At 40.9% G+C, this 57,671-nt stretch carries 57 protein-coding genes, 1 other RNA gene and 2 pseudogenes (2 of these 60 cut by a window edge); 28 read left to right on the top strand and 32 right to left on the bottom strand.

What is annotated here, in order from left to right; translation table 11 throughout:
- Positions 1 to 229 carry the 3' end of a contractile injection system protein, VgrG/Pvc8 family gene (locus BDD26_RS19765; RefSeq protein ID WP_211305470.1) on the top strand. The gene continues 389 nt to the left of window position 1, outside the view, so 229 of the gene's 618 nt are visible here — the last part of the coding sequence; the start codon falls outside the window, past its left edge; it ends in the stop codon at positions 227 to 229.
- 88 nt (positions 230 to 317) lie between these two features.
- Positions 318 to 590 carry an ogr/Delta-like zinc finger family protein gene (locus BDD26_RS11065; protein WP_115826550.1) on the top strand — a complete coding sequence of 91 codons (273 nt, stop codon included), beginning with the start codon at positions 318 to 320 and terminating at the stop codon, positions 588 to 590.
- 174 nt (positions 591 to 764) lie between these two features.
- Here the strand turns inward: BDD26_RS11065 and BDD26_RS11070 are convergent, their stop codons facing one another.
- Positions 765 to 983, bottom strand: coding sequence for an HP1242/YdcH family protein (locus BDD26_RS11070; protein WP_038261338.1), 219 nt, complete (start codon positions 981 to 983; stop codon positions 765 to 767).
- A 268-nt stretch (positions 984 to 1,251) separates the two neighbouring features.
- Between BDD26_RS11070 and eco the strand changes: the two genes are divergently transcribed.
- The 3 genes from eco to BDD26_RS11085 all read left to right on the top strand — a co-directional run bounded on the left by eco (position 1,252) and on the right by BDD26_RS11085 (position 3,262).
- Positions 1,252 to 1,725 carry a serine protease inhibitor ecotin gene (gene eco, locus BDD26_RS11075; RefSeq protein WP_115826551.1) on the top strand — a complete coding sequence of 158 codons (474 nt, stop codon included), beginning with the start codon at positions 1,252 to 1,254 and terminating at the stop codon, positions 1,723 to 1,725.
- Between the two features lie 294 nt (positions 1,726 to 2,019).
- Positions 2,020 to 2,715 carry an aquaporin Z gene (gene aqpZ / locus BDD26_RS11080; protein WP_038261332.1) on the top strand — a complete coding sequence of 232 codons (696 nt, stop codon included), beginning with the start codon at positions 2,020 to 2,022 and terminating at the stop codon, positions 2,713 to 2,715.
- A 109-nt stretch (positions 2,716 to 2,824) separates the two neighbouring features.
- Positions 2,825 to 3,262, top strand: a complete 438-nt coding sequence (locus BDD26_RS11085) for a GNAT family N-acetyltransferase (RefSeq protein WP_115826552.1) — start codon at positions 2,825 to 2,827, stop codon at positions 3,260 to 3,262.
- Between the two features lie 146 nt (positions 3,263 to 3,408).
- Here BDD26_RS11085 and BDD26_RS11090 read toward each other — a convergent pair whose 3' ends face one another.
- Positions 3,409 to 4,008, bottom strand: coding sequence for an ATP-dependent Clp protease proteolytic subunit (locus tag BDD26_RS11090; RefSeq protein ID WP_115826553.1), 600 nt, complete (start codon positions 4,006 to 4,008; stop codon positions 3,409 to 3,411).
- Between the two features lie 596 nt (positions 4,009 to 4,604).
- Here BDD26_RS11090 and pvcA point away from each other — a divergent pair.
- From pvcA to BDD26_RS11105, 3 genes are read left to right on the top strand one after another with little or no spacing between them, the layout of a single operon-like run.
- Complete coding sequence (gene pvcA / locus BDD26_RS11095; RefSeq protein ID WP_115826554.1) at positions 4,605 to 5,612, top strand: L-tyrosine isonitrile synthase; 1,008 nt, start codon at positions 4,605 to 4,607, stop codon at positions 5,610 to 5,612.
- A gap of 57 nt (positions 5,613 to 5,669) precedes the next feature.
- A complete protein-coding gene (gene pvcB, locus BDD26_RS11100) occupies positions 5,670 to 6,557 on the top strand; it encodes a tyrosine isonitrile desaturase/decarboxylase (RefSeq protein ID WP_115826555.1) in 888 nt (295 codons plus the stop codon).
- An 18-nt stretch (positions 6,558 to 6,575) separates the two neighbouring features.
- Positions 6,576 to 7,856 (top strand): glycosyltransferase, encoded by a 1,281-nt coding sequence (locus BDD26_RS11105; RefSeq protein ID WP_115826556.1) that lies wholly within the window; start codon positions 6,576 to 6,578, stop codon positions 7,854 to 7,856.
- 94 nt (positions 7,857 to 7,950) lie between these two features.
- Here the strand turns inward: BDD26_RS11105 and BDD26_RS11110 are convergent, their stop codons facing one another.
- Positions 7,951 to 8,532: a YceI family protein gene (locus tag BDD26_RS11110; RefSeq protein WP_038261313.1), complete on the bottom strand. Its 582-nt coding sequence runs from the start codon at positions 8,530 to 8,532 to the stop codon at positions 7,951 to 7,953.
- 16 nt (positions 8,533 to 8,548) lie between these two features.
- Positions 8,549 to 9,109, bottom strand: a complete 561-nt coding sequence (locus BDD26_RS11115; RefSeq protein WP_115826557.1) for a cytochrome b — start codon at positions 9,107 to 9,109, stop codon at positions 8,549 to 8,551.
- Between the two features lie 503 nt (positions 9,110 to 9,612).
- Here BDD26_RS11115 and BDD26_RS11120 point away from each other — a divergent pair.
- Positions 9,613 to 10,242, top strand: a complete 630-nt coding sequence (locus BDD26_RS11120) for a glutathione S-transferase family protein (RefSeq protein WP_115826558.1) — start codon at positions 9,613 to 9,615, stop codon at positions 10,240 to 10,242.
- Positions 10,243 to 10,555: 313 nt separating this feature from the next.
- Here the strand turns inward: BDD26_RS11120 and BDD26_RS11125 are convergent, their stop codons facing one another.
- The 5 genes from BDD26_RS11125 to prpB all read right to left on the bottom strand — a co-directional run bounded on the left by BDD26_RS11125 (position 10,556) and on the right by prpB (position 17,367).
- Positions 10,556 to 11,503: a glycosyltransferase gene (locus BDD26_RS11125; RefSeq protein ID WP_115826559.1), complete on the bottom strand. Its 948-nt coding sequence runs from the start codon at positions 11,501 to 11,503 to the stop codon at positions 10,556 to 10,558.
- Positions 11,504 to 11,792: 289 nt separating this feature from the next.
- Positions 11,793 to 13,679 carry a propionate--CoA ligase gene (locus BDD26_RS11130; RefSeq protein WP_115826560.1) on the bottom strand — a complete coding sequence of 629 codons (1,887 nt, stop codon included), beginning with the start codon at positions 13,677 to 13,679 and terminating at the stop codon, positions 11,793 to 11,795.
- Positions 13,680 to 13,757: 78 nt separating this feature from the next.
- Positions 13,758 to 15,233: a bifunctional 2-methylcitrate dehydratase/aconitate hydratase gene (locus BDD26_RS11135; RefSeq protein ID WP_115826561.1), complete on the bottom strand. Its 1,476-nt coding sequence runs from the start codon at positions 15,231 to 15,233 to the stop codon at positions 13,758 to 13,760.
- Positions 15,234 to 15,305: 72 nt separating this feature from the next.
- A complete protein-coding gene (gene prpC / locus BDD26_RS11140) occupies positions 15,306 to 16,469 on the bottom strand; it encodes a bifunctional 2-methylcitrate synthase/citrate synthase (protein WP_115826562.1) in 1,164 nt (387 codons plus the stop codon).
- Positions 16,462 to 17,367, bottom strand: coding sequence for a methylisocitrate lyase (gene prpB, locus BDD26_RS11145; protein WP_115826563.1), 906 nt, complete (start codon positions 17,365 to 17,367; stop codon positions 16,462 to 16,464). The genes prpC and prpB overlap by 8 nt, the downstream gene beginning before the upstream one ends.
- Positions 17,368 to 17,663: 296 nt before the next feature.
- Here prpB and prpR point away from each other — a divergent pair, with 296 nt between their 5' ends.
- Positions 17,664 to 19,331: a propionate catabolism operon regulatory protein PrpR gene (gene prpR, locus BDD26_RS11150; protein WP_051502480.1), complete on the top strand. Its 1,668-nt coding sequence runs from the start codon at positions 17,664 to 17,666 to the stop codon at positions 19,329 to 19,331.
- A 109-nt stretch (positions 19,332 to 19,440) separates the two neighbouring features.
- Here the strand turns inward: prpR and BDD26_RS11155 are convergent, their stop codons facing one another.
- The gene (locus BDD26_RS11155; RefSeq protein WP_115826564.1) at positions 19,441 to 19,782 is read right to left on the bottom strand and encodes an SH3 domain-containing protein; all 342 of its coding nucleotides are present in this window, start codon (positions 19,780 to 19,782) and stop codon (positions 19,441 to 19,443) included.
- Between the two features lie 554 nt (positions 19,783 to 20,336).
- On the opposite strand from BDD26_RS11155, the gene BDD26_RS11160 reads away from it, so the two are divergent.
- Positions 20,337 to 20,981 (top strand): AidA/PixA family protein, encoded by a 645-nt coding sequence (locus BDD26_RS11160; RefSeq protein ID WP_115826565.1) that lies wholly within the window; start codon positions 20,337 to 20,339, stop codon positions 20,979 to 20,981.
- A 242-nt stretch (positions 20,982 to 21,223) separates the two neighbouring features.
- Here the strand turns inward: BDD26_RS11160 and BDD26_RS11170 are convergent, their stop codons facing one another.
- The 8 genes and pseudogenes from BDD26_RS11170 to smpB form a co-directional block, all read right to left on the bottom strand.
- A complete protein-coding gene (locus tag BDD26_RS11170) occupies positions 21,224 to 22,546 on the bottom strand; it encodes a TIGR00366 family protein (protein WP_115826567.1) in 1,323 nt (440 codons plus the stop codon).
- Complete coding sequence (locus BDD26_RS11175; RefSeq protein ID WP_038265953.1) at positions 22,543 to 23,217, bottom strand: 3-oxoacid CoA-transferase subunit B; 675 nt, start codon at positions 23,215 to 23,217, stop codon at positions 22,543 to 22,545. Before BDD26_RS11175 ends, BDD26_RS11170 begins: the two co-directional genes overlap by 4 nt.
- 12 nt (positions 23,218 to 23,229) lie before the next feature.
- Entirely contained in the window at positions 23,230 to 23,880 is a 651-nt protein-coding gene (atoD, locus tag BDD26_RS11180; RefSeq protein ID WP_038265956.1) for an acetate CoA-transferase subunit alpha, read from the bottom strand.
- A 393-nt stretch (positions 23,881 to 24,273) separates the two neighbouring features.
- Positions 24,274 to 25,398, bottom strand: a pseudogene (locus tag BDD26_RS11185) (IS3 family transposase).
- Positions 25,399 to 25,563: 165 nt separating this feature from the next.
- Positions 25,564 to 25,806, bottom strand: a complete 243-nt coding sequence (locus BDD26_RS11195; protein ID WP_115826568.1) for a DUF1902 domain-containing protein — start codon at positions 25,804 to 25,806, stop codon at positions 25,564 to 25,566.
- Between the two features lie 338 nt (positions 25,807 to 26,144).
- Positions 26,145 to 26,504 (bottom strand): annotated as a pseudogene (locus BDD26_RS20650) (phage antirepressor N-terminal domain-containing protein); the annotation flags it as partial.
- Between the two features lie 758 nt (positions 26,505 to 27,262).
- Positions 27,263 to 27,626, bottom strand: a transfer-messenger RNA (tmRNA) gene (gene ssrA / locus BDD26_RS11205).
- A 50-nt stretch (positions 27,627 to 27,676) separates the two neighbouring features.
- Complete coding sequence (gene smpB / locus BDD26_RS11210; protein WP_038259640.1) at positions 27,677 to 28,159, bottom strand: SsrA-binding protein SmpB; 483 nt, start codon at positions 28,157 to 28,159, stop codon at positions 27,677 to 27,679.
- Positions 28,160 to 28,316: 157 nt separating this feature from the next.
- Here smpB and BDD26_RS11215 point away from each other — a divergent pair, with 157 nt between their 5' ends.
- Positions 28,317 to 28,751, top strand: a complete 435-nt coding sequence (locus BDD26_RS11215) for a type II toxin-antitoxin system RatA family toxin (RefSeq protein ID WP_038259642.1) — start codon at positions 28,317 to 28,319, stop codon at positions 28,749 to 28,751.
- Positions 28,744 to 29,037: an RnfH family protein gene (locus BDD26_RS11220; RefSeq protein WP_038259644.1), complete on the top strand. Its 294-nt coding sequence runs from the start codon at positions 28,744 to 28,746 to the stop codon at positions 29,035 to 29,037. Before BDD26_RS11215 ends, BDD26_RS11220 begins: the two co-directional genes overlap by 8 nt.
- Before the next feature lie 60 nt (positions 29,038 to 29,097).
- On the opposite strand, the gene bamE is transcribed toward BDD26_RS11220, so the two are convergent.
- From bamE to nadK, 3 genes are all read right to left on the bottom strand, one after another.
- The gene (gene bamE / locus BDD26_RS11225; RefSeq protein ID WP_115826570.1) at positions 29,098 to 29,442 is read right to left on the bottom strand and encodes an outer membrane protein assembly factor BamE; all 345 of its coding nucleotides are present in this window, start codon (positions 29,440 to 29,442) and stop codon (positions 29,098 to 29,100) included.
- A gap of 199 nt (positions 29,443 to 29,641) precedes the next feature.
- Entirely contained in the window at positions 29,642 to 31,315 is a 1,674-nt protein-coding gene (gene recN, locus BDD26_RS11230; protein WP_115826571.1) for a DNA repair protein RecN, read from the bottom strand.
- Positions 31,316 to 31,465: 150 nt separating this feature from the next.
- The gene (gene nadK / locus BDD26_RS11235) at positions 31,466 to 32,344 is read right to left on the bottom strand and encodes an NAD(+) kinase (RefSeq protein WP_176551301.1); all 879 of its coding nucleotides are present in this window, start codon (positions 32,342 to 32,344) and stop codon (positions 31,466 to 31,468) included.
- A gap of 124 nt (positions 32,345 to 32,468) precedes the next feature.
- On the opposite strand from nadK, the gene grpE reads away from it, so the two are divergent.
- Positions 32,469 to 33,050 (top strand): nucleotide exchange factor GrpE, encoded by a 582-nt coding sequence (gene grpE / locus BDD26_RS11240; protein WP_038259650.1) that lies wholly within the window; start codon positions 32,469 to 32,471, stop codon positions 33,048 to 33,050.
- Between the two features lie 76 nt (positions 33,051 to 33,126).
- Here grpE and ung read toward each other — a convergent pair whose 3' ends face one another.
- Positions 33,127 to 33,807, bottom strand: a complete 681-nt coding sequence (gene ung / locus BDD26_RS11245; protein WP_038259652.1) for a uracil-DNA glycosylase — start codon at positions 33,805 to 33,807, stop codon at positions 33,127 to 33,129.
- Between the two features lie 351 nt (positions 33,808 to 34,158).
- Between ung and BDD26_RS11250 the strand changes: the two genes are divergently transcribed.
- A complete protein-coding gene (locus BDD26_RS11250; RefSeq protein ID WP_115826572.1) occupies positions 34,159 to 35,361 on the top strand; it encodes a Tle-like phospholipase domain-containing protein in 1,203 nt (400 codons plus the stop codon).
- Between the two features lie 80 nt (positions 35,362 to 35,441).
- Here BDD26_RS11250 and srmB read toward each other — a convergent pair whose 3' ends face one another.
- Positions 35,442 to 36,773, bottom strand: a complete 1,332-nt coding sequence (srmB, locus tag BDD26_RS11255; RefSeq protein ID WP_115826573.1) for an ATP-dependent RNA helicase SrmB — start codon at positions 36,771 to 36,773, stop codon at positions 35,442 to 35,444.
- A gap of 160 nt (positions 36,774 to 36,933) precedes the next feature.
- Here srmB and trmN point away from each other — a divergent pair, with 160 nt between their 5' ends.
- The 12 genes from trmN to acpS all read left to right on the top strand — a co-directional run bounded on the left by trmN (position 36,934) and on the right by acpS (position 47,393).
- Entirely contained in the window at positions 36,934 to 37,674 is a 741-nt protein-coding gene (trmN, locus tag BDD26_RS11260; RefSeq protein ID WP_115826574.1) for a tRNA(1)(Val) (adenine(37)-N(6))-methyltransferase TrmN, read from the top strand.
- 289 nt (positions 37,675 to 37,963) lie between these two features.
- Complete coding sequence (gene rpoE, locus BDD26_RS11265; RefSeq protein ID WP_038259658.1) at positions 37,964 to 38,539, top strand: RNA polymerase sigma factor RpoE; 576 nt, start codon at positions 37,964 to 37,966, stop codon at positions 38,537 to 38,539.
- A gap of 42 nt (positions 38,540 to 38,581) precedes the next feature.
- Complete coding sequence (gene rseA, locus BDD26_RS11270; RefSeq protein ID WP_115826575.1) at positions 38,582 to 39,241, top strand: anti-sigma-E factor RseA; 660 nt, start codon at positions 38,582 to 38,584, stop codon at positions 39,239 to 39,241.
- A gap of 2 nt (positions 39,242 to 39,243) precedes the next feature.
- Entirely contained in the window at positions 39,244 to 40,203 is a 960-nt protein-coding gene (gene rseB / locus BDD26_RS11275) for a sigma-E factor regulatory protein RseB (protein WP_115826576.1), read from the top strand.
- The gene (rseC, locus tag BDD26_RS11280; protein WP_115826577.1) at positions 40,203 to 40,667 is read left to right on the top strand and encodes a SoxR-reducing system protein RseC; all 465 of its coding nucleotides are present in this window, start codon (positions 40,203 to 40,205) and stop codon (positions 40,665 to 40,667) included. The genes rseB and rseC overlap by 1 nt, the downstream gene beginning before the upstream one ends.
- Positions 40,668 to 40,895: 228 nt before the next feature.
- Complete coding sequence (lepA, locus tag BDD26_RS11285; RefSeq protein WP_038259665.1) at positions 40,896 to 42,689, top strand: translation elongation factor 4; 1,794 nt, start codon at positions 40,896 to 40,898, stop codon at positions 42,687 to 42,689.
- Between the two features lie 24 nt (positions 42,690 to 42,713).
- Positions 42,714 to 43,682: a signal peptidase I gene (gene lepB, locus BDD26_RS11290; RefSeq protein ID WP_038259667.1), complete on the top strand. Its 969-nt coding sequence runs from the start codon at positions 42,714 to 42,716 to the stop codon at positions 43,680 to 43,682.
- Between the two features lie 207 nt (positions 43,683 to 43,889).
- A complete protein-coding gene (gene rnc, locus BDD26_RS11295) occupies positions 43,890 to 44,570 on the top strand; it encodes a ribonuclease III (protein WP_038259668.1) in 681 nt (226 codons plus the stop codon).
- Positions 44,567 to 45,472 carry a GTPase Era gene (gene era / locus BDD26_RS11300; RefSeq protein ID WP_038259670.1) on the top strand — a complete coding sequence of 302 codons (906 nt, stop codon included), beginning with the start codon at positions 44,567 to 44,569 and terminating at the stop codon, positions 45,470 to 45,472. The genes rnc and era overlap by 4 nt, the downstream gene beginning before the upstream one ends.
- A gap of 9 nt (positions 45,473 to 45,481) precedes the next feature.
- Complete coding sequence (gene recO / locus BDD26_RS11305; protein ID WP_115826578.1) at positions 45,482 to 46,213, top strand: DNA repair protein RecO; 732 nt, start codon at positions 45,482 to 45,484, stop codon at positions 46,211 to 46,213.
- A gap of 68 nt (positions 46,214 to 46,281) precedes the next feature.
- Positions 46,282 to 47,013 carry a pyridoxine 5'-phosphate synthase gene (pdxJ, locus tag BDD26_RS11310; protein WP_038259672.1) on the top strand — a complete coding sequence of 244 codons (732 nt, stop codon included), beginning with the start codon at positions 46,282 to 46,284 and terminating at the stop codon, positions 47,011 to 47,013.
- Positions 47,013 to 47,393: a holo-ACP synthase gene (gene acpS / locus BDD26_RS11315; RefSeq protein ID WP_038259673.1), complete on the top strand. Its 381-nt coding sequence runs from the start codon at positions 47,013 to 47,015 to the stop codon at positions 47,391 to 47,393. Before pdxJ ends, acpS begins: the two co-directional genes overlap by 1 nt.
- A gap of 59 nt (positions 47,394 to 47,452) precedes the next feature.
- Here acpS and BDD26_RS11320 read toward each other — a convergent pair whose 3' ends face one another.
- Positions 47,453 to 47,713 carry a YfhL family 4Fe-4S dicluster ferredoxin gene (locus BDD26_RS11320; protein WP_099119361.1) on the bottom strand — a complete coding sequence of 87 codons (261 nt, stop codon included), beginning with the start codon at positions 47,711 to 47,713 and terminating at the stop codon, positions 47,453 to 47,455.
- Between the two features lie 218 nt (positions 47,714 to 47,931).
- Between BDD26_RS11320 and BDD26_RS11325 the strand changes: the two genes are divergently transcribed.
- Positions 47,932 to 48,834, top strand: a complete 903-nt coding sequence (locus tag BDD26_RS11325) for a DNA-3-methyladenine glycosylase 2 (protein ID WP_115826579.1) — start codon at positions 47,932 to 47,934, stop codon at positions 48,832 to 48,834.
- A 176-nt stretch (positions 48,835 to 49,010) separates the two neighbouring features.
- Here the strand turns inward: BDD26_RS11325 and BDD26_RS11330 are convergent, their stop codons facing one another.
- The 8 genes from BDD26_RS11330 to BDD26_RS11365 form a co-directional block, all read right to left on the bottom strand.
- Complete coding sequence (locus BDD26_RS11330) at positions 49,011 to 50,099, bottom strand: saccharopine dehydrogenase family protein (RefSeq protein ID WP_115826580.1); 1,089 nt, start codon at positions 50,097 to 50,099, stop codon at positions 49,011 to 49,013.
- Positions 50,100 to 50,263: 164 nt separating this feature from the next.
- A complete protein-coding gene (locus tag BDD26_RS11335; protein ID WP_038263375.1) occupies positions 50,264 to 50,830 on the bottom strand; it encodes an NAD(P)H-dependent oxidoreductase in 567 nt (188 codons plus the stop codon).
- A gap of 113 nt (positions 50,831 to 50,943) precedes the next feature.
- Complete coding sequence (locus BDD26_RS11340; RefSeq protein WP_038263372.1) at positions 50,944 to 51,687, bottom strand: SDR family NAD(P)-dependent oxidoreductase; 744 nt, start codon at positions 51,685 to 51,687, stop codon at positions 50,944 to 50,946.
- Between the two features lie 13 nt (positions 51,688 to 51,700).
- Positions 51,701 to 52,465: an SDR family NAD(P)-dependent oxidoreductase gene (locus BDD26_RS11345; RefSeq protein WP_115826581.1), complete on the bottom strand. Its 765-nt coding sequence runs from the start codon at positions 52,463 to 52,465 to the stop codon at positions 51,701 to 51,703.
- Positions 52,462 to 55,305 carry an aminotransferase class III-fold pyridoxal phosphate-dependent enzyme gene (locus BDD26_RS11350; RefSeq protein WP_115826582.1) on the bottom strand — a complete coding sequence of 948 codons (2,844 nt, stop codon included), beginning with the start codon at positions 55,303 to 55,305 and terminating at the stop codon, positions 52,462 to 52,464. Before BDD26_RS11350 ends, BDD26_RS11345 begins: the two co-directional genes overlap by 4 nt.
- Before the next feature lie 14 nt (positions 55,306 to 55,319).
- Complete coding sequence (locus tag BDD26_RS11355; RefSeq protein ID WP_115826583.1) at positions 55,320 to 56,087, bottom strand: hypothetical protein; 768 nt, start codon at positions 56,085 to 56,087, stop codon at positions 55,320 to 55,322.
- Positions 56,074 to 57,372, bottom strand: a complete 1,299-nt coding sequence (locus BDD26_RS11360) for a beta-ketoacyl-[acyl-carrier-protein] synthase family protein (RefSeq protein ID WP_115826584.1) — start codon at positions 57,370 to 57,372, stop codon at positions 56,074 to 56,076. Before BDD26_RS11360 ends, BDD26_RS11355 begins: the two co-directional genes overlap by 14 nt.
- 120 nt (positions 57,373 to 57,492) lie before the next feature.
- Positions 57,493 to 57,671, bottom strand: the final stretch of a protein-coding gene (locus BDD26_RS11365; protein WP_115826585.1) for a beta-ketoacyl synthase N-terminal-like domain-containing protein. The gene runs 784 nt beyond the window's last position; 179 of the gene's 963 nt are visible here — the last part of the coding sequence; its start codon lies beyond the right edge, outside the window — the gene reads right to left on this strand; it ends in the stop codon at positions 57,493 to 57,495.

The following is a 57,671-nucleotide window of genomic DNA, read 5'->3' on the forward strand; positions in this document are numbered from 1 at the left end:
AGCAGCACAGTTTTCTATCACTCTGGCCAGAGGGCGTGCTGACATCTATCCTGAAACACCGGTTCAGATTAAAGGTTTTAAAAAGCAGATAGATGAAACTGACTGGACGATAGTTAAAGTCACTCATAATCTCAATGACAGTGGTTTTACTACGTCACTGGATCTTGAGGTTAAGCTTGATGAGGTAGAATTGAAACCGGAAACGAAAGATCCCAAAATAAATACTTGATCTCAATATGAGAACTTTGGTATATTGTTCACCAGAAGAGATGGTGTCATTTCATTAAAAACAATGCATTCAAGAAGGGTGAACAATTATGATTAAGTGTCCTCTGTGTGGTCAGTCAGCGCATACTCGTAGCAGCTTCGAGCATTCCAGCCAAACAAAGGAGCGCTATAACCAATGCCAGAATATTAATTGTGGGGCAACGTTCGTCAGCCATGAAACGTTTGTGCGCTTTATCTCTAAGCCGGGTGAAGTTGAAAGTGTTACGCCACATCCAAAGGCAAAAACGAAAAGACAACCTCGCCAGAAAGCTGCTGCACAAGCTGCTGCACAAGCTGCTGCACAAGCTGCTGTAAGCCAATAAATAATGAAGAAACCTTGCTCCAGTTTTTGCCACCTTTATGGTGGCTTTTTTGTGGATGTTTAACAATAGTGAGTTCTTGAATTGAGAACTTTGTTGGCGGGTAATAGCAATTAAAATTAGCGTTTTCATGAGACGCCCGCTTTTCAGCGTAGCAGGCGTCAGTCTATGGCAGAGTTACTTCTGGGATTCTGCCTGTAGGATCCTTTGCATTTCATCCTTTAAATGTAATTTTTCTTTTTTTAATCGCACAACTTTTTCGTTATAGCCAGCTCCGTTCGGGCCTTCAAGTTGCGATATCTCGTGGTCAAGGCGGTTATGTTTTTCAAACAGGGATTGGAAACGAGGGTGGGATTCTTTCAGATTGGATACTAAATTGTGCTCTTCTGGAAACATGGGACCTCCTATACGAAGTTTGCTACCACACTATGAGTGTAGCAGCCCATTGTAATACCAGATTTGAGAAATATCACATAAAAAATATTTTGTAGAAACTATGTATCTTTCTGATTGTTAATGTAAATTTATTTTATATTCTGAAAGAGTTGCTTTTATCTAAAGGAATAGTGGTAAAAATCAGTGCCTTGCCAAAAAAACATAATTTCTTTAGGGACTTTCGTTGTTATGATCCTCTTGCATTGTTAAACATATCAAGAGGTAAAAAATGAAAAAGTATCTACTTGCTTTAGCTGCTATGGCTGTTTCTGTTTATGCTCAGGCTGATAAACTTGAAAATGTAGCTCCTTATCCTGAAGCTTCAAAGGGTATGGTTCGCAGTGTGATTACATTAGCACCTGAAAAGAACGAAAATAATTATATGGTAGAGTTGATAATTGGTAAAGATATGTTGGTGGATTGTAATCATCACTCATTCGGCGGCAAGCTTGAAACGAAAACCCTGGAAGGGTGGGGATATAATTATTACGTTCTGGATAAAGTCATGGGTCCTATTTCAACCAAAATGGCATGCCCTGATAACAAGAAAACTATGAAATTTGTTCAGGTGAATTTAGGAAAGGATGCAGCCGTACGTTATAACAGTAAATTACCAATTGTAGTATATACACCAGATACCATAAAAGTGAAATACCGCATTTGGCATGCGTCAGGTAAGGTCAATAACGCAGTAGAGAAATAAATCATTAAATAAGTAAATCAGCAACCTGAGTTTATTATCATTAAACTCAGGTTGTTGTGTATTTAATATGATTGTTGATACCTCAGATTAATTTATTCATCATGGTAAATGACTTATTGCCTACTTTCCATTAGGTTCAGATATCTTCTATCTGGATAATTACCAAATCATTATTCACAATGTTTTTCTGTCACTTATTCTCTGCTGACAGTTCCTTGCGCATATTTAAAAATACTAACTAAACTTTGTTTGGATTCTTTTGCATTCATGCAAATATTATTGAGGATTCATAGAATGTTTAAAAAATTATCAGCGGAGTTCTTCGGAACTTTTTGGTTAGTGTTTGGAGGATGTGGAAGTGCTGTTTTAGCTGCGGCATTTCCACAGCTAGGGATAGGTTTTGTGGGAGTATCTCTGGCTTTTGGTTTAACTGTTGTGACAATGGCATATGCTGTCGGCCATATTTCCGGAGGGCACTTTAATCCGGCTGTGACATTGGGATTATTTGCTGGTGGGCGTATTTCAGCTAAAGACGTTATTCCTTATATTATTGTTCAGGTAATTGGAGGAATTGCAGCCGCTGCGGTACTTTATCTGATTGCCAGTGGTCAAAGTGGCTTTAATGCAACAGAGAGTGGATTTGCATCCAACGGTTATGGGAAGCACTCTCCCGGAGGATTTTCATTACAATCTGCAATTATCATTGAATTGGTATTAACGGCATTTTTCTTGATCGTGATTTTTGGAGCAACAGATAAAAATGCGCCGACGAAGTTCGCGCCATTGGCAATTGGTTTAGCATTAACTCTGATCCATTTAATTAGCATACCTGTGACAAATACATCAGTTAACCCCGCAAGAAGTACAGCAGTTGCGATTTTTCAGGGAACCTGGGCTATAGAGCAGCTATGGTTATTCTGGTTGGTTCCATTAATTGGGGGAATTATTGGTGGTTTGATATATCGAGGGTTATTACAAAAAAATGAGTAAAACATGGAGATTTTCATATTTTGAAATGCCACACAATTGTGTGGCTTTCTTTTAAGCGTTTTTGTGATAATTTCTTTGCACAGCTAATTTTTCTGAACATGAAAAGAAGATGAAAGAACCGATAGAGTGGAGACGTGACGAATATTGGATCACAACGGATAAAAATAAAATTGATGTGAAATTTGTTCATAGTAATCTTACGCAATTATTTTGGGCACGTGGAGTTGAATTTGAAAAAGTCAAAACTGCGGTAGAAAATAGTTTATGTTTTGTATTATTTCATTCTAATAAAGAAATTGGATTTGCCAGATTAGTAACTGATTTTTCCATGTTTTCTTATATTTCAGATGTATTTATTATTGATGAATATCAGAAGAAAGGATTAGGGCGTTGGTTGATCGAGTGTATTTTACAGCATCCTGCTATTACTCAGGTAAAACACGTGGCATTAGTAACTTCTGAAGCGGGCTGGCTTTATAAAAAACTTGGATTTGAGCCTGTCACAGAACAAGATTTTGTATGGACGTTGGAGAAAAACCAGGAATAATAACTTTTATTAGAATATAAAGTTATTATACCCAATGGATTTCAAGTTGGGTCGCGGCGGGAAGGGGAACATATTCCAGGAAGCCTTGCAAATGGGGAGGCGTTCATAGAGAAGTGTATAAGCCTATCAAAGCCATAAAGCAGCCATCATTGACTGTCTTTCAATTCATTCCAATGGTTGATAATTTGCCCTACGATACCATAATCACGGGCTTCTTCCGGCCCCATCCAGAAATTACGGTCAGTATCTTTTGCTACTTTATCGATAGGATGTCCGGTAGCTTCACTGATAAGCCGATTTATCCGGCCACGGGTTTTCAATATTTCTTTTGTTTCAATTTCGATGTCGGAAGCTCTTCCCTGAACGCCTCCCAAAGGCTGGTGGATCATAAAACGAGTATTAGGAAGGGAATAACGATTCTCTTTTTTGGCGGTAAGGAAGAGAGTAATGCCTGCGCTGGCAACCCAGCCTGTGCCAATCATGAACACTTCTGGCTTAATAAATTTGAATATATCATGCAGAGTATCTCCGGATTCAACATGTCCCCCCTGGCTGTTAATGAAAACTTTTATCGGATGATTATTGATTTCTTGTAATACAAGAAGTTGAGTCATTACTTTTTCAACCAGCAGTTGATTGATTTCACCTGAGATGATAATAGCTCGTGATTGAAGTAGTTTATCGTGAAAAAGTGATGTAGAGAGATTATTTTTTTCTGATTTATTTCCGAGAGAATTATATATCATTTTCTTCTCACTTAATTAATATTGTTAACAGTAGTAAATAATATAGACTATAAAAACTTTTATGCTGTAAATAATATTAAAATAATAAATTTAAATTTCTAATTAATTTGGTTAAGTTAATATTTTTTCATTAAATTTCTTTTTGGTAAATTTTTCTTTTTTATATCTCTTTTTTTCCAGGTATTAACTGATAATATTATTTTGTATATGCACATGTAATAAAATAAATTATATACAATAAATATTATTATTTATGTATTATATGACTGTCATGTGTGATTAATGTTAATGGAATGTTGTTTTATTTATTTTTATAGAGGAGGTTAATTATAATACTTTCGACAAGCTTAAGTTTGTCGGTTTTTTATTATTTATCGATTTTGTCGGCATAACTTATTGTTTAGTTAAATTAATTTAATATTCCTGGGTTTTAGGGTTTTTATATTTTAAAAAATTATAACCTTATAACTTTTCAACTCTGTTTTTGAGTTTTTTGTTGTGATATCAAATAATATCATTAGTAAATATCTAATACAGATATTCTGTAGGTAGGAATTATTTGTATTGAAGTGAATATAATAAGCTAGGAATGAATTATGGAATACTTTGATATAGAAAAGGTGTCAGAAAAAATCTTGCAAGAATTATTGCAATATCGACGTCGTTTTCCAACATCTGAACATACGATTGAATATGAGGAAAAGCATGTTGCTGAGGTTCAGTTACCACGTATTCGTGCATTTGTTGAACAAGGAAAAACGATTAAATGCATCCTGCCTGCGTTTCCGACAAAATCACCAAATCCCCGCAAGGTGTTGGGAACTATGCCTGATATGGCAGAAAAATTATCACTGATTTTTTTGAATTCTTTATGTCAACGTATTCAGCTTTATTACCCTCCTGGAGCGCATATTGTTATTTGCTCCGATGGGCATGTATTTAGTGATCTGATACGGGTCAATGATGAAACTGTTACCCATTACCAATTGGAAATTGAGAAACTGTTACATGAATTGGGAGCGACTAACCTCTCGGTATTTAATCTCGGCAATGTTGAGTCATTAACTCAATATACCAACAATTACGATCAGCTACGTGAATTGCTGGTCAGTAACTATGCTGATTCCACCGAGGAGATTAAAGCTACTTTGAAAGAAAGCGGAGAGGGTATTCAGTTGTATCGGGCGATTACGCGTTTTCTTTATGAAGATAGCTTATTACCTGAATATACCGGTTCTAAAAATGCTTTGCAGAAAGATGCCCGCCAACGTTCTGTTGGAGTGATCCAACGTAGCTGGGCTTGGGGAAATCTGCTGGCAGAGCAATTCCCTGAAGCTATCCGTCTTTCTATCCATCCCCAACCTATAGACAACATTAAGATCGGTATTCATATGATGCCTACCCGAGATGACTGGTTGACACCGTGGCATGGTGTAGCGGCCAATATCAATGGCCAATTTGTGCTGATGAAAAGTGATGAAGTGAAAAAAATGCAGGGCAAATTGGTCGAAATCCGTGGTATTCCCAGCCATTACATGATCGAAGGTTTATCTAAGATAAATCAACAGGATGTATCTCTGGTGACTGCATCACAGAATGAGTAAACCGCTTAGGAAGACTCCTATCCCCCACCGTTATAATGCACTTTGAGAGAAAGCAATATGTATACAGACAAACTCGATTGTCATATTGAACTGATTACCCCTTTTGGTGTGATGATTACACCAAATTGGCCTGATCAAGATGTGGCCACGCTACCTGTTGATACCTTACGTGAGTTAGCTCGTACTCATTTACTGGTTATATTACGCGGTTTTTCTTCCGGTTTTACAGATCCAGAAAGGTTAACTGAATACTCTCGCCGTTGGGGAGAAATCATGATGTGGCCTTTTGGTACTGTACTGGATGTGATGGAACATCAGGATCCTTCTGACCATGTATTGGACAGTACCGAAATACCACTGCATTGGGATGGGATGTATAGAGAAACTATTCCGGAATTTCAGATATTCCACTGCGTTTCAGCACCAGAAGCAACTCAGGGCGGCCGAACCACATTTGTTAATACTGAACAGCTGATCCTTGATGCCAGTGAAGATGAACGTCATAGCTGGAAAAATACCATAATAACTTACCGTACAAGCCGGGTAACACATTATGGCGGTGAAGTAGTTTCTCCACTGGTTTGCCTTCATCCTGATGGTGAGAAATGGGTAATGCGTTATAACGAACCGATGGCGGTTAACAGTGAAAAATATTCTGATCATCACGCAGTGGAATTTGCCGGTTTTTCATCAGAGCAACAGAAGGTTTTGGAAAAAGAGTTGAAGAGCAGGCTTTATGAGCCGCGCTATTTCTTTGCTCATCAGTGGCAAACGGGTGATATTGCTATTAGTGATAACTTTACTTTACTGCATGGCAGGGAATCTTTTGTTACCCGTTCATCCCGCCATCTCCAAAGAGTACATATTCATGGAACACCAATATGTAATAACACCAGCTTTAAGACTATTTCCACCCTGCATTCAGCTACTGAAGCAGTAGATTAGTTGACGGAGATTTGATTTATGGCACGTATTGTTTTAGCAGCAATTGCAACTCCAGGGCATGTTTTTCCGATTTGTTCCATTGCCAGACATTTAATAGAACAGGGACATGATGTAACAATATTCAGTGGTTCTCTTTTTCGGCAGCAGTCGGAAGCGCTGGGGGCGAGTTTTGTTGCTTTTGATTCGAGGGTGGATGTTGATTACCGTTATTTGGAAAAAAATTTCCCTGAACGGGGGCAGCATCCGCCGGGAAATGCCCAGACGTCGTTTGCCCTTAAGCAATTTTTTGCGGGGCCGATCCCGGTGCTGTACCCTCAATTGCAACAACTGGTTGCAGATACTGATTTGCTGATTGTTGACAATACGTTCTATGCTGTATTGCCCTTATTGCAGAAACCTGCTCATGAACGCATTCCTGTCATGGTGATTGGGGTAAGTCCACTGTTATTGTCATCTCGGGATGCCATATTCTGGGGGGCACGTATACCGCCAGAATTGCTTCCTGCTGATTTAAAACGTGAGCAGCTGGTGGATGATGAAACACAAGAGCTGATTGCGCAGGTACGGGAAGCCTTTGATACAGCTTTGGCAGCAGTGAATGCTCCTTCACTGACACAGGATCACAATGATGTCATTTTGAAACAATCTGATCGTTTCCTGCAATTGGCAACTCAGTCGTTTGAATTTCCACGTGATGATCTGCCGGAAACAGTGGATTTTATTGGTGCACTGAAAGTTGATGTACAGGATGATAAAAAAGAGCTGGAATGGCCTGATGAAAGTTTACCTCTCATACTGGTTACTCAAGGTACATTGGCGAATGTCGATTTCAATCAGTTAATGATACCGGCTTTGCGCGCATTAGCGAATTTACCAGTACGCGTTTTGGCTGTCACCGCAGGAAGACCGGCTGAAATGTTGGGAGAATCAATACCGGATAATGCCAGAGTGGTGGAATATCTTAACTTTGAGTATTGGCTTCCTCGTTCAGCGATTTTTATCACTAATGGTGGATATGGTTCTCTCAATGCAGCAATTCGTCATGGTGTACCTATGGTTGTGGCTGGTACGGGAGATGGTAAGCTGGAAGCGGTTGCCCGTGTTATTTGGGCACGCTGTGGTATCAGCCTGAATACAGATACACCGAGTGAACAACAGCTCTGTCAGGCAGTCACACGGATACTTTCTTCTCCTGAATGGCATCAGCAGGCGCAGAAACTTAAGGCAGATTATGCTGCTCATAACGCTTTGGAATCTATTACATTCCATGTTAATGAATTGCTTGCACAGTCGGTTTAAGTAGCGATAGGGGTTATGGTTCAGTTTCAAGTTGCAGACAACAAATCTGCAACTTGAAAAATGAAAAGGACGGGGAAAATGATTTTGAAAAGTATCAGGCTTTTTCTCGAATACCTTCCAGCGAAATATTCAGTTCAACTTCCTGAGATTTGGGCCCTAAATCAGTTTTAATATTAAAATCTTTCAATTTAAGTTTCCCGTTAGCTTCAAAGCCTGCACGATACCCTCCCCACGGATCTTTACCTTCGCCCATTAGTCTCGCTTGCAGCGTTACCGGTTTAGTCACACCATTCAATGTCAGGTTACCGGTAATTTTGTAGTGCTCTCCCTCTTTCTCCACCTTGGTTGAAGTAAATTTGGCTTCTGGATATTTTGTGGTATTTAAAAAATCGGCGCTGCGTAAGTGCTTATCGCGTTCAGCGTGATTTGTTTCTACGCTATCCGTTTTAATAACGACACTGACCTTATCAGTTGTTGGATTGTTTGCATCGAAAGTAAAATTACCATCAAATTTTTTAAAGCTACCGTAAAGCCAGCTCATACCTAAATGTTGGATACGAAACTCGATAAAAGCGTGTTGGCCGGCAGTATCAATTTTATAGTTGGCAGCGATTGCTGAGCCTGCACTCATAAATAAAGCACCTGCTGTCAGGCCGATTAGCGTCTTTTTCAACATAATGATTCTCCATAATTTATTTTGAGTCGGGTGGAAACCCAAACATTCTTTTTAGCGTACTATCACGGTCAATAAAGTGATGCTTCAGAGCTGCAAGCCCATGTAATAGTGAAAGCACAACGACCAGCCAGGCAAGATAGAGGTGGATAATACCGGCTGTATCTGCTTGTACTCCTTGTCTTGCCAGTGTGGCGGGGATATCAAACCATCCAAAGACACTGATAGGTTGCCCATCAGCTGTGGAGATAAAATAACCGCTGAATAAAATGCCAAACAGGGCGATATAAAGGGTGAACTGAACCAATTTTGAACTGATCCGCGTCAGTTGGCTGTAACTACTCAGGGGTTTTGGCGGAGGAGAAATAAATCGCCATATAACGCGAATGACCATAATAATAAAGATTAAAAAACCGATGCTTTTATGAAGAGTGGGAGCTTGGTGATACCAGGTATCGTAATAACTTAATGTACCCATCCATAAACCTAATGCGAACATTCCGTAAACAGCAAGTGCAATTAACCAGTGGATCAAAACAGAGATATGACCAAATTGCCTGGAAGTGTTTTTTAGCAACATATCGTTTCCTTATTTTTGATCACTTACAAAATACAATCTTCTAACATAGATAGTAAACAGAAATGAAAAAAAATTAACATTATAATAGATGAAAGCTTAGTATTATTTTTGTGAATCTTCGACAAATAATTTGTTTAAGAATATCAAAATTTATCAATAATAAAGTTAGCTGGTGTATTTTTAATAGAATAACAAACAAATGGAATATTTATATTCCTATTTGGTATATATAAAAAACAAATTAATTTAATTAAAGATGGGGTGAAAAATTATTTTTCACTTTAGAGATGTAGTTAAATAACTAAAGATTTGATAAAGATATCACTCTTGTAATTATTTAATTTGTAAAAATAAATAAAGTTAAATTATATATTTATTTACTCATATGGTTAGAAATTGTAATGTGCCATGTGCAATATTTCATCACCATACTCAGGATATTTCTAATTTCAGCCAACAAAACGGTAAATTGAAATATGAAGGGGCTAACAGAGAGAAATAAAATGTATACATTATGGATAGCGAATAAAAACTACTCTTCCTGGTCACTACGTCCGTGGATTTTACTCAAAGCTCTGAATATTCCTTTCAATGAGCAGTTGAGTTACTTTGAGGATGGCAAAAGTAGTCATGAGAAATTCAAGGCCTTCTCGCCTTCTGGTCTTGTACCTTGTTTAGTGGATGGTGATATTACAGTTTGGGATTCATTGTCTATTGTTGAATATATTGCCGAGGATCATACACCGGTATGGCCAAAAGATCGTATTGCCAGGGCATGGGCAAGGAGTGCTGCGGCAGAAATGCACTCTGGTTTTACGACATTGCGCCAGATGTGCGCAATGGATTGTACAAATATACTCAAATTAGAAAAAATAACGTCTGAATTACAGCATGATCTTGATCGTCTTGATGCACTCTGGACTGAAGGGTTAACCAAGTTTGGTGGTAAATGGCTGGCGGGAGATTCGTTTACAGCAGTAGATGCCTTTTTTGCTCCGGTGGTTTTCCGTGCCCGGACTTACGGGTTAACATTTTCTTCTGCCAGTCAGGCATGGATTGATCGCATGCTTAATCATCCGTTGATGATAGAGTGGGCAGAAGCAGCAGCAAAAGAGTCTGCAATAGCACATTAATTACAATTGGTTCATCTTTTGGCCAGTGGCAAAATTTTTGACCAGGGTAAGTAATATACGTGCTCTGGTTCAAAACATGATGCTAATCAAAAAGGCAAAAAAAAGCTCCGCATTGGCACGGAGCTGGAATGGGTAAAAGTAGCTGGGAAAATGTAGTACAAAAGCATAGTAATACTGTTCTGCTAAACATCGATTAAACAAAAGATAAAATGAGATGAACAGCGACAACATCAGTTATGGTTGGATTGTAACCCTCTTTTTTTATTCATTTTTATCGTTAAAGTTTCAAATAACCTATTCTGATTGATTTGCTCTAACGTGATATTAATTTGTGAAAGTAAAACTTAATGCATCGAGAAGTTTTTTTGGAATTTTGATTGTTATTATAAACTTCTTGTATTAAACGAAACCATTTTTGGGCAGTAGATTCTCGGTTATATTCTTCAAATCTTTTTTTTCCATTTGATATCATCGATAAATATAAATTTGACTGATTTCTCAATTTATCCACTGCATCTATAAATTCTTCAGGAGTTTTTGCTATTAAATAATCTAACTCACTTAGCCTTATTGCTCTCATTGAGGGTTCATCATCGCAAATTACAGGGCAACCTGCATTCCATGCATTGATGAGCTTACTGGCTGGTTTTCTTATGATATTTGCATGATCGCGCCTAAAACTTACAGCAATATCTATATTGCTATAATTAGTCCAATCTTTGATCGATTTTATAAAATTAATTTCTCTTGAATTTAACTCTTTTTCTAATTTTCTATCTGAAAAAAAATCGGGTAATGCATCTTGATGCCCAAAAAAACCAATGGTTTTTATTTCGCTATTATTTTTTGCTCTTGGTTTTAATTCTGGTTGGGGCCAATGAGGGATGAAAATTTTTCCATTCTTAGCCTGTAGAGGATTTTGTACAATCACATAATCAGCACCGTGAACTGATGGGCGATCAGCCTGGCAAACGATAGTATTTCCTCTCCACGGTTTAGTCTTAGAGCTAAAGTTATCATAGTGTAATATATTAATGGCATTATCTTGGGCTTTATTGGTTAATCTAATGTCCAGACAATCTCCATAATAATAATTAAGGTTAATTAAAGTTTGCGTGACCCAACAAGACTTTCCTTTACGATAGTATCTTTCAGATAGGCTGTCGAGATCTGTTTTTCTATTTATTATATATTGAAAATCGTAAGCATATTCCTCTATGAAATTTTTATCTAAAATGCCATTGATAATGATTTTTCTCATACTATTCTACATCTTTAGTTTTAAAATTTATAAAATATATCATAATATATATGATATATTCAATGAATATCAATCTTTATGAAAGAGATAAATGAAAGTAGCTAACAAAGGAAGCGATTTTGAAGATGAAATGTATATTTCTTATAGTTAAATTTTATCTTTTTTTGTGGAGTTTTAAATCAGGAATTATCAGCCCTATTATTTGTGACAGAAAGGAGGTAAATATAACACTTCCTGCCACAAAATTAAGTTATTATTGGGATGAGCTTCACTTTTATTTAATCTATTTTTAATGAGAAACCGCATCTCGTATTACGTCCAGTGAAGCAGGGTTTTCAATTAAAGCAATATCACTGGGTTCACGACCTTCACAAATGGCCTGCATGGTGCGGCGTAACATTTTCCCTGAACGTGTTTTTGGCAATTGCGTGACAAAATAGATACGTGCCGGACGTCCAACACTGCCAATTTTTTTATCGACCAGACTCATCAGTGATTTTTCCAAAGTTGCAAAATGGTCGGCACTCTGAATTTCACGCCCTTCTTTGAGGATGACAAAGGAAACTGCGGCCTGGCCTTTTACATCATCTTTGATGCCGATAACTGCGACTTCAGCAACATCTTCATGGCTGGCGATACACTCTTCGATTTCCCGGGTTCCCAGACGATGTCCCGAAACATTAATCACATCATCTGAACGCCCCAGAATAAAGTAGTAGCCATCACGATCACGGATCCCCCAATCGAAAGTAGAGTAAACTTGCTGATCAAAATGCTTCCAGTAAGTATTCACAAAACGGTTATTATCACCATAAATAGTTTGGATACATCCGGGAGGCAAAGGGCCTTTGATGACCAACAGGCCTTTTTCGTTGTCACCACACTGCTGCCCGGTCAGTTCATTAATCAACCTGATGTTAAAACCATACATCGGGAATCCCGTACTGCCAAAACGACTTGGTCTGTCATCCAGTGCTCGTGCTATCGTCATAATTGGCCAGCCCGTTTCTGTTTGCCAGTAATTGTCAATTACCGGTACGTTAATGGTTTCAGTAATCCAACGTGCAGTATGCTCATCAAGTGGTTCGCCTGCCAGATAGAGTGTTTCAAGAGAAGAGATATCGTATTGAGAAAGATTATTTGTAGGATATTTTTTCAGAACACGAATGGCCGTTGGTGCGGAAAACATTCTGTTGACCCGGTATTTTTCCACAATTTGCCACCAGATGCTGGCATCTGGCCGGATGGGCAAACCTTCATACATAATGGTTGCCATACCCGCGATCAGCGGAGCGTACACAATATAGGAATGTCCTACGATCCAACCGATGTCTGATGTACAAAAGAATACACCGCCAGCTTTACCGCCAAAAATAATCTCCATTGATGTTGCCAGCGCTACGGCATAACCGCCAACATCACGCTGTACACCTTTGGGGGTTCCTGTTGTCCCTGATGTATAGAGAACACAAGAAACTTCATTGGATTCCAGCCATGTTACCGGAACCTTTGCATCCAAATATGATTGCCGCAAGGTGGCAAAATCCACATCCCGGTTTCTGACCCAATTTATCTCAGCCAGGCCTCGGTTGACCATCAATACATGACGTGGTGTGTGTGCGGCCAATTCAATGGCTTCATCCAGTAATGGCTTGTAGGGAATAATTTTTCCTCCACGAGATCCAGCATCAGCAGAAACGACCAATACTGGCTCAGCATTATCTAAGCGGGTAGCGAGGCTATGGGCAGCAAAACCGCCAAAAACCACAGAGTGGATAGCACCGATACGGGCACAGGCAAGTAAGATAAATAAGGCTTCTGCCACCATCGGCATATATATGACAACACGATCGCCTTTTTTGACGCCGAGAGAAAGCATAACAGCGGCGGCCCGGTTAACTTCCTGATGTAACTCCTGGTAAGTGAAGACTTGTTCAGTATTCGTTTCTGTTGAAATCGCAATCAGCGCTTTAGCATCAGGTTGTCTTTCCAGCCAGCGATCTAAAGCGTTGTAACATAAATTGGTCTTTCCACCGCAAAACCAGCGGGCAAAAGGAGGATTACTGTGATCCAGAGTTTGTTCAAAAGGGTGTTGCCAATGAATTCTTGTGGCTTGTTCTGCCCAGAAAGCGTTGGGTTCATCAATCGAACGCTGGTAAAAATCTTGGAATGACATAATTTCTCCTAACGCAATATTTTCCTGATGTAATGTAAGGATAGCAGTTCCTGAAATGAGAACCGCTGAACAGGAAGATTAAACAACGTACAAATCAAGATATTCGTTTACGGGGATGTCTTTGATATCGTTAAGTTCAAGGGATACTGACAGTATTTTTTGTTGCTGTTTTGCGGAGAAGCGTCGAGCCAGATTGGTTCTGAATTTTTCCAGCAGAGCGGGGACACCATCGGCACGGCGCCGCCTGTGCCCGATTGGGAACTCTATTATGACTTCATCAAGCTGGCTGTCATTATTGAAGGAGATAGTCAGAGCATTGGCAATAGAGCGTTTTTCCGGATCATGATAATCTTTAGTGAAATCAGGATCTTCAACACAGACTATTTTTTCCCGTAGGGTATCAATACGCGGATCTTTAGCGACATCATCTTCATAATCCGCAGCGGTGAGACGACCAAACAGCAATGGAATGGCAACCATATATTGAATGCAGTGATCTCTGTCAGCCGGGTTATGTAACGGGCCTTGTTTATCGATAATGCGGATGCAAGCCTGATGGGTACGGATAGTGATTTTGGCGATATCTTCGACATTTTTGCCAAGTCCTTTCAATTGATTATGCAGCTGCATGGCGGCTTCAACCGCAGTTTGTGCATGAAACTCAGCGGGGAAAGAAACCTTGAACAGTATGTTTTCCATCACATAGCTGCCATAGGGACGTTGAAATTGAAATGGTTCGCCGTTGAACAAGACATCATAAAATCCCCAGGTTTTAGCCGTTAGTACAGAGGGATAACCTATTTCACCTTTTTGTGCCATCAGGGCCAGACGCACAGCACGGGAAGTCGCATCTCCTGCTGCCCAGGATTTGCGGGAACCTGTATTGGGAGCATGACGATAAGTTCTTAAGGATTGACCGTCTACCCAAGCGAGTGAAACGGCACTTAATATCTGTTCGCGATCCAGTCCTAACATTTGAGCAACTACAGCTGTTGAAGCAATTTTGACCAGAACGACATGATCCAGCCCGACTTTATTGAAAGCGTTCTCCAGTGCCAGACAACCCTGGATTTCGTATGCCTTAATCATGGCGGTAAATACATCCCACATAGTAAGTGGTTGTTCCCCACGGGCTACAGCATTTCTTGACAGCCAGTCAGCGACAGCGAGTATTCCGCCGATATTGTCAGACGGATGTCCCCATTCAGCAGCCAGCCAGGTATCGTTGAAATCCAGCCAGCGGATAAGAGTACCTATATTGAACGCGGCCTGTACCGGATCAAGCTCGAACTGAGTACCCGGCACTCGTGCACCATTGGGGACAACTGTACCCGGCACAATCGGCCCCAATAATTTAGTACAGGCGGGATACTCCAATGCCTCTAATCCACAGCCTAATGCATCTAAAAATGTGTGTTGGGCTGTGACATAGCCAATAGGGGAAACGATGATGTAATCCATGACATAATCCACGATATCTACAATCACCTGATCATATTCGGGACGATCATTAACAACGGGAGTTAGTGTAGAAGCAGGAATAGAGGTAGACATAATCAATCCTTTTTGAAAAATTGCATGTAAGTTACGAATTAGTACTATTTAAAAGGCACTTATCAGTCAGTGTCAGCGCTGTTCAATTGGAACAAAGAGCAAATTTTCCGGGCCGGTATAATTGGCAGAAGGGCGAATAATTTTGTTATCAACACGCTGCTCAATAATGTGTGCAGCCCAACCGGAAGTACGGGCAATAACAAACAGTGGAGTAAACATAGCGGTGGGAACGCTCATCATGTGATATGACACGGCTGCAAACCAATCAAGGTTTGGGAACATTTTTTTCTTATTCCACATCACAGACTCAATTTTATCGGCAATATTAAACATTTGAAGTGTGCCTGTTTCTTTGGAAAGAGTCAGGGCTATATCTTTAATCACTTTATGGCGTGGATCAGAAACGGTATAAACCGGATGTCCAAAGCCAATGATCACTTCCTTTTTTTCTAATCGCTTGAGAATATCGGCTTCCGCTTCATCTGGTGTGTCATAACGCTGCTGAATTTCGAATGAAACCTCATTGGCACCACCATGTTTCGGCCCTCGCAGGGCACCGATTCCTCCGATAATTGCGGAGTACATATCTGAAGCCGTACCGGCAATCACGCGGCTGGTAAAAGTAGAAGCATTGAATTCATGTTCTGCATACAGGATCAGAGAAGTGTGCATCGCCTTCTCCCAGGATGCTGGTGGTTTTTTGCCATGCAGAAGATGAAGGAAATGGCCGCCGATGGAATCATCATCAGTTTCAACATCAATACGACGTCCGTTATAACTATAGTGATACCAATAAAGCAGTATAGAGCTGAGGGAGGCAAGTAAACGGTCAGCAATATTACGGGCACCAGGGAGATTATGATCTTCTTTTTCCGGCAGAGTACAGCCAAGAACGGAGACACCAGTACGCATTACATCCATTGGATGGGCGACTGCGGGCAGGGCTTCCAGTACCGCCTTAACACTGCCTGGCAGACCGCGCAATGCTTTCAGTTTGGTTTTGTAAGCTGCCAACTCCGCACGGGAAGGGAGTTTTTCATAGATTAACAGATAGGCAACTTCTTCAAATTCACAATGGGCTGCTAAATCGAAAATATCATAACCCCGGTAATGTAACTCCTTGCCATTTTTTCCAACAGTACAAAGTGTGGTATTACCCGCAGTAATACCCGATAAAGCAACAGATTTTTTCGGTTTAAATGGTGTAGCTTCAATCGTTATATTTTGTTCATTCATGTGTATCACCTCTGCTATTTTTCTGGGAAAACAGGGCATCCAGTTTCTGTTCAAAATCGTAATAGTTGATACTTTCATACAGTTCATTACGGGTTTGCATCATACCGAGCACATTTTTTTGGGTGCCATCGCGACGGAGTGTGGTATAGACCTGTTCTGCGGCCTTATTCATGGCGCGAAAAGCTGACAGTGGATAGAGGGCGATAGAGACATCCACGCTTCTTAACTCTTCGAGAGTAAAGAGCGGCGTGGCTCCGAATTCAGTGATATTTGCCAGTACTGGAACCTGAATTTTTGCAGCAAACGTTTTATACATTTGTAGCTCAGTGATTGCTTCCGGAAACAGCATATCAGCTCCTGCTTCAATATAGGCTTCGGCTCTATCAAGGGCAGCATTCAACCCTTCTACTGCCAGTGCATCGGTACGAGCCATAATCACAAAATGTTCGTCGTTACGGGCGTCAACGGCGGCTTTGATGCGGTCTACCATCTCATCTTTAGAGACAATCTCTTTGTTTGGCCGATGACCACAACGTTTTGCACCGACCTGATCCTCAATATGTAGTCCGGCAGCTCCTGCTTTAATAATAGACCGAACTGTACGGGCAACATTGAATGCTGATGAACCAAAGCCGATATCTGCATCTACCAGCAGTGGTAAATCACATACATCGGTGATGCGCCGGGTATCGGTCAGCACATCATCCAGTGTTGAGATGCCAAGATCCGGCAGACCTAATGAACCGGCTGATACGCCGCCACCGGAAAGGTAGATAGCTTTATAGCCTGCTCGTTTTGCCAGCAATGCATGGTTTGCATTGCTGGTTCCTACCACCTGTAACGGAGATTCTTCTTTTATTGCCTGACGAAAAGTCAAACCAGCAGAATAAAATCCCATGTATAACTCCATTATTATAAAAATGAAACTAATTTGTATTGAATTGTTAATAAAGCAAAGCTTATGCCAAAAAGTAAAAATGGGGAGGTTAATTGAGACGGATAATGAATGGATTTTTATTTTATATTTATAATCAATATATTAATTGGTTGTCTTCTATATTGTGGTTTCTGAGTTTCCATGAGGTATAGTATATACTTGTTTTAAAATGAACCTGATGATGTTTCAGTTTTGTTTCATTATGGGTAAATGAAACATTGTAAAAGACAGGCAGAAAACGCAGAAAGGGGGGAGATATGATACCGATACAAACCGAAGAACGTGATAGTAGTAAACCGGTTATCTGGACAGTTTCCGTCTCCCGCCTTTTTGATCTTTTCCGAGATATCACACCGGAGTTTAATCATCAGGCTGATATCACACCAATCCATCTTGGTTTTGAACAAGCGGTGCAACATATTCGCAAGCGTCTGGAAAACGAACATTGTGACGCCGTGATTTGTGCAGGCTCTAATGGCTCATACCTGAAAAGCCGCTTATCAGTGCCGGTGATCATAGCCAAAGCCAGTGGGTTTGATTTTATGCAGGCACTGGCTCGTGCCCGACAAATTAGCTCCCGTATTGGGGTAATCACTTATCAGAGTACCTTGCCTGCCTTGGAGGAATTTCAGCAACGTTTTAATCTGCGTATTGAACAACGTAGCTATGCGACAGAAGAAGATGCCAGAGCACAGGTTAATGCCCTGAAAGCGATTGGAATTAAAGTAATTGTAGGTGCAGGATTGATCACCGATCTGGCTTATGAAGCTGAGCTGGTGGGCGTATTTGTCTATTCTGCCGCTTCTATCCGGCAGGCTTTTCATGATGCTTTAGATATGGCCAAAATGGCCAAACTTAATCAAGCCGTGATTTCACCTTATCCTACTAAAGATAAACTGCGGATCAGACATACTATCAATGACATTCGGGGAAATTCCCCTGCAATAGAGCGTGTGCGCAGCACAATTATGCTATATGCCCGTTCAACGGCTACTGTATTGATTCAGGGAGAAAGTGGTACAGGTAAAGAGTTGGTTGCACAGGCTATTCATCATGAATATACCTTGCGTTATGGTCAGTTAAAGGGAAAGCATCCACGGCCATTTGTTGCCGTCAACTGTGGGGCAATTGCTGAGTCGTTATTAGAGGCTGAGTTGTTTGGCTACGAAGAAGGGGCATTTACCGGCTCCCGACGGGGTGGGCGTGCAGGATTATTTGAGATTGCGCACAGAGGAACCTTATTTCTGGACGAAATTGGTGAAATGCCATTGCCGTTACAAACACGCTTATTAAGGGTATTGGAAGAGAAATCTGTCGTCAGAGTCGGAGGATATCGCCCAATTGCGGTTGATGTCCGCATCATTTGTGCAACTCACTGTGATTTGGATCAATGGGTGCGTGAGGGGCGTTTCCGTGTCGATCTATTTTACCGTTTAAATGTATTGCGGATTAATCTTCCAGCATTACGGGAGCGGGAAAACGATATAAATATGCTGGCGCTGGAATATTTACGGCGGGCATTTGCGACACTCAATTTACCTGTTTCTGCTTCAAGAGTACGCGAACTTTCCTGTTGCGATAAGATATTGCAATCTTATCATTGGCCGGGAAATGTGAGGGAACTGCGTAACCTGATGGAGAGAATCGCTCTCTACATAAGTGCTAATCCTGAGCAGATATTGACTCCTGCATTAATACTGTCACTTTCACCTGAACGTCAGATTGATACTGGTGCAACAAATGACAAGCTACGAACGCAGATAACCGCTTTCCCCTTTAAGGATATATTATTGTCAGAACGTGATATTTCAGTACATGACGTCGTGGCACGTTTTTCAGGCAACCGTCAGGCAGCCGCAGAACATTTGGGGATTAGCCGTACAACATTATGGCGGAGACTGAAGCAGGAGCAGGGAAAAAATTAACTGGAAAGATCCTCATCTTTCTATTAATTACGTATTTTACCTGTTAATTTACGGCTAGAAAAATGACTGTAAATTGAAATTCCCATTGGGGTAGGGGAATAATATTCTGTTAAAGTTCCACACAGCTTTGCGGTATCCAGCCTGTTTCACCACATCTTTTATGTGCCAGAAACCAACCGTTTAATAACTTTTCTAAATATAGACATTCACCGATTTTTACAGTCAATTCGTGAGCGATGTAGTTTTCTGTACAGATCGCTTGATTGGCCTGAATGAAACAAAGGATTTGTTGTGGAACCCAACCACTTATTTCTGATGTATCTGTTACCCAAACCCAGTAGGGGTACTCTATATCACTGTGACTGATTACAACAACATCGCCAGCTTGTAAGCGAATTGGATTTGGATAAGCGCTGACATAATCTTTGATCACGATACCTTTACCAAACATATTTTCTCCAGAATTAGCTTAATTTAGCTGGTGGAATGATAATAAGTAATTATACATCGAATAGAATTGTATATCTATGTAACTTTGAAGGTCATATTTTAAAAAGAAACTGGTAAGATAAAAATTATTCTGTTTTATTTTTCAATAAAATCATCAATAATGTTATGTTATTATTTTTTATGATGAATTTATTTTTAGTTATTGTTTTTAAATCTGGAAAGTCAATATGTTAATGATGACAATTAATTAAAGATTTATGGCCATGATTATTTTGAAATGTTTTGGTAAATAATCATCATTATAACATGACAAGTAAATTATTATGTTTGGCAGTTAACCTGGATATTATTGGTAATTAATCTACATAAAATACAATTTAATGTTTCTTTATTGTGATAAAAAATTTTTTTATAAGGATACTTTTTGAGACTTGGCTTTTATATTATTTTGTTATGATATGTTCTGTAAGAAGCTTATAAATAAAACGCAGACCCGGTGCTATGCTGGTCGCGTAGCAAAACATACTAATACCATAAACAAATGAGGGTACTATAATGTCTAAAATGATTGACGTATTAATGGGTGTAAGAACCGAAGATATTATGAATGATTTTGGTAAACTTAGCAAAGATATTAATAGTCCAGTTTCAATGTGGTCTGCGGAAGTTTTTAGAAAATATGTTACCTACATCCATGAAGATGAAACAGTAACCTCTGTTGATTGCTCAGGTAATTTAATGGTTAAATGCGATGTGGGAGATGTAATTCGCATGAGTTTAGTAACATTAAATAATAATCCTGACTATTCTGTTGCGATGATGAAAATGGATTCAATGATGAAAATGGACTCTATGATGAAAATGGATTCTATGATGGAAATGGACCCGATGATGAAAATGGATCCGATGATGAAAATGGATCCGATGATGAAAGTCATGCAGGATGACATGGTTCATATGCTGGAGCCACACAAAATAGTTGTCAGCACAAAATACATGCCAGTTGTTGACGTAAGAAATCCAATGGATGTGGATATGCAAAAAGTGAGAAGTTGCTATTTGATGACCAAAGTCAATATGATGCCTCCTATGGGCACTATGCGCGTAATGTATTATGAGTGTATTTTGGGAGTATATAAAGAAGGTATGTTGCAGGGTTACATTGCCGCAGAGCCTGGCCTTGTTCTGGATAACAGATAATTTTTATCAGACAAAAAGAACTGAATTAAATTTAAACTTCTATAGGTCGCGCAGATACGCGACCTTTTTTATGTGCGCCGGGCCCGGCGCACATAAAAAAGGGGAAATAATTTCCCCTTTGGCTATTTTGGAATTTGATGGTGTCTCTAATTTATTGATATTTTGGTCAACTGCCGATAACAGTACGCTGAGCGCTGACAATCATTATATTTTCCATGCTAAGACCTTAATTCTTATCATTGTTAAAATAGAATGAGGCCGATAACAAATATCAGACCGGAGAAAAAGAGTGCTGTGATGCAGTAACCCATAATGTCGCGTATACCGAGTCCTGCGATAGCCAGTGCCGGTAATGCCCAGAACGGTTGCGCCATGTTCATCCACTGCTCACCATAGGCAATAGCCATAACTGATTTACCTAAATCTGCGCCCAATGCTTCAGCGGCAGGTATGACAAATGGTCCCTGAATAACCCAGTGACCACCACCAGATGGCACCGCAAGGTTAATCAATGCGGAACTGAAGAAGGTCATGATTGGGAAAGTGTCTTTGTTAGCGACGTTGATAAAGAATTCAGTGATAAGCCCGCCCAGCCCTGAGCCTTCCATCATCAGTTGAATTCCTGCATAGAAGGGAAACTGCACCAGAATACCCGCAGTACTTTTCGCCGCCGCCCCCACTGCACGCATATATGCCATCGGGGTTTTATGCAGTAATAAACCAGCCAGCAGGAAAATCATGTTGACGGTGTTAATGGTGATGTTGAATCCGTTTCTGGCGAAGTATATACCGAGATAAGTGAAGCCTAATATTCCGACGATCCACGCGATAATACGGCTTTCTTCCATGCGTTCAGATAATGGGGCGTCTTTCGGCAGTTTTTTCTGGAAATCCGGCTCTTCTTCCAGCAAAGCCGGAGCGATCATCACAATATCCTCTTTTTTCGGCATCATCATACGGGTGACAAACGGCATGGCGGCGATAAGGCTGAGAGTAATAAAGATGTTGTAACTGGTAAAGATGGTCTGGCTGACTGGGATCAGACCTGAGATATGCTCAACCGGATTGCCAGGCGTTGCTGCCAACAGCGGCATTGAGCCGGAAAAACCACCACCCCACGTCAGGAAACCGATGTAGGCACAGGCGATCAGAAGTGGATAGTCAGAACCGGGAACCCGACGGGCGACCTCACGGGCAAACATAGCTCCTACAACCAACCCGAAGCCCCAGTTAATGACACAAGCCACGGAACCGAAGAAGGTCACTAGCATCACACCCTGTGTGGGTGTTTTTGCCAGTGAAGCCGTTAGCCTCAGAATACGTTTAACAGGGCCAGAACTTGCCAGCGCGTGACCGGTGACGATAATCAGCGCCATCTGCATCCCGAAAGCAAGCAGGTTCCAGAAACCGTCCCCCCACATTTTGACCAAATCCATTGATGTGCCAGGTGTCAACGACAGCGCGATTATAAAAGTGAGCATGGTGAGCAGCATTGCAAAGATCAACGGATCTGGCAGATAGCGGCTCACAACCCGTGTCATTACACGGGAAATGCGTCCGATCATACGCTATCCTTAGTATTCTCAGTCACATCAATAGGCATCACTTTTACGTGCGGAGAGACGATAAATTTGGCTTCGGTTTTCGCCTTGATGGTGCCAATGTCCACACCCGGTGCGTATTCAAACAGTACCATCTGACCGTTTTCGAAACGGAATACCGCAAGTTCAGTAACCAGCGTATCCACTACATTCACTGCTGTCAGTGGCATGGTGCATTTACGTAGAATTTTGGCTGAGCCATCTTTTGCACAATGTTCCATTGCAATGATCACTTTACGGGCGCCGGTCACCAGATCCATTGCACCGCCCATGCCTAACACTATCTTGCCCGGTATCATCCAGTTAGCAAGATTGGCATTCTGGTCTACCTGCAACCCGCCCAGCACACTAGCATCAATATGACCACCCCGGATCAGAGCAAAGGAGAACGCACTGTCAAACATAGATGCGCCCGGTAGTACACCACAAAGTTGCCCCCCTGCGTTCACCAGATCTTTATCCGGCTGCGTGACAGGCCCCATACCGAGAAAGCCGTTTTCAGACTGTAGGGTGATATGTATCCCTTCAGGTAGGTAGTTCACAACCTGAGTCGGCAGGCCGATACCAAGGTTAACGACATCTCCATCATTCAATTCAAGGGCTATGCGGCGGGCGATAAGTTCTTTAGCGTTCATAGCACTTTCTCCTTACTGGACAATGATATGGTCGATGATGGCACCCGGTGTGACAATGCAGTCAGGATCGAGAGAGCCAACCGGTACGATTTCATCCGGTTCAGCGAGTGTGATATCTGCGGCCAGTGCAATAAGCGGGTTAAAGTTACGTGCGCTGAGGTGATAGGTCAGGTTGCCGAAAGTATCCGCTTTATGTGCCTGAATCAGTGCCAGATCGGCATATAGTGGCAGTTCAAGAAGGTATGCCCGGCCATTGATGACTTTTTTCTCTTTGCCTTCTTCCACCATGGTGCCCACACCAGTTGGGGTCAGAAAACCACCCAAACCAGCACCGGCGCAGCGGATCCGCTCTGCCAGCGTACCTTGTGGCACCAGTTGTACTTCCATTTCACCGGAGAACATGCGGCGGCCAGTTTCCGGATTAGTACCGATATGGGATGCAATCACTTTTTTTACCCGGCCGTTAACAATCAATGGCCCCAGACCGATATCAACGCAGGCAGTATCATTGGTAATGAGGGTTAGATCTTTTACACCGGTTTCTAATAGTGCTGTAATTAAACGTAGTGGAGTACCCACCCCAATAAATCCACCCACCATAATGGTTATTCCATCGCAGAAAAATTCCTTTGCTTTCTCAATCGTTATTTGTTTATTTTTCATGTTTATTTCCTTAATAAGAAAAACATCTTAAACAGTAAAATAGCAAAGGGTATGTCAATAGATTAAATTTTATTTTCCACTAACAATAAACCTCTTGAAATAATAAATATTATTGATTTTAAATGGGTTAACAGTTTTGAGTTGACTGTAATTTAATTAATATTAAATAGCAGGAAATAGTAGGTCGTGAAAAAAATGCATGGCAAAGATCAGCAAAAAACGATAAAGGTTATACTTAAAAATAAAAAATTAAAGAGAAGTAAGAAATTAGGATGATATTTAATAATTATATTTTTGCAATTGATATATTAACGTTTGAAGACTAATTCCTAATGCTTCGGTTTGAAATGGTCAATAAAAATTGGTCACAACCTGAGAGGTTTTGCAAAATAATCATTCTGATTCGTTAGGTGTAAGCCCATTGTTATACCAATGGGGACGGAGCAGACTGTAGTAACTTGTTATATAACCCGTGATTGAGTGGAAAGCCACCGTAAAATTCAGATATCCTTCCCGAGGGACCCATTCACTTTTTAAGCTCCTGAAAAAACGTTCCATTGGGCTGTTATCCCAACAGTTTCCCCGGCGGCTCAGACTTTGTTTCATTCGATAACGCCACAATAATCGTCTGAATGTTTTGCTGGTGTGATAACTACCTTAATCACTGTGAAACATGACCTCCTGTGGCCTTCCCCTTGATTCCCAAGCCATGGTAAAGGCTTTCTTTGTCAGTGCCGAATCCGGTGAGAAGGACATGGTCCGGCCAACAGGTTTACGGGCAAAGAAGGTCAATAACCACCGCCAGATAAGCCCAACGTTTGCACGTCCAGATAAAAGTAACATCACCACACCAGACCTGATTGGGTTCGGTGACAGCAAACTGTTGATTAAGATGATGAGGAATATCAACATGTTCTTGCTCTTTCCGCGCGTATTGATGTTTCGGCTGCTGGCGACTAACCAGCCCCAGTTCTGCTATGAGTGTTCTTGCCAGCCTACGGCCCATTGGCACCCCTCTCGAAGTGACCATGGACGCAATCGTTCGGGCACCTGCCGAGCCGTGACTTTCCTGAAAAGCTTCCCGAACCAGACTTTTTAGCTTAACACGTTCAGGCACGGGTTTTTCCACACGATGTCGCCACGCCTGATAGCTGCTACGGTGGAGCCTGAACACGTGACAAAGATTGACCACAGGATAATGTACTCTGAGTTTTTCAATTACCGAGAAGTGTTCAGGAAGTCCGGCATCAAGAATGCTGAAGCCTTTTTTAATATTTCATTTTCCATTTCAATACGTTGAATCTTTTTCTTCAATTCACGTATTTCAATTTGCTCGGGTGTCATGGAGGCTGCTTTCGGAGATTTTTCTTGCCGCTCATGTCGGTACTGTCGAACCCAACTCCCCATGGACGATTCACTGACATTCATTGCTTTAGCAGCTGCGCTAATGGAATAATTCTGGTCAAACACCAACTGGGCGCATTCCAGTTTAAATTCGGGGCTGAAACGTTGTTTCATTGTGTCACCTATTTTATTGTTGAAGTGAGAATATCACCTCTCAGAAGGTGACCAAAATCATTGGACCACAACAATATTTCATGGCTGCCTTTACCCTGTCTGACAAAGTAACATCCGTGTGCCAGTAGAATTTCTTTGAGTTGTGGATATAAACCCGATCCCATGTTACAGCACCAGCCTTGAATCAGATGACTGCTCTTGGACGAACTTAAGGCGAATGACCTCAGACTGGTCGCCCAGGCCGTTAATCTCATAAAGCTCAGGCGCTATTTCCCAAACTTTCTCTATCAACTCATCATAAGTTTTGGACTCTGTAACCAATCCGAGCTCATCACACTCAGCGATCCACATGTCATCATGGATAACATTGACAACAAAAGCCTCAAGTCTTGTTATAACTACCCCCATGCTTTAACCTCTCCGCGTTCTGAGTTCATGATTATCTATTCCAATCTTAGCACCCATTGATTATAAAATCACCGAAATTGACCATCCGTGACTGGGTGTTAGTTCAGTAACATCTTAGATTTTCTTTCAATCGCTATCTTAAGAGAGAATAAAGAACCTTTTACATTACTGATCGCACCATTAAACGCATAAGCTATTTCTGGACTCAGAACAGATAAATGCGGGTTAAGTCTGTTCCAGGCATCCATCAATCTATCCATATTTCTGCAAGCCGCATTGATATTATCAACCTCAATTGACAGATCGATGTATTCGTATGTTTCTTTTTCTTTCGCCTTAACTCCACCCTTTGTCCAGTACTCGTAAAGCACATCGTCACACTCTTCCTGATACTGGATAACTTTATCCCTTATCAGTGCTTTAACTTTGTTGGGATTGATAGTGGCTAACCAGCCAGTAAGTTTGCCGAGGGCTAGGCAATACATTGATTTTAAACCAACTTTTGTAGGTATAGGGATTTCCACCATACCTTTATTAAACCGTTTGTTCAGTTTGGTTAGCTGGCTTTTCCAATCTAATCCAATACCCTTAACAATAGGTCTCATCGGGACATATGGCTCACCGTTATAATTAACGATATATAGATCTGAGCCATAAAATGGAACGTTAATATTTTTACTTGGTTCATTAAATGGTATTACTTAACATGTCTATGTTCCTCGTAAGTACTAGACGATTTATTGAAGCCCCAATTGCCTGGCCGCGTTGGGGCTTCACCGTTTGAAATTGATACTATTTATTGCGTTATTGTCACTTTTTGTAAAGACTTTCATAGCAATTTTGGGAAGCGCTTCTAAAATTAGACCAATCAATCTATCATTAGCAGGTAATCGGTTGCATTAGTTATATAGTGTGATAATTTAGCTGCTTTTTGAAAGAGCGTCACATATGTAGATGTGGGTATTTCGCAAATTAAGGACAGAGGTCTGCCATTTAATGATTATCTCCCTTCCCACCCTTCCTTGGAACTAATCTCAATTTCTTTGGCAAAATTACACCCGATCGCCAAATATCATCAAAAAATTTGAATATTTAAAAACTACTGTTTATATGCACAGAGGTAGAATGTTTCGGAGATGAACTTCGGCCGTAGATTTTTCAGGCTTTATTATGATTACCGTTCTTCAATATCGGTTTTTGGAGAAAGTGATCGGAGGGGTGAATCAGACCCAAAACGGGCAAAAATGATGCGTATTCTTGTTACACTTTGTTACAAATAGAAACATATTAGTTATAAACAAAAACACCTCAGAGGGGGATCTCTGAGGTGTTTGGAAAAAGAGCCGCGTATCTTTTGCGTATCTTTTTAAGTCCGTTTACTGTCATGACAGTGACCACTCAACTTTGCTAACTTACTGTTTTTAAAGTTGTTGTCCTGATACTGTCCTGCCAAATTTGGTGGAGCTGGCGGGAGTTGAACCCGCGTCCGAAATTCCTACATCCTCGGTACTACATGCTTAGTCTGGTCTTTACATTCGCTTGCCAGCTGCGGACAGACACGCCACTAACAAACTAGCCTGATTGGATTTAACGCTTCAACCCCAGGCAAGGCATCCACGCGATCTCTTTTGGGTTTGACCTCTCTTGATCCCCGTCCTAAGAGCGGAGGCTAGGGAGAGAGGGCTCTGCGCAGGTTATTAAGCTGCCAGTGCGTAGTTTTCGTCGTTTGCGACTATTGTTTTGCGGCTTTTTACGAGGCCAACCGCCCCTCGGCATGCACCTTGGGTTTCGCGAATCCCGTCGAATCCAGAATCAGCCCCAAGTGTGTTAAACGCAAGTATATCAGAATATTGGGGAATAATGCTAGTGATTAACGCCCTGCATTCTTCATAATTCGTGCTTTGTCTAATTTCCACTCACGTTCTTTAATGTCTGAACGTTTATCGTGCGCTTTTTTACCTTTTGCAACGCCAATTTTGATTTTGCACCAAGCGTTTTTCCAATAAAGGGAAAGTGCAACGATGGTATAACCTTCGCGATTAATCCGGCCGTACAAGGAATCAAGTTCGCGTTTGTTAAGTAATAGCTTACGTGACCGTGTAGGATCACAGACCACATGGGATGAGGCGACATTCAATGGCGTGATAGTGGCTCCAAAAAGGTAAGCATCACCATCTTTGAGCAAAACATAACTCTCACTGATGTTTGCTTTACCAGCGCGCAGCGATTTAACTTCCCAACCTTGTAGTGATAAACCGGCTTCGAATTCTTCTTCAATAAAGTATTCGTGACGGGCTCGCTTATTCATGGCAATAGTTGCCGAACCGGGTTTGTGTGCTTTTTTCTTTGTCATAATGCGTTGTATTATACTGTAAGCGTTAATGAAAGAAATCTATTCTGCATGATATTTAGCGATAAGTGCACATTTATTGACCTAGATGTTATCAGGTTTTTATTTAACCACATTAAAGTGATACTATTCGGCGCTGTTACGTTTTACAGGAAATGATATGCCACAGATTAATCGCTCTGCGTTAGTTCCTTACAGCGTGGAACAAATGTATAAATTGGTCAATGATGTGAAATCTTATCCGGATTTTTTGCCGGGATGTGTGGGTAGCCGTGTCATAAGTAGCAGTGATAATGAGATGACGGCTTCTGTTGATGTATCCAAGGCGGGGATTAGTAAGACGTTTGTGACGCGAAATACGTTATTTGACAATAAAAGTATCAATATGCAGTTGGTTGATGGCCCTTTCCGCAAACTAATGGGCGGATGGCATTTTACACCACTTAGTGAGGATGCCTGCAAGATTGAGTTACATCTCGATTTTGAATTTACCAATAAGTTGATTGAGTTGGCTTTCGGTAAGGTTTTTAAAGAACTAACCGGTAATATGGTTCAGGCTTTTACCCAACGTGCACGAGAGGTTTATAGTGCCTGATATCAATATCGAAGTCGTTTATGCTTTACCTGAACGGCAATATCTGCATAAGGTAAAACTACCTGAAGGAGCAACTGTTGAACAGGCAATTGTGGAATCGGGTCTTTTGGCATTACGTAGTGATATCGATTTGGCTAAGAATAAAATCGGTATTTATAGCCGTCCGGCTAAATTAACAGATACGTTGGAAGAAGGGGATCGTGTAGAAATTTATCGTCCCCTTATTGCTGATCCAAAAGAAATGCGTCGTAAACGGGCAGAACGAGCTAAAAATAGTGCTCAGTAAATATCTATTTGATATTTATGCGCCAAATAATCATCTGGCGCATAAATAAAATCTCACATTTTACCCATTTTGAAGTAAAGCTTTTTCATTTTTGATATCAGTTAAAACACCATTACTATCAAAAGTAAGTGTCAGCGTCTCTTGTTTTACTTTCGCGTGGCCGGGCTGCTGACGGAAGATGTAGTACCAGGTTTGGCTCCCAAATGGGTCTGTCAGCATTGGTGTTCCCAAAGTGTAAGTAACTTGTTGTTGGGTCATCCCTTTATGAATTTTTGATACCGCAGCCGGTGTCAGATAGTTCCCTTGATTAATATCAGGACGATAAATAACTCGCTCAAACATAGAGCAACCCGCAGTCAGCATAACCAATGACACAGTAGCGGCAGTCAACAATTTACAGCGCATAGTAATTACATTCCTTTAGGAGTCAGGCCGTCGATGATAATAAACATTATAGAGTTTGAAAACCTCTATGCCATTTACCTATATCTTTAATTTTGAAATCTGTAAAATATATGACTTCAAGTATACAAAAAAGTTGTATACACGTCGTCTTTCAGGTTGCAGCTTTTTGACTTCATCTTGAAGTCAATAGAGTATTAATTTATGCCTCTAACAGTTCTTTTGCATTAGCCAACGTGTTTTTTGTGACTTCACTACCTGCTAGGAGGCGGGCAAGCTCCTGGAGCCGGGATTTTTTATCCAATAGCTGCATTCGGGTTTCTGTTTCTTCTCCATCAGTTTGTTTGCTGACGTAAAAGTGTTGGTGACCACATCCTGCAACTTGCGGTAAATGTGTAACACACATAACCTGGGTTGATTCACCTAATTCACGGAGAAGCCGACCTACAATCATTGCTGTTGGGCCACTGATACCAACATCAACTTCGTCGAAGATTAATGCAGGAGTTTCCGTTTTTTTAGCGGTAATAACCTGAATAGCCAGAGCAATACGAGAAAGCTCACCACCTGAAGCCACTTTCGCCAGTACTTGGTGGGGCTGGCCGGGGTTGGTTGTAACGTTAAACTCCACCTTGCTGGCTCCATCAATATTTAAATGTTCAGGCTCGAATATAATATCAATGGTGAAACGCCCATGAGGCATGGAAAGCTGGTGCATACTATTGGTGATAAGCTGGCTTAATTCAAGGGCATACTGTTGGCGGACCTGATGCAGTTTTTCTGCAACGTTGAGTGCTTGTTGATAGTGTAAGCTAACAAGTTCACTGAGATGAGCACAATCATCTTCTTGCTGTGAAAGTTGATGTTGTTCTTCCAGAAGCTGCTGGTGTAGGGCCGGTAGTTCTTCCGGGGAAACATAATGCTTACGCGCAATACTGATTTGTTGGGATATTTTTTGTTCTAATTCAAATAGGCGGTTAGGATCTAATTCCAGTTGATCACTGTAATGACGCAATTCATCACTGACTTCACTGATTTGAATAGCAGCTTCTTCCAGCATGTTGAGTAATCCACTGAGTTTGTGATCCATACTGGCAAGGTCAGTTAGTTCATTTCGCACGTAACTGAGAAGGCTAACGATATTTTGTTCATCATTGTCACTTAATATCTGGAGAATATTTTGGCTGGCGGACAAAAACTGACCGCAATTTGCCAGGCGTTTATATTCACTGTCCTGCTCTTGATATTCACCAGCTTGAGGTGCAAGTTCATTCAGTTCTTTCAGATGATATTCCAATAATTGCTGTCGAGAGCGACGCTCAAGTGCTTGTTGTTGGAATTGGGCAAGTGCCTGACAGCTTTGTCTCCATTGCTGATATGCCTGCTTCATTTCATTTTGCAACACAAATTCGCCGGCATAGGTGTCCAGTAAATGTCTTTGGTGACGATTTTCTAAAAGCAACTGATGGGCATGTTGCCCGTGAATTTGAATCAGGTGTGAACCTAATTCACGGAGTTGGGAAAGGGGAACCGCAGTGCCATTGATAAAACCACGGGAGCGCCCGTCTGCGGTAATAGTACGCCGTAGCAGGCACTCATTATCATCATCAAAACTACCATCGAGTTGATGAGTTTCCAGCCATTTACGGGCAGAAGGAGCATCAGACAGCAAAAAGCGGGCACAAATGTCAGTGCGGGGAGCACCAGCACGAACCATATTCGCTTCGCCACGATTACCGAGGCATAAACCCAGTGCATCAATTGCAATTGATTTACCTGCCCCGGTTTCTCCTGTGATAGTTGTCATTCCTGAGCGAAAATCAATTTCAAGTTCGCGAACAATGGCAAAATTACTGATGGTCAATTGAGCCAACATCGTGCTTCTCCTACCTTTTCCTATACTTAAAACTATGTTTCTATATATAAGTTCATGACATAAGTTCATGTTCCTGTGTATAAAAACATGTCTGTTCTTCCATACAGTATAAACTGGTTTTTTATACAGTAAAGTAGGAAAGCTGTGTTTTTAGAACATTTTTTTCGACCAGCCTAATTTAGTGCTTAATGTATTGAAGTAGTTGTAATCTTTCGGGTGGATTAAATGCAGATTATATTCACTGCGTTTAATGATAACTTCTTCACCATCCTGGATGGGTAAGACAATCTGGCTATCGCAACTGACTTCGTAATCACTGCTGTTTTGGGCGAATTTCAGACGAATGCTACTTCCGCTACTGATGACAAGAGGACGAGCAGAAAGCGTGTGTGGAAACATGGGAACCAATACAATAGCATCCAGATTCGGTGTCAGAATTGGACCACCGGCTGACAGAGAGTAGGCTGTAGAGCCGGTAGGTGTTGCTATGATTAAGCCATCTGAACGTTGAGAAAATGCAAATCGCTCATCAATATAAACTTCGAAATCGATCATATGGGCGACTTTTCCGGGATGCAGGACGACTTCATTCAGAGCTGTACTGTGCCGTGGTTTCTGGCCTTTTTTCGTGACTTGTGCTTCCAGTAGAAAGCGTTTTTCATCCCGATATTCTCCATTGAGGACTTCAGAAAGTTGTTGCAGGGCATTATCAGGGTCTAGATCCGTCAGAAAGCCTAAATTACCACGGTTAATACCAATGACTTTAATATCATAGCGTGCCAATACCCTGGCTGCTCCTAGCATGTTGCCATCACCACCAACAACAATCACCAAATCGGCCATTTTGCCAATTTCGGTCAGTCCTCCTGTCTGAGCGCCTTGTAAGTTAATATCTTTTGCAACTTGTCTGTCTACAATTACACAGTAACCTTTAGATACCAGCCAGTGATACAGTATTTCATGGGTAGCTAGTGCTTCAGGATAACGTGGCCGACCGACAATACCGATGCATTTGAATTCATTATTTATTGCTGTTATTTCCTGCAGCATATGGTTTTGCCCTCACAATATGATGTGTTCCCTTGAATCCCTCGTTTTGATCCCCATAATAAGCGGGAGTGGCGAAAATAATACAAAATACGCGGAGATATTCATGAGTAGTAAAGACCAAAAAGTACCTGACGAGCAAGTCTCAGAAAATACAGAAAATGTATTTGAGCAACAAAAAGATGCAGAAAAGGCAGACGCGCCAGAGACTGAAAATGTTGTTGACCCGCGTGTTGCCGAGTTGGAAGAGGAACTGAAACAGGCTCAATCTCGTGAGCGTGATGCGGTTTTGCGTGCTCGTGCTGAAGTGGATAATATTCGCCGTCGCGCTGAGCAGGATGTAGAAAAGGCGCATAAATTCGCATTGGAAAGATTTGCTAATGAGCTTCTGCCAGTGATCGATAATCTGGAGCGTGCTTTGGAAGCGGCAGATCGTACCAATGAGACTTTGGCACCAATGATTGAAGGTATTGAACTGACACTGAAATCATTTATTGATGCAGTGGGTAGATTTGGCATTGAAGTTGTCAGTGATACTAATGTTCCTTTCAATCCAGAGGTGCATCAGGCGATGACTATGATGGAATCTGATCAACATGAACCAAATCAGGTAATGTTGGTAATGCAGAAAGGTTATACCCTGAATGGACGTCTGCTGCGTCCTGCTATGGTTGCCGTTTCTAAATAAAGTACGGATTCCATGATTACTATTCTGTAATGACAATGCCGCCAACAGAGGCGGCATTTTTGTAGGCGTGAGACGGTTACTCAGGTAATACCGGATTCCAATCAATTGAAGTTAATCCTTGAGCTTCGAGTAATTGGTTAGCCTGGGAAAAGTGTTTGCAACCTAAAAAACCACGATGTGCTGATAAAGGGGAAGGATGTGGTGCTTTCAGAACATGGTGGCGTCGGGTATCAATAATACGGCCTTTTTTCTGAGCGTGAGAACCCCAAAGCAGAAAAATGACACCGCTTCGGTGTTCATTGATTGCTGCAATTACCCTATCAGTGAATGTTTCCCATCCCAGATTTGCATGGGAGTGGGCATTGCCTCGTTCAACCGTCAGCACGGTATTAAGCAGTAATACGCCCTGTTTTGCCCAACTAAGCAGGCAGCCATGATTGGGATGGTGAAACCCTGCAATGTCAGATTCCAGTTCTTTGTACATATTGACGAGAGAAGGTGGTGCAGGGATACCCGGCTGTACTGAAAAAGCCAGTCCATGCGCTTGATTCGGGCCATGATAAGGGTCTTGCCCCAAAATCACCACTTTTACATCAGCCAGTTCGGTATAGCGAAATGCATTAAAAACATCTTGCTGTGGTGGATAGATGGTTTTGCCTGCTTTACGTTCATTGGCGACATAAGCCAATGTATCAACGAAATAGGGCTGTGTCTTTTCATTGCCGATGACATCGTGCCATGTGAGAGGTGCGGACATAGCGGATCCCGTTTTATATGATTATCAGATGGGCTTAAGCTTACCGATTCCATTAGCACAGGGGAACCCTCTGTGGTTAAACTTAAGCAAATTGATAGAAGAAAATGCTGTTCTATGGATTTATTGTAAGTTTACGAGCGAGTGAGTTGTAGTTCTTGTCTGTTCAACTTTTTTAGATCTCATCAATCCGGCATTGAATTATTACTTTGTTTACTAAGTGTCATGTAGAGTAATTACTTTATATTGTTATTCAAAAATTAAATTTGATATGAAAATGTTAAAAATCCTGCCGATAATAAGAAGGTTTAGGTCAGTCTGTTATGTCTAATTTAAAATAGGTAGGAGTATCTTATGACTTTGGCAATAAATACCAATTTTTTTAGTCAGTTAGGGCTCTCTCCTGTACTGGGGAATCAGGATACTCTCCAGTCACCATCTTCCGGCAGCAAACTTCCAGACAAAAATGAACACCTTTCCTTACCAATAGCTTCATTTTCAGAAAATACGAAACAAACCGATTTACTTTACCAATCATTGGTCAATGCTTCTCAAACCAAGGTTATGGCAACGCCTGAATTACAGGCTAATGATATTGCAGGAAAAGATTCAAAATTTATCGACTATGCGTTGGTGCAGGTTACCCGTGACGCATATCGCAGAAATAGTCTCGGCATTGGTGACTATGTACGCATGTCAGATAATGAACTCATAAAGGCGGGTATTGATCCTGATATTCTGGATGACACTTCAACGGGATTTCAGGCAGGGATTTATCGTTACAAGGGACTATATATTGTGTCATTTGCAGGCTCGAACGAAATAAAGGATTTTATGGCAAGTATTCGTCAGGGGCTTGGGTACAATGAAGAACAATATAATCAGGCGGTAGAGTTGGCACAGGCGGCATTAAAGGCATTTGGTGAGAATGTGATTTTTACCGGGCATTCAATGGGAGGTGGGCTGGCATCAATGGCTGCTCTGACAGCAGGAAAGCCTGCTGTTATCTTTAATTCTGCCGGTGTTTCAGATTGGACTTTGAAACGAATGGGATGGTCACCAGAAGTAGCTCGTGAAATGGCAGAGAATGGGTTAATCCGGAATTATATTGTTGAGAATGATTGGTTGCACAATCTACAAAAAAGGTTGCCACTTCCTCAGCCAATGGGAAACCAGATCTTGCTTGAGAATGAATACGAACCAGAAGACAATATAGTCGATTTAATTGTGAACTACAGTTATGCGCTACATTCATTCAAAGCTCATTTTTTGGAAGCTATACAGGAATTACTGGTTATTCATAAGCCCTGGCAAGGTAAAGAGGATAGCAAGGAAAGTGTGATGATGGCTGCCAGGCGTGATGATATAAATGATAATGTCGTTCATTATCACGAAAAGTTGTCATTGCAGACATGGGCGGTGGATATGAGTGAAAATGAACTTAATGCTTTGTTTGATGAACCTTGTTATCAATTTGATTCGCAGCAGAAATTAGTTGCACAAAAGGTTAAGCAATATTATTCAACTTATACTCATTCAAGTATGTATCTAACATGATATGCTGCCATTTTCTTGTCTGTTATCAATGGAAAAGCGGGCAATTAGCCCGCTTATACCATGATTAATCGTGAAAACATTTAATCTTGAGTCGATTCTGGTCTGGGGTTACCTGAAGGAGCACGGCGTTTTCCGATGTTTTTACTGTCACGATGGCGTACTTTCTCCCGTTTTTTCTTCGCTTCTTCTGCTTTTTTCTTTTCTTTACGTTTTTCCAGCACTTTTTTGGATGGCTTATGGCTTTTCTTTTCACTCGGTGCTTTGGTTTGCGGACGAAGTTCATCTACAACCCGCATTTTCAGCGGCTCGTTGAGATAACGACTGATTTTTCCAAGCAATAGATGATCATGAGACTCAATCAGCGCAATTGCGGTTCCTTTACGACCTGCGCGGGCTGTACGGCCAATCCGGTGCAGGTAAACATCAGCAGTACGCGGCAGGTCAAAGTTAAAAACGTGACTGATGTTTTCAATATCTAATCCACGGGAAGCAACGTCAGTTGCGACTAACACCTTGACTCTGCCATCATTCAGACGTTTTACCGCTTCGGTTCGCTTGGCCTGTACCATTTCACCTTCAAGGAAGCAGGACTGAATACCTGCCTGATACAGCCAATCCACTAATTCGCGAACACGCTCCCGTTTGCGCACAAAGATAATCGACTTTGTAACATCAGACTGTTTCAGGAGATGGCATAATAAGGCTATTTTATGTTCCAGATTATCAGCACGATAATAGAATTGCTGGATTTTCTTGCGTTCACGGCGGGAAGGTTCCGCGTCAATTTCGACAGGATCTGTCAGCAGGCGTTTCGCAAAATCACGGATAGCTTCACCTTCAAGTGTTGCGGAGAATAGCAGCGTTTGTTTGCGCCAGCGCGTTTCTCCGGCAATGGTTTCAACATCATTGGCAAACCCCATATCCAGCATGCGATCCGCTTCATCAAGAATTAGGGTTTCTACCGCACGGCAGTCAAAGTTCTCTTCTTTGATATATTGCAGCAGGCGTCCAGTGGTTGCGACAACGATGTCCTGATTCTCACTGAACACTTCTGCATGGTTCATGTAGGCAACACCACCAGTAATAGTGGCAACATCCAGATTAGTGTGGGCAGCCAGCTCTTTAGCCTGTTCTGCAACCTGCATGGCTAATTCACGGGTTGGTGTTAGGATTAGAATACGTGGTGGCCCTGACTTTTTGCGTGGAAAGTCTAGTAAATGTTGTAGAGCTGGCAGCAGGTAGGCCGCTGTTTTGCCTGTACCTGTCGGCGCAGAACCCAGTACATCACGCCCATCCATAGCCGCAGGAATGGCAGCTGCCTGAATTGCTGTCGGACGTTCATAGCCTTTGTCATTCAACGCATCAAGCAAGCATTCATCAAGTTCGAATTCGGAAAAGTTTGTCGCAGTCATCATATACCTCTGTTTGGGTCGCCGATTATAAACAGATTAGGCGTATTCTTCATCCTATAACATGCGTTAGCAATAAAAGTATCCGGTGTGTAAGTGGCTTTTATCCACGAGTTATAAGATTTATGCTATGACGAACATTTGATTTCAACAGATATAATTCATGGTGTTAATAGATAAACCTGTTTTTCGTCGTGGTGGTTTCACATTTAAACAGTTTTTCGTTGGGCATGATAAGTGTGCAATGAAAGTTGGTACGGATGGTGTGCTATTGGGAGCATGGGCACCTGTAGATAACAGAAAGTATTGTCTGGATATTGGGTGTGGCAGTGGTTTGATTGCATTGATGGTAGCACAAAGGAGTGGCGATGATACCGTGATTGATGCAGTAGAGCTGGATGCAGATGCAGCAATGCAGGCGACTGAAAATGTTCAGCAATCTCCATGGACTTCCCGTATTACCGTATATCAGCAGGATATTTATGAATTTGCCCGGCAAAATGGTTGCAGATATGATCTGATTGTGAGCAATCCTCCCTATTTCGAACCTGCAATTGATTGCCGTGATGAAGCGCGTAATCAGGCACGTTATACAAAATCATTGACTCACCAGGGGTTATTGGATTGTGTTGAGCATATGATTACCCCTGAAGGGCTTTTTTGTGTTGTACTTCCATATCAGATTGGCGAAATTTTTGAAAAAATGGCTACAGAATGTGGCTGGTTTACCCATTATCAGGTCAATATTCGTGATAGGGTGGATAAACCGTTACATCGTTTGCTGTTGGGACTCGCCCGCCAAGAGAAAAAGACTCAAATCAGTGAACTGACCATCCGCGCGGCTGATAGTACATATTCAAACAAATTCCAGTACATGGTGAAAGATTTTTATCTTTATTATTGATAGGGTTATCGTTAATAAGACAATTTAATTTCTTTGTGAAATATCAGGATAAATCTTTCTGTTTTTCGTCACTTGAAATCAAATATTCCTCTGAATAGAGGCTATGATTTGTATTATAAATTAAGAATGCAAGACAAAATAACAGGTGGTTGTAAGATAAAATTACAATCAAAGTTGAACTTCACGCGTAATTGATACTCAAAGGTGATGCTTGTTCGGGTAGCAAGATATCATAACTGGTGTAATTAAGTATAAATGTGGAGTTTTACCTCAGGAGAGTGAGTCTCGGATGAGCGAGCAGTTAACGGATCAAATGCTGGTCGAGCGAATACAGAAAGGCGACCAAAAAGCATTTAATTTGCTGGTAGTCAGATACCAGCACAAAGTGGCGAGCTTAATTGCCCGTTACGTACCTCAGGGCGATGTTCCTGATGTTGCTCAAGAGGTATTTATTAAAACTTATCGGGCACTGTCTTCTTTCCGTGGTGATAGTGCCTTTTACACGTGGTTGTACCGTATTGCCGTTAATACTGCGAAAAATTATTTAGTTGCTCAGGGGCGTCGTCCACCATCCAATGATTTGGATGCTAATGATGCAGAAAATTATGATACGTCAAGTTCTTTAAAAGAAATTTCGAACCCTGAGAATTTAATGTTGTCAGAAGAATTAAAGGAAGTGGTATTTCGAACTATTGAATCGCTTCCGGAGGATTTACGGATAGCAATTACACTTCGGGAGTTGGATGGGCTGAGCTATGAAGAAATAGCCGTCATTATGGATTGTCCTGTAGGCACTGTTCGTTCACGAATATTTCGGGCAAGAGAAGCCATTGATAATAAAGTTCAACCCCTGATCCAACAGTAGTGGAAACAGTGGTGGAACAAAACAATATTGAAGGTACTTGGCATGCAAAGAGAGAAACTTTCCGCATTAATGGATGGAGAAGTTCTTGATAGTGAAATCGTTCGTTTGATCTCTGAAGATGCTTTAATGCAGAAACAATGGGAAAGATATCACCTCATTCGCGATACATTACGTGGTGATGTCGGTGAGGTATTGCATTTGGATATCGCTAGTCAAGTGGCGCAGGCACTTGAAAAAGAACCCGTCCATATCAATCCAGCAGTTGTTCCGGAATCTCAGCCAAAACCTGAAACATGGCAGAAAATGCCGTTCTGGCATAAGCTTCACCCTTGGGTAAGTCAGATGACACAAGTGGGGGTAGCGGCTTGTGTATCTCTGGCCGTGATTATTGGTGTTCAGCAATACAATAACAATAACAGTGGTAATGAGGCTGAAACTGACATTCAATTTGATAACCCAGTCTTTAATACGTTGCCGGTAATGGGTTCCGCTTCGCCTGTTGGTTTATCTGTTCCTGGCGAGAATGATGCTTTTGGTGGTGACTTGAGTATGCAGATACGGGAAAGTAATAAACGCATTGACGCGATGTTGCAGCAGTATGAACTTTCCCGGCGTATCAATGCAGAAAGGGAGCAAGCGTTATCGGAAGCTGGGAATACACAGCCCGGAGAACAAAGACAGCAAGCTCAGAATAAGCAATAAAAATGAAATATATCGGTTTTTTCATGTTATTATTCTGGAGCTTATTGAGTCCTTCGAAAGCCTCGGCCCAACAAAGCAATGCCGGGGCTTTGTTACAGGATATGCGGCACTCTGTACAAACTTTCGCTTATGAACTTGCTTTTATTAATTTGAGTCAGCAATTTTTGATACCGCTGCGATATCGTCACGCCATCATTGACAATCAATCCATTGCGCAAATTATTCATATGGACAGCACTCGCCGTGAAATTGTTCAGCGCGGTAATCAGATCAGTTATTACGAATCAGGCCTGGATTCATTCAGTTTACGTGGCAACCATATTGTGGATTATCTTCCACCGATTATCTTTGCTGATCTTTCTCGATTAGAGAAATTTTATAATTTCATTGATGCGGGCTCTACCCACGTTGGTGACCACCCTGTACACTTTGTACGTATAATATCCAAAGATAACGACCGTTATAATTATAATTTATTGATAGATAAAAAAAGTTATCTTCCTTTGTTTATTGAGCTATTTGATCAGGAAGAAATGATGGTTGTTGAACAATTTCGGGTAGTATCGTCAAAAGTGAATGATGAGATAAAACAGGAATTGAGAGCCATTGTTGATTTGAAATTACCACCGATGTTGGTCACTCCAGAGTCGGCAGGAAAAGTGAAGTTTGACTGGAAGGTTGGCAAATTACCTGAAGGCTTTAAGGAAATTTCCCGTAACAGGAATTGGCTATCAAAGACAGAATTATTGGAATCCATTATGTATAGTGATGGGTTGTTTAATTTTTCTGTAAATGTAGTAAATACTGGTGCGAAGGTAGCCGATGAACCGCTGTATCGACAAGGCAGGCGAACAGTTTATACTGTGTCCAAAGGGAAAAACAGCATCGCTGTGATCGGCGAATTACCCCTTGCAACAATTAAACAGATTGCCGCCAGCGTTACGTTTGTGGGGAATAATTGATGGTTAAAGAATGGGCAACCGTTGTTCGTTGGCAACAGGGGCGAGCATTATTACGTTATGGCTCATCTTCAGGTTGTGGCAGTTGTCAGGCTAAAACGGCTTGTGGTTCTTACTTGTTGGAAAAATTAGGGCCAGAGAGTATCCATCAATTGGAACTGGAAATCGCGCAACCGCTTCAACCAGGGCAAAAAGTAGAAGTCGGCATTCCTGAAAGTAGTTTGTTACGTTCAGCCATGCTGGTTTATTTAACCCCGTTATTAGGTCTGTTTTTAGGTGGTCTGTTCTGCCAATATTGGACTACTGACCAGTTATGGGTATGTATGGGAGGAATTATCGGTGGTATTGCCGGTTTTGCTCTTGCCCGTAAAATCGCCGCATACTGGGATAATCAACAAGTATACCAACCGGTTGTATTACAAATTGGTTTACCTCCCGATACGATTAAGGTTCTGCATCAGGAATAATCTGTTTTACCATACTTATTTTCACGATTTTTTTCAGGAATTTTTTTACTTTCTGGTCATACTGAATGGGTTAGATTGAAAACCACAGGCATGACTAGGTTTTCACAGGTTTGGCATGTAGAATACGGCTCCTCAGGCCAGTGGCCGAACCTATAAATGTCGCTTTATGTCCATCTGTGTGTCCATAGGCGAATGATCCAGAAATATTAAGGCAAAAAAGATTTAATAATGAAGCAAATAAGAAATTTCTCCATTATCGCCCACATCGACCACGGGAAGTCCACGCTATCAGACCGGATTATTCAAATCTGTGGGGGGCTGTCAGACAGAGAAATGGCAGCGCAAGTATTGGATTCAATGGATCTTGAACGTGAGCGTGGTATCACTATCAAGGCGCAAAGCGTCACCCTTGATTATAAGGCAACTGACGGAAACATTTATCAATTAAACTTTATCGACACACCTGGGCATGTTGACTTCTCTTACGAAGTTTCCCGTTCTCTGGCTGCTTGTGAAGGCGCATTGCTGGTTGTTGATGCAGGGCAGGGGGTTGAAGCTCAAACACTGGCTAACTGCTATACGGCCATTGAAATGGATCTGGAAGTTGTCCCGGTTCTGAACAAAATTGATCTGCCGGCCGCAGAGCCAGAACGCGTTGCAGAAGAAATTGAAGACATCGTTGGTATTGATGCAACAGATGCTGTTCGTTGTTCTGCAAAAACCGGCCTGGGTGTACAGGATGTTATTGAACGTCTGGTTAAAGAGATCCCACCACCAGAAGGCGATCCTGAAGCACCATTACAAGCTTTGATTATCGATTCATGGTTTGATAATTACCTCGGCGTTGTTTCACTTGTTCGTATTAAGAACGGTACCTTGCGCAAAGGTGACAAAATCAAGGTAATGAGTACTGGTCAGGTATATAACGCTGACCGTTTGGGAATCTTTACACCGAAACGTGTTGATCGTGAGGTACTGCACTGTGGTGAAGTAGGTTGGTTGGTCTGTGCGATTAAAGATATCCTTGGTGCGCCGGTCGGCGACACTTTGACAACAGCACGTCAGCCAGCAGATAAGCCTCTGCCGGGTTTTAAAAAAGTGAAACCTCAGGTTTATGCAGGCTTATTCCCAGTCAGCTCTGATGACTATGAAGCATTCCGTGATGCTTTGGGTAAATTGAGTCTGAACGATGCGTCCCTGTTCTATGAGCCAGAAAGTTCCACAGCATTGGGTTTTGGTTTCCGTTGTGGTTTCCTGGGCTTACTGCATATGGAGATCATTCAGGAGCGTCTGGAGCGTGAATATAACCTTGACTTGATCACCACAGCACCGACCGTTGTTTATGAAGTTGAGACAACCACTGGTGACATCATTTATGTGGATAGTCCATCCAAATTACCGCCATTAAATAATATTAAAGAGCTGCGTGAACCCATTGCAGAATGTCACATGCTGTTGCCGCAGGAATATCTCGGTAATGTTATTACACTCTGTGTAGAGAAACGTGGTGTTCAGACTAATATGGTTTATCACGGTAATCAGGTTGCGCTGACATACCAAATACCAATGGCAGAAGTGGTGCTGGATTTCTTTGATCGTCTGAAATCTACGTCTCGCGGTTATGCATCGCTGGACTATAATTTTGTCCGCTTCCAGCATTCAGACATGGTACGTGTGGATGTCTTGATTAACGGCGAACGAGTTGACGCCCTGGCATTGATCACCCATCGTGATAACTCGCAATACCGTGGTCGTGAGCTGGTGGAAAAAATGAAAGAGCTGATCCCACGCCAACAATTTGATATTGCGATTCAGGCGGCTATCGGGACTCACATCATCGCGCGTTCTACCGTTAAGCAATTGCGTAAAAACGTATTGGCGAAATGTTATGGCGGTGACGTTAGCCGTAAGAAAAAGTTATTGCAGAAGCAGAAAGAAGGTAAAAAACGTATGAAGCAGGTCGGTAACGTTGAGCTGCCGCAAGAAGCCTTCTTAGCGATTCTGCATGTTGGAAAAGATTAATTAACAAGGTCGTAAGGAGTCTAAATGGCTAACACTTTTGCCTTGATCTTAACGTTAGCAACGTTAATCACCGGTATCATCTGGTGTATAGATCGTTTCAAACTTGCCCCTGAGCGCAAGAGAAAACTTGCTCAGGTTCAGGAACAGGCAGCAGGTAAGGAATCTCAGGAAGCTGCGATTAAGGAAATAAACAAGCCTACATGGGTTGAGACATTTGCATCTGTTTTTCCGGTGTTAGCCATTGTTTGGATCTTGCGCTCTTTTGTGTATGAACCTTTCCAGATCCCTTCCGGTTCAATGATGCCTACCTTATTGACTGGGGATTTCATTCTGGTGGAGAAGTTTGCTTATGGTTTGAAAGACCCGATCACGCAGACAACTCTGATTAAAACCGGTAAGCCTAAACGCGGGGATGTTGCAGTTTTTAAATACCCACTTAACCCAAGTATAGACTTTGTAAAACGGGTAATTGGTTTACCCGGAGATAAAATTGTTTACGATTACATGAACAAAGAACTTCATGTTTACCCTGGATGTGGTCGAAATCCAGTCTGCAAAGACATTTTTCCTGTCATTTACAAAACTATATACCCAAGTGAATGGACTATCACAGATCAAATTAAAAAAGATGGAACGATTGCCAGAGAAGTACATCAAGTTCCTCTTATGGATGCATTAGGGCCATATAGTATTCGTCAAGGGGAGCGAGTAGAAACTCTGGACAAGGTTTCCCATCATATCCTGACAATTCCACGCTTGAATATACCAGAGTACACTCAGCCTGGTTTGCCGTTAGGAACCTGGGTTGTGCCTGAAGGTGAATATTTCATGATGGGTGATAATCGTGACAATAGTTCTGATAGCCGTGTTTGGGGATTTGTACCGGAGAAAAATCTGGTAGGACGTGCAACGGCTATCTGGATCAGCTTTGAAAAACAGGAAGGTGAGTGGCCGACAGGCGTACGTCTGAGCCGAATTGGTGGAATTCACTAATATTTATATATTAGCGAAGCATTAATTTATCTCCCAGTGTAGAATATTCTCTCAAACGAGATGACTGGTTTTCTAAGATGTTGAATATCTTAGGGAGCCAGTGCAAACGCAACAGTTTTGTCGGGCCTATCTGACGTGTAATCAGGTAGCCTCACAGGTCTGTTGCGTGTGCTTTTATTTGACGGATTCTAACTGAATTGGTAGCACATGAACCCCATAATAATGAACATGTTACAGCGCAAGCTGGGATATACCTTTACACAGAATGATTTATTGCTTCAGGCGTTAACTCACCGCAGTGCCAGCAGTAAGCATAATGAACGTCTGGAATTTCTTGGTGACTCAATTCTGAGCTTTGTCATTGCTAATGCGCTTTATCTCCGTTTTCCCCGTGTTGATGAAGGGGATATGAGCCGTATGCGTGCCACATTGGTGCGGGGCAATACGTTGGCAGAGCTTGCCAGAGAATTTGAATTGGGAGAATGTTTACGTTTGGGGCCGGGCGAATTAAAAAGTGGCGGCCACCGTCGTGAATCTATTTTAGCTGATAGTATCGAAGCCTTAATTGGTGCTATTTTTTTGGATAGCGATATTCGGACAGTCGAAAAGATTGTTTTGAGTTGGTATGACACTCGCCTGAATGAAATTAGTCCGGGTGATAAACAAAAAGATCCCAAAACACGTTTACAAGAATATTTGCAAGGGCGCCATCTGCCGTTGCCATCATATCTGGTTGTTCAGGTTCGTGGAGAAGCACACGATCAGGAATTTACAATTCACTGTCAGGTCAGTGGATTTGAACAGCCTGTCAGAGGAGTCGGTTCCAGCCGCCGCAAGGCAGAACAGGCGGCTGCAGAACAAGCATTAAAACAACTGGAGCTTGAATGAGCAAAGAAAAAAACTATTGCGGATTCGTTGCAATAGTCGGACGGCCCAACGTCGGTAAATCGACTTTATTGAATCAGTTACTGGGCCAAAAAGTATCAATCACTTCCCGTAAACCCCAAACGACACGACATCGTATCATGGGCATCCATACGGAAGGTGCTTATCAGACGATTTATGTAGATACACCGGGTCTCCATATTGAAGAAAAGCGTGCGATTAACCGCCTGATGAACCGCGCTGCGAGTAGTTCAATCGGAGATGTGGAGCTGGTCATTTTTGTTGTGGAAGGTACTCACTGGACACCAGATGACGAAATGGTTGTGAATAAGCTGCGTAACCTGCGTTGTCCGGTCATGTTGGCTATCAATAAAGTCGACAATGTCACCGATAAAACCATACTTCTGCCACATATTGGTTTTCTCAGCAAAAAGATGAACTTCATTGATGTTGTACCGATCAGCGCAGAAAAAAACATGAACATTGATACGGTCGCCAAAGTTGTGCGTGACCATATTCCAGAAGCAGAGCATCATTTCCCTGAAGATTACATTACTGATCGTTCACAGCGTTTCATGGCATCTGAAATTATCCGTGAAAAACTGATGCGTTTTCTGGGTGATGAACTGCCTTATTCGGTAACAGTCGAAATTGAACAATTCGCTGTTAACGAACGTGGTGGTTATACTATTCATGGTCTGATTCTGGTAGAGCGTGAAGGACAGAAAAAAATGGTTATTGGTAACAAAGGCAGCAAAATCAAAACCATTGGAACAGAAGCCCGTCAGGATATGGAAAAAATGTTCGATATTAAAGTTCATCTGGAACTATGGGTAAAAGTGAAAGCTGGCTGGGCTGATGATGAACGTGCTCTGCGCAGCCTCGGTTATATTGACGATTTATAAGGTTAATTTGTGGACGGCTGGCAGAGAGCCTTTGTGCTTCATGGGCGCCCTTACAGTGAAACCAGTTTATTACTGGATTTTTTTACTGAAAATGAAGGTCGGGTACGTGTTTTAGCAAAAGGTGCACGTAGTCGCCGTTCTAACCTTAAAGGTTGTCTTCAACCTTTCACCCCGTTGCTGATCCGCTGGAGTGGACGGGGTGAAATCAAAACATTGAGGGATGCTGAACCTATTTCTCTGGCCCTGCCTTTAACAGGTAGTGTGTTGTACAGTGGTTTGTATGTGAATGAACTCTTATCAAGAGTTCTTGAGCAAGGTACTGCATATCCGGCTATTTTTTTCGATTACCTCCAATGTTTACAAATCCTTGCCGCAAGTAAACACACTCCCGAACATGCCTTACGTTGTTTTGAATTATCTGTGTTATCTAATATGGGATACGGTGTAGACTACCTTCATTGTGCCGGTAGTGGTGAGCCTGTCACAGATACAATGAATTACCGTTATCGTGAAGAAAAAGGGTTTATTGCCAGTCTGGTAGTTGATCACTACAGCTTTACTGGCAATGAGCTAAAAGCGCTGGCAGCACGTGAATTTCCTGATCCAACTACTCTGAAAGCGGCCAAACGTTTTACTCGTATTGCATTAAAGCCTTACCTGGGTGGAAAACCATTAAAAAGTCGTGAATTATTTTGCCAATTCGTGCGCAAAAGAACAGATAACTCTAATCAGAAAAATTAATATGGGATCACTCTTAATCATGGGAAATGTAAACTTTATTTTATCTGATACTATTGCAGGAGCTAAAAATGGCTGAGGTATTGTTAGGCATCAACATTGACCATATTGCAACAGTGCGTAATGCGCGTGGAACGCAATATCCTGATCCTGTGCAAGCTGCATTTATTGCTGAACAAGCAGGCGCAGATGGGATAACAGTTCACTTACGAGAAGATCGCCGCCACATTACAGACCGAGATGTTCAGTTACTAGCAAAAACTATTCAAACACGTATGAACCTCGAAATGGCAGTTACAGATGAGATGGTAGAAATAGCCTGCCAGATCAAACCTGCTTTTTGTTGTTTAGTCCCTGAAAAGCGTGAGGAAGTCACAACAGAAGGTGGACTGGACGTATTCGGGCAAAAAACACATATTGCTGCTGCTGTTAAGCGTTTATCAGAAGCAGGTATTCTGGTATCCCTGTTCATTGATGCGGATCACCAACAAATTGATGCTGCTGTAGAAGTTGGGGCACCATTCATTGAGATCCACACAGGTGCATACGCAGATGCAGAAAATGATGTGCAGCAGGAGAAAGAGTTCCAGCGTATTAAAGAAGCAGCGACTTATGCGGCAAGTAAAGGTATTAAAGTCAATGCAGGTCATGGATTAACGTATCACAATACACAACGCATCGCGGCATTACCGGAGATCCATGAACTGAATATCGGTCATGCCATCATTGGTCGTGCTGTATTCAGCGGCTTGTCTGATGCTGTTGCTGATATGAAAACATTGTTGCGCGAAGCCCGCCGTTAATGGCTATCGTCGGATTAGGCACAGATATTGTTGAAATTTCGCGTATTGAGGAAATTGTTGGGCGTTCTGGTGAACGCCTGGCAAAACGTGTTCTGAGTGATAACGAGTGGCAACAATATCAGCAGCATAATCAGCCAGTTCGTTTTCTGGCAAAACGCTTTGCTGTCAAAGAAGCCGCGGCTAAAGCGCTTGGAACAGGTATCCGCAATGGTTTGGCTTTTAATCAGTTTGAAGTGGTTAATGATGTTTTAGGAAAACCGACATTAAAACTTCATGGTGAAGCAGAAGTTCTGGCTGGCCAACTGAATGTAAAGTCTATGCATGTCACACTGGCAGATGAACGGCGTTATGCATGTGCGACAGTGATATTGGAAAGCTAATGAAAAATACCTTACCCATTGTATTTTATTGGTTTTTTGTTATCGCCAAAAAATTGTTATCAGATTTTGTCTGCATGATGTAAAAGCACAAATTTGTCCCATAGTTGTTCTTCTGTTTCTTTATGATTTGGATCGAGAATAATGGTATTTGGTATCGGGCAAACAGACTGGCAGGTTGGCTTTTCGTAATGTCCCACGCATTCGGTACAGTGTTCTGGATCAATCTCATAAATCTCAGCTCCCATAGTGATAGCCTGATTCGGGCATTCAGGTTCACACATATCACAATTGATGCATCGTTTGGTAATTAGTAGTGCCATTTTAATCTCTTATAAAAATTATGATTAAAAATCAATTGGTTAAATTGTTTCTGTATTTGTTACGTTTGCCAGATTATTGTGTTTTTATACAGTGTGTCTTATATTAAAAAATGACGCCCCTTAATACAAAACTGCAATACGTGCCTGTTTTTGATACCTGAAAAATGGTCGTGTGTAAGCCAATATATCAGCTTAATAATATGCCGGAGTTTTCTGTAATGAAACCAAGCTATTTCATGGAAATTATATTACCAGATAATTATCACACACGAGATTTTTTGGCTTTTCACCATCGGGATGAGAAAGGTGTTTCTGAAATTGTACAGCAGGGCCAGGTTAAAAAAGGCATCATTTGGCACGGAATTCCTGCATTACTGACTGTGTCAATGGAGGAAAAACTGGCAAAAGTGCAGCTTGATATTGATGGTGACAGTACACTTCATTCAAAAAATTCTTTATCTCTTCTGGCCTCACATATGCTTGGGTTATTACAGCCGGTAGAGATATTTGAATCCCAATACCAAAAAAACCCTGTTATTGGCGGATTAATTTCCCGGCAGGCAGGTCTGCGAATTTACCAGTCGGCAACACCTTTTGAAGCACTGAGTTGGGCGATTATGGGGCAGCAAATCAGTGTCAGGGCGGCGATCTCCATTCGCAGGCGATTTATTCAGGCTATTGGCGTTAAACATACTTCAGGGTTGATGTGTCATCCGACTTATCAGGAAGTCATACAGTGCACAGAGCAGGATCTATGTCAGTGTGGTTTTTCTATGAGTAAGGCTAAAGCTCTGTTGAGTGTTTGTCGGTTGATTGATTTGGGGGAGTTGAATTTATCCATTGAAAATACTGAAGATGAAATTAAATCGCTCACAGAAAATCTTTTGGCTATTAAAGGCATAGGTATCTGGACAGTGAACTATACCTTGCTAAGGGGCTTTAATTATTTGAATGGTTCTCTGCATGGTGATGTGGCAGTAAGGCGTAACCTTCAGCATTTACTGAAGCAGGAAAACAAAGTCAATGCCGAACAGGCTGAAAAATGGCTGGCAGATTTTTCGCCCTGGAAAGCGCTTGTTGCTGCACATTTATGGCGACAGCAATCCAGTAGTGGGTATTAAGGCTTGTAATGATATGGTCTTTCTTGCTCCGTTAAAATAAATCAACAGTGTGATTTTATTTCATGAAAGACCACTATCATGAACAATACAACTCTTATTGGTATTGTTCGACACAATCTTTGAAGGCATTACTATTGTAGCCTTTGCCTACAATTATGAAATCTGACATGATGTTTTTACCCTATATCGTCATTAATATAGAACTGAATATGTTCAGCAGATAAGAGCATTTTCAATTTCTCAAGATCTAAGAATATTTCACCAGTATTGAAGATCGCCGATGAATTTTTCTTTATATGTTCCGCCAATTGTATTACCAGAGCTGCTGCTCCTGTTGCTGTTAAATGTGTTTGTCCTTCTGAATCAATAATATGAAAACATACACTTTTACGATGTCCATTTTTATCAACCCCTTGTATATCAGCACGTATTTGGTGCTTATATCCCTGACCTGGATTATATAAAATTTTTCTACGAAGGCTGGTAGCCCTTCTGCCTGATAATAGTTTCCAAATACCCTTTTTGACCAGGAAAGATAATAATTGATTACTTTTAGGGCTATCAAAACCAATTCTTGTGGCGACAGTTTGTGCATTTGTAATTAAAGGTAATATGAATTGCTCTGGCATATCAATACGAAACACTTTATGGTAGTTACCATCACCAAATAAAACCATCCGTTCATCAGAAAAAGGAAGAACTTTTTGGTAGTTTCCATTATTTTTTACTATAAAAGGGATTGCCAATCTATCCATATAATCAACTGAATCCGGGCCAGCTTTGTCGTTCAAAGAATATAAGACACTCATATCAATACTATCAATACTGATAAATGAATGACTGATATCGTTGATAAATGTCGCCACAATTCCAGCCATCCATGATGATGCAAAAATCATATGACTCGGTTTTTGATTTTGCATAACTATTGCTTTACCGAGCGCAATCTGCAAACGTTCCGTCCAACGAGTTATATCCACATAAGCTATATTATTTTGATGTGCAAAATATAATAATTTGTCTTCTGGGTCATTAACAAGAGCTAACACAATGTCAATCTTTAATCCATTTGGTAAAGCAGGTTTTTCAATGTCAAAAAACAGACTTTTTGAATTAGTTAGACTTTCAGATAATGACTGGGCTTTATCAATATTTCTGCCAGCAATTATCAACTCTAAATCAGGCTGATATTTATTGAGGATTTTTGTGACTTGATGACCAACAACGCCATAACCACCGACAAGTAATATAGAAATTTTATTCATTTTATAACCATTAATATCTTGAATTAAAATGATAGTCCGGTATTTGATTTTAGTAACTATTAAAAGTATTACAACAAATTCAAGAAAAATTACGCCAGTATGTGAAAGGCTGGCGTTTATAATAATACGACTGTCAATATAAGCTAAGTGAGTTACAAAAAAAATTAAATAACTATTGATTCCAGCATGGTTTTTCTGTCTTCATCCCTAACTTTAGGAACAGCATAAAAAGGAATAACGTTAACTGGAGAAATACCTACTAACTCTAGTGTTCCTAATGTCATACTACGCATGAAGCTATCTAATTCCATACCATTTTGAACTAAAGTATTTTTTTCAGTACCTAAAGTGACGAATACAGTTGCAGATTTTCCCGTTAAGTAGGGAATGAAAGTATTTTCATCCTCATAATAAGCAAAACCATTAGAAAAAACCCGGTCAATCCATCCCTTAAGGATAGCTGGCTGACCAAACCACCAAATAGGATAAATAAAAATCAGATGATCCGACTCTTTAACCATGGCTTGGCTTTTCGCAATATCTGGCAATACCTCACCACGGTGTAAAGCTTCAAAATCTGGACTATCAAGTATAGGATTAAATTTCTCATCATAAAGAGAAATAAAGTTGTATTCTTCACCTCTCTTAACTATTTCATTAATTATTTTTTCTTTAATGGCATGATTGAAACTGTCAGGATTAGGATGAGCATAAACAATCATATGCTTCATTTTTGATACTCCTTTAAGAAATATAAAAAACACATTAATAGGTATCACTATAAAAAATGAATATATCTGTTATCTTTATCACACTGTAATTTAATAATATATCGTAAATATTTTTACATTCCTCCTCTCTCACCACCATCAATCGTTATCCCTTGAGCTGTAATCATAGCAGCATCAGGAGAAATGAAAAACATGACTGTACTGGCAACATCCTGTGGGTTTACTAAACGCCGTAGTGGAATTTTTTTAGCCACCCTTTTTAGTAAGACTGATGTTGAACATCCTAGCAATTTGGCCTGAGGTTCCAGGCCTCTCACAAACATTGGGGTATTTACCCAGGCAGGTAATACTGCATTTACAGTTATTTGTCTCTCAGCAAGATCCAAAGCTAATGATTTAGTTAAGCCAAGTAAAGCATGTTTTGATGTACAATAAGCAGTATTATGTGTTGTCCCTACCTTGCCAAGGATAGATGAAATAATAACAATTCGCCCACCAGAAACAATATCAGGTACAATATGTGATAACAGACGCTGAGTTGAATGCAAATTGGTTGTTAATACCAAATCCCAGATATCATTTTGGTCAATATAATTATCATCAGCCTTACCATGACTAACAACAATACCTTTTATTTCACGTTCTTTAACCAAAGGTATCAATTCTCTGCTTAGTATTTCCTCTTCAACTAAATCGATTTGGAGGGGATAAATATATTCTGGTGATTTATCTACTAATTCATTTAATCCATCTCGGTTCATATCAATTGCAATAACATAATATCCAGCTTCAACAAGCTTTTGGCAAACAGCAAATCCAATACCACTTGCTGCACCAGTAACAATAAATGTTAGCATTATTTTTCCTTATTTAACTTAGTGCAATTCCACCATTGATATTAATAATTTCACCAGTTATGTACTTGTTTTCTATAAGAAAATGTATTGCACTGGTAATTTCATTAACATGCCCAACTCGTTTAAGCAGTATTTTATTATTGATTAATTCCTTATGTGTACTTAATAAAGTTTTCGTCATCTCTGTTTGAATAATACCAGGAGAAACAGCATTAACCCTAATATTTTTAGGGGCTACCTCAACCGCAAGCGCCCGTGTTAATGATTCTATTCCACCTTTAGTTGCCGCATAAATTGATTGGCCTTTATTCGGCCTTGTGGCTGAAATTGAAGAAATATTGATAATATGGCCACTACGTTGTGGTATCATCACTTTTAGTACTTCACGACTACACAAAATATAGCTCAACAAATTATTATTTATCAGTAATTCAATATTTTTAGTTTCCATTGTAGCCAGCAATCCATCGCTGGTTATCCCCACATTATTGACTAGAAGATCAATTTGACCAAACAAATTAATTACTTTATCAATAAAAGTATTGACATCTTCTTCCTTCGCTAAATCAGCTTTAATAGGTAAGATTTCTGGGTAATTTAGTTTTATCTCAGTAATAAAATCTGTTAATTGGGGAGTTTCATTTCTATAACAAAAAGCAACCCGATATCCTCTACTCAACAAACTTAAAACTATAGCTTTACCGATGCCTTTACTGCCTCCTGTCACAATTGCACTTTTTGTGATGGTGTCTAATTTTAATTCTCCATGATTGCTCATAAACTTGAATTCTCTTTGATATCAGATAAGGTAAAATTATGTTTTCTGGCGATTGTCATGATATTAATCACCTGATTAGCTGAAATATTCCCGTATGAAAAATTCCCTGTATATTCTTCCAGACCTAATAGAATCGTTTCTGCCATGCAAGCATAAATCTGTCCTTCTTTTAAATAGGCACGTACACGAGTATCTAAGCTGTCATTATTGGGAGTCTGTACAATTCCTCCACGTAATATTCTGATATCTGGCCTTCTGATAACATCTTCGTCGGAAAGATTATGGGGTACAGAAATATCGCAAATGATTGCTCTTTCTTTGATTTTTTCGACTGACAAAAATGCTTCTGAAGCATTCGAAGCACACACAATCACATCACAGTTTTCAATATCAGAAATATTTTGAGAGGTGTGGATAAATGTCTGGGTTGGGTAATATTGATCCAAATAGCGATCTATCTCTATGCCCACATTTTCTTTACCAATGAGGTAATCAGCAGGCATAGAGGAAAGGCAATCTACTATTTTTTTTGCTAACCCTCCTGTTACTGGTATCCTGTTAACAATAAACTGTTCATAGATATTTTTATAAATATGGTATTTCACCATATCCAGTTTTTTCAGAGAACCATGATTACTGCTACCTATTAATATCATTTCCTGAAATTTAGGGCCTAATATCTCTGCATAAACACTTCCGATATTCCCGGCTCCTCCCACAATCGCAATCCGCATGTTAACCATGTCCCGATCTGCAATACTTTTCTGCAATGCTTCAATACCGATGCCTACAGTCAAGGCATTACCTGTTGTCACGCTGATTGGCGTATTTTTTAAGGATTTGCCATTATTGGTGATGATAGAAGTAAACATTCCCAACCCAACGGCCACATTGCCATCAGCGGCTGCTTGGGCAATCCGAATATCAATTTCATGCCGCAATCGTCCAAGTTCATTTTTTTCCAGTGCTTTTTTGATCATTTTTGAAGTCACTGTCAGCGGATATAGGGTGAATTCTACCGATTTGCCATCACCCGAACGGATACGTGCCGCTTTGAAAGGTTTGGTTGAGAGATTAAAAGTAGAACTTTCAACAAATAGCTCCAATTCTTCATCACTAAATATACTGAATGATGGATCCACTTCCCTAAGCCCATTTGCAGAAATCAGGTGGTTAATAAAAGCCACTTTATAGTCAGCCTCTCTGTCATCATGTTGCGAGCTTTCCATACGCCGGTAATCTGTAGAAATGGTAAGATCCTTTTTCCCAAGCATGGGGGCAACGATAAATCCCGCGTCAGCGTGACGAATAGCCTGGCAAACCTTGGAAAGGGCCTCAACAAACCGAATAATTTGTTCAATTTCCAGAAATACAGATGGTTCTACACGAATCACATTTGCCGCACTGCCAGAAGGTGCGACACGAATATGGCTGCCACACAATAAATGCCCACTAATCACATAGCCTAAGCTGCCTTGTACAGCAATATTCTGCAAAATATAGGAATCAGAATTAATGACATCATGAAACTCTGTGCCCCAGATTAATCCTTTTCCGCGAACATCTCGAATAACATCGGGATATTGTTCTTTCAGTGCATTCAATTGTGTCCTGAATTCTTCTCCTAATCGGGTTACTTGTTTCAGTAAGTGGCGCTGGTCAGTATGCAAGAGATTGATGAAATCATGTGCTACCCGACAAGAGAAATCATCTTCACCAAATGTGGAACTTTGGATGACATCAAATCCCGGTGTAAAGCTTTCCTGACGGATAGCAACTATCCCAATCTTGACATATCCGGCCCCCAGGGCTTTGGAAAGAACATAATAATCAGCATCAAGGCCTGCATCACTGGACGCTACCAAAAATCCACACCTTCCTGATCCCGATTGAACTTCATCAGCAATAACGGAGCAACCCAATATCTGTTTTAATCGATTAATTCCACTAATTTGTTCTGCATTAAGCGGATGAACACCGCCTTCTCCCTGTACAGGCTCTATTAGAAATGCAGTAATAACTCTGAATGGTTTCTTCGTTAAAATAATCTGATCATTCTTTTCTTGCGGTAACCACAACCAGCTATTAAAAATATCATTAGCTTTTTCTCCCATGATCGAAAATTCATTTAATTCTTCAGGAGAAAGGAAATGTGTGTTTATTTTCATTCTTCTCAGATAATGGCGATATATGGCACCATACGTGCAGTTGGCCGTTATCATAGTTTTTCCATGGAAAGAATTTTCAAGAGCTAAGAATGTTGGTTTTGTATCTAATTGATTCTGGATAAATGCCATCAATGCTAACTTGATCTCTTCGACAGAGGCATTTGCCTCCAATTGTAAATGCCTACGCTGCTCCTCGGTCAGTATAATTTCTTTATCGTTGTTGATTCTGGCAATAGCCGCCACAACTTCCCGTTCTAATTCTTCAAGTTGAGCATTACGCGTAAATTCTGCACTTTTCAGTGCAATTTCTATCGATTCTGCTCCTGTACTAGCAAAGCAGAATATAAAATTACTAGTAGTTCCAGTTTCTTCTTTCAGTAATTCATTAAGGCGTTCAGCTAATAATGCTGCCGATTTTCTTATGGAAAATTGGTTATGGACGGGTGTTTCTTCATCGAGATAACACTTTATTTTTTCTCTTATAAAAGGAGAATTATGGCCTAATAATGTTGCACCATATCCCCCCAGTAGATCCAAGACAGGAATTTCTTTATTATTCTCATCTTTGTAATAGAGAAAATTACCTGCTGCCCGGTGATAAGTTCTGTTTAAACCAAGTGAGATCAATGCTTGGGTTAGCTGAGGTTTACAAAAAGTAGCATAACTTTCCATTACAAATCCTATTGTTAATTAACAGTTTCAACTTGTCTATGAGACTTTATATGTTCTTCTATGTCCTTAATAAAAAGGATAGTTTCAGCAGCATAATTTCCCTCACGATAATTCTGATGTAGACATGTAATATCAATTATATGTGAGTTATCTTGTGGCACCTGATTTTCAACTCTTGTTAGAATGAACGTAACAGCAAATTCAACAAACTCACCAGAAAATCCAGACTGGGTATTTTGAGTTACACTCCCTATTCCGGAAGCGACCACTAAAGCATAATCAATCAAGTTATTATTCAGACATAACTCAGCTTCACTAAACGCTGATAGTAATCCTAAATTTCCACGTAAAAAAGAAGCACAATCACATTGCAAACTTAGTTCTTGAGAAAGCACTCCCAACAGATTATTACTAAGTGACAGAGTGATTAAGAAAGGATTCACTCGTTCACATTCCCAGATAGCTTGATAAATACTATTTGAATTGTTTATCTTAGTTTGTTCATGTACAGGCAATAATTCTGAAGGTAATGGGTGAAGATATCCATATTGCGTGGTATACAGGCCAAATCTTATTTTGGGATCACTAACATCCAGGCAGGCTGAAATTAAAGCCTTTCTAGTCGAAATAATACCTTTTTTCGTTCCCGTAGAATAATAACGCCTGAGCTTTTTATTTTTAATCAGCTCATTGTCATCTTTTTCATAATTCAAATTATTAAATAGATGACAAGGGGTAGTTATGTTATGACTAACGAGTTTTATTATTCTACTTTTTTCCATTATAATCCCCTATCACTAAGCATGAGTTAATTCCACCAAAACCAAATGAATTAGTTATCGCATTCTTCACAGGGAAAGGTCGTCCATAATTCGGAACATAGTCCAAGTCACAAAGCGGATCGGCAGTTTCAAGGTTAATAGTGGGTGGAATAAATTTATGTTTCACAGTCAGAACCGTCACTACTGCTTCAATGGCTCCTGCTGCTGCTATCCAATGGCCTAACATAGATTTGGTTGATGAAACTAAAGGAAGCCGCGAATCAAAAATACGTTTTATGACAGCGGATTCCAGTGCATCATTCAATGGAGTTGATGTACCGTGGGCATTGATATAGTCGATCTGATGCAGATACAAACCACTATCCTTGATAGCTTGCCTAATAGCACTTTCTGCCCCAATCCCATTGGGATGCGGAGCCGTCAGCTTATAGGCGTCTAAGGAAGCGCCATAACCTTTAATTTCAGCATAAATTTTAGCTCCCCTACGTAGCGCACTTTCTTCACTTTCAAGTACTAAAAACGCACCACCTTCACCGGCGACTAGCCCACTACGATTTTTATCAAAAGGGCGACAAAGTTTATTGCCCCATTTTTCAGTTGTGGCAGCTGCTCCCAATAATTTCAGACCTATCAAGGTACGCAAATTTATGACTGAATCTGCTCCACCAGCCAACATTATGGAAGCTTCCCCCCTTTTTATGGATTGACAAGCCAACCCGATAGCATGAGTGGCACCAGCACAAGCGGCATTCACGTTTATCACTGGCCCTGATAAAGAGAATCGGTGGGCAATTGCTTTTACCATGCCGTCGTTGCTACACCTTATGCCGGAACAGAAACTCAAGTTATGACGTTGGTTGAACAGAGCTTCAATAGCTTGCTGTTCAGTGTCCTGAGCATGGCGGTTTTTGCGCCACAGATGTCTATCATCCTCTGATACCTCTGTTGCTCCACTACATCCATAAATACCGATATACTGTTCATCCCCTAATATTGGTATAGATAACCCTGCATCTTCCAGAGCTTTAGAGGCTGAAATAATCCCCATAATGCCACGCTTGTCTGTGATGCCTGGTTCCGGTAGATATGCTGCGTTTTCAGTGAGTAAAGTATTAAAATCAATCTGGGCTGCATATTTCACAGGCAGTACACCATTATCCTCAAATGCCAGTGAATTAACTGCCGACTCTCCATCACAGAGTTTTTTCCAAACAGTATCAAGATGGGTTCCAAAAGCGCTCACGATCCCCATACCTGTAACAACAACACGACGGTCAGATATCATCACAATTCTCTCTTAGCCATTCTCATACGAAGCAAAACAGCAATGCACTGTTTTTCCAGACCATGAACCAATATCAGTACTAAAGGGGACAGTTGTTGATAGATAAGATTTGAGTGGGTATTATCTACACCCACAGTTTTTTTGGTACATCTCAATGGCTAGATTGATAGCAATAAAAGACGCAGCAGGTCCTGTATATCCTATAGCTTTATCAAGATTAAACTGTATTGCGTCAGGAAAAACGTCATGTGTTGATGAGATATATTCACTACCAACATTTCCAACATGGATTATTTGAT

The sequence above is a fragment of the Xenorhabdus cabanillasii genome (assembly GCF_003386665.1).
Taxonomy (GTDB): domain Bacteria; phylum Pseudomonadota; class Gammaproteobacteria; order Enterobacterales; family Enterobacteriaceae; genus Xenorhabdus; species Xenorhabdus cabanillasii.

Excerpts from the sequence above, each read along its gene's own strand:
- BDD26_RS11065 (WP_115826550.1), top strand. The coding sequence starts at position 318 with ATGATTAAGTGTCCTCTGTGTGGTCAGTCAGCGCATACTCGTAGCAGC.
- BDD26_RS11070 (WP_038261338.1), bottom strand. The coding sequence starts at position 983 with ATGTTTCCAGAAGAGCACAATTTAGTATCCAATCTGAAAGAATCCCAC.
- eco (WP_115826551.1), top strand. The coding sequence starts at position 1,252 with ATGAAAAAGTATCTACTTGCTTTAGCTGCTATGGCTGTTTCTGTTTAT.
- aqpZ (WP_038261332.1), top strand. The coding sequence starts at position 2,020 with ATGTTTAAAAAATTATCAGCGGAGTTCTTCGGAACTTTTTGGTTAGTG.
- BDD26_RS11085 (WP_115826552.1), top strand. The coding sequence starts at position 2,825 with ATGAAAGAACCGATAGAGTGGAGACGTGACGAATATTGGATCACAACG.
- BDD26_RS11090 (WP_115826553.1), bottom strand. The coding sequence starts at position 4,008 with ATGATATATAATTCTCTCGGAAATAAATCAGAAAAAAATAATCTCTCT.
- pvcA (WP_115826554.1), top strand. The coding sequence starts at position 4,605 with ATGGAATACTTTGATATAGAAAAGGTGTCAGAAAAAATCTTGCAAGAA.
- pvcB (WP_115826555.1), top strand. The coding sequence starts at position 5,670 with ATGTATACAGACAAACTCGATTGTCATATTGAACTGATTACCCCTTTT.
- BDD26_RS11105 (WP_115826556.1), top strand. The coding sequence starts at position 6,576 with ATGGCACGTATTGTTTTAGCAGCAATTGCAACTCCAGGGCATGTTTTT.
- BDD26_RS11110 (WP_038261313.1), bottom strand. The coding sequence starts at position 8,532 with ATGTTGAAAAAGACGCTAATCGGCCTGACAGCAGGTGCTTTATTTATG.
- BDD26_RS11115 (WP_115826557.1), bottom strand. The coding sequence starts at position 9,109 with ATGTTGCTAAAAAACACTTCCAGGCAATTTGGTCATATCTCTGTTTTG.
- BDD26_RS11120 (WP_115826558.1), top strand. The coding sequence starts at position 9,613 with ATGTATACATTATGGATAGCGAATAAAAACTACTCTTCCTGGTCACTA.
- BDD26_RS11125 (WP_115826559.1), bottom strand. The coding sequence starts at position 11,503 with ATGAGAAAAATCATTATCAATGGCATTTTAGATAAAAATTTCATAGAG.
- BDD26_RS11130 (WP_115826560.1), bottom strand. The coding sequence starts at position 13,679 with ATGTCATTCCAAGATTTTTACCAGCGTTCGATTGATGAACCCAACGCT.
- BDD26_RS11135 (WP_115826561.1), bottom strand. The coding sequence starts at position 15,233 with ATGTCTACCTCTATTCCTGCTTCTACACTAACTCCCGTTGTTAATGAT.
- prpC (WP_115826562.1), bottom strand. The coding sequence starts at position 16,469 with ATGAATGAACAAAATATAACGATTGAAGCTACACCATTTAAACCGAAA.
- prpB (WP_115826563.1), bottom strand. The coding sequence starts at position 17,367 with ATGGGATTTTATTCTGCTGGTTTGACTTTTCGTCAGGCAATAAAAGAA.
- prpR (WP_051502480.1), top strand. The coding sequence starts at position 17,664 with ATGATACCGATACAAACCGAAGAACGTGATAGTAGTAAACCGGTTATC.
- BDD26_RS11155 (WP_115826564.1), bottom strand. The coding sequence starts at position 19,782 with ATGTTTGGTAAAGGTATCGTGATCAAAGATTATGTCAGCGCTTATCCA.
- BDD26_RS11160 (WP_115826565.1), top strand. The coding sequence starts at position 20,337 with ATGTCTAAAATGATTGACGTATTAATGGGTGTAAGAACCGAAGATATT.
- BDD26_RS11170 (WP_115826567.1), bottom strand. The coding sequence starts at position 22,546 with ATGATCGGACGCATTTCCCGTGTAATGACACGGGTTGTGAGCCGCTAT.
- BDD26_RS11175 (WP_038265953.1), bottom strand. The coding sequence starts at position 23,217 with ATGAACGCTAAAGAACTTATCGCCCGCCGCATAGCCCTTGAATTGAAT.
- atoD (WP_038265956.1), bottom strand. The coding sequence starts at position 23,880 with ATGAAAAATAAACAAATAACGATTGAGAAAGCAAAGGAATTTTTCTGC.
- BDD26_RS11195 (WP_115826568.1), bottom strand. The coding sequence starts at position 25,806 with ATGGGGGTAGTTATAACAAGACTTGAGGCTTTTGTTGTCAATGTTATC.
- smpB (WP_038259640.1), bottom strand. The coding sequence starts at position 28,159 with ATGACAAAGAAAAAAGCACACAAACCCGGTTCGGCAACTATTGCCATG.
- BDD26_RS11215 (WP_038259642.1), top strand. The coding sequence starts at position 28,317 with ATGCCACAGATTAATCGCTCTGCGTTAGTTCCTTACAGCGTGGAACAA.
- bamE (WP_115826570.1), bottom strand. The coding sequence starts at position 29,442 with ATGCGCTGTAAATTGTTGACTGCCGCTACTGTGTCATTGGTTATGCTG.
- recN (WP_115826571.1), bottom strand. The coding sequence starts at position 31,315 with ATGTTGGCTCAATTGACCATCAGTAATTTTGCCATTGTTCGCGAACTT.
- grpE (WP_038259650.1), top strand. The coding sequence starts at position 32,469 with ATGAGTAGTAAAGACCAAAAAGTACCTGACGAGCAAGTCTCAGAAAAT.
- ung (WP_038259652.1), bottom strand. The coding sequence starts at position 33,807 with ATGTCCGCACCTCTCACATGGCACGATGTCATCGGCAATGAAAAGACA.
- BDD26_RS11250 (WP_115826572.1), top strand. The coding sequence starts at position 34,159 with ATGACTTTGGCAATAAATACCAATTTTTTTAGTCAGTTAGGGCTCTCT.
- srmB (WP_115826573.1), bottom strand. The coding sequence starts at position 36,773 with ATGACTGCGACAAACTTTTCCGAATTCGAACTTGATGAATGCTTGCTT.
- trmN (WP_115826574.1), top strand. The coding sequence starts at position 36,934 with ATGGTGTTAATAGATAAACCTGTTTTTCGTCGTGGTGGTTTCACATTT.
- rpoE (WP_038259658.1), top strand. The coding sequence starts at position 37,964 with ATGAGCGAGCAGTTAACGGATCAAATGCTGGTCGAGCGAATACAGAAA.
- rseA (WP_115826575.1), top strand. The coding sequence starts at position 38,582 with ATGCAAAGAGAGAAACTTTCCGCATTAATGGATGGAGAAGTTCTTGAT.
- rseB (WP_115826576.1), top strand. The coding sequence starts at position 39,244 with ATGAAATATATCGGTTTTTTCATGTTATTATTCTGGAGCTTATTGAGT.
- rseC (WP_115826577.1), top strand. The coding sequence starts at position 40,203 with ATGGTTAAAGAATGGGCAACCGTTGTTCGTTGGCAACAGGGGCGAGCA.
- lepA (WP_038259665.1), top strand. The coding sequence starts at position 40,896 with ATGAAGCAAATAAGAAATTTCTCCATTATCGCCCACATCGACCACGGG.
- lepB (WP_038259667.1), top strand. The coding sequence starts at position 42,714 with ATGGCTAACACTTTTGCCTTGATCTTAACGTTAGCAACGTTAATCACC.
- rnc (WP_038259668.1), top strand. The coding sequence starts at position 43,890 with ATGAACCCCATAATAATGAACATGTTACAGCGCAAGCTGGGATATACC.
- era (WP_038259670.1), top strand. The coding sequence starts at position 44,567 with ATGAGCAAAGAAAAAAACTATTGCGGATTCGTTGCAATAGTCGGACGG.
- pdxJ (WP_038259672.1), top strand. The coding sequence starts at position 46,282 with ATGGCTGAGGTATTGTTAGGCATCAACATTGACCATATTGCAACAGTG.
- acpS (WP_038259673.1), top strand. The coding sequence starts at position 47,013 with ATGGCTATCGTCGGATTAGGCACAGATATTGTTGAAATTTCGCGTATT.
- BDD26_RS11320 (WP_099119361.1), bottom strand. The coding sequence starts at position 47,713 with ATGGCACTACTAATTACCAAACGATGCATCAATTGTGATATGTGTGAA.
- BDD26_RS11325 (WP_115826579.1), top strand. The coding sequence starts at position 47,932 with ATGAAACCAAGCTATTTCATGGAAATTATATTACCAGATAATTATCAC.
- BDD26_RS11330 (WP_115826580.1), bottom strand. The coding sequence starts at position 50,099 with ATGAATAAAATTTCTATATTACTTGTCGGTGGTTATGGCGTTGTTGGT.
- BDD26_RS11335 (WP_038263375.1), bottom strand. The coding sequence starts at position 50,830 with ATGAAGCATATGATTGTTTATGCTCATCCTAATCCTGACAGTTTCAAT.
- BDD26_RS11340 (WP_038263372.1), bottom strand. The coding sequence starts at position 51,687 with ATGCTAACATTTATTGTTACTGGTGCAGCAAGTGGTATTGGATTTGCT.
- BDD26_RS11345 (WP_115826581.1), bottom strand. The coding sequence starts at position 52,465 with ATGAGCAATCATGGAGAATTAAAATTAGACACCATCACAAAAAGTGCA.
- BDD26_RS11350 (WP_115826582.1), bottom strand. The coding sequence starts at position 55,305 with ATGGAAAGTTATGCTACTTTTTGTAAACCTCAGCTAACCCAAGCATTG.
- BDD26_RS11355 (WP_115826583.1), bottom strand. The coding sequence starts at position 56,087 with ATGGAAAAAAGTAGAATAATAAAACTCGTTAGTCATAACATAACTACC.
- BDD26_RS11360 (WP_115826584.1), bottom strand. The coding sequence starts at position 57,372 with ATGATATCTGACCGTCGTGTTGTTGTTACAGGTATGGGGATCGTGAGC.